Origin of the sequence: Clostridium sp. chh4-2, assembly GCF_002899675.1 — a bacterium.
Lineage (GTDB): Bacteria > Bacillota > Clostridia > Lachnospirales > Lachnospiraceae > CHH4-2.
This window is the reverse complement of the sequence record NZ_PKUU01000020.1, coordinates 1-57,671: the sequence shown is the minus strand read 5'-3', so window position 1 is coordinate 57,671 and position 57,671 is coordinate 1. Positions and strand designations below refer to the sequence as shown.

The 57,671-nt window shown below is 44.9% G+C and carries 52 protein-coding genes and 7 tRNA genes; 11 read left to right on the top strand and 48 right to left on the bottom strand.

The window, feature by feature from the left end; all coding sequences use genetic code 11:
* Nucleotides 1–40: 40 nt before the first annotated feature.
* Genes C0033_RS19140 through C0033_RS19125 form a run of 4 tightly spaced genes read right to left on the bottom strand, consistent with a single transcriptional unit; the run spans nucleotide 41 to nucleotide 6,214 of the window.
* The gene (locus C0033_RS19140) at nucleotides 41–496 is read right to left on the bottom strand and encodes a GyrI-like domain-containing protein (RefSeq protein WP_103229505.1); all 456 of its coding nucleotides are present in this window, start codon (nucleotides 494–496) and stop codon (nucleotides 41–43) included.
* Nucleotides 497–556: 60 nt separating this feature from the next.
* Nucleotides 557–1,462, bottom strand: coding sequence for a YafY family protein (locus tag C0033_RS19135; RefSeq protein WP_103229504.1), 906 nt, complete (start codon nucleotides 1,460–1,462; stop codon nucleotides 557–559).
* Between the two features lie 42 nt (nucleotides 1,463–1,504).
* Entirely contained in the window at nucleotides 1,505–3,541 is a 2,037-nt protein-coding gene (locus C0033_RS19130) for an ATP-dependent helicase (protein WP_103229503.1), read from the bottom strand.
* A 9-nt stretch (nucleotides 3,542–3,550) separates the two neighbouring features.
* The gene (locus C0033_RS19125; RefSeq protein WP_103229502.1) at nucleotides 3,551–6,214 is read right to left on the bottom strand and encodes a DEAD/DEAH box helicase; all 2,664 of its coding nucleotides are present in this window, start codon (nucleotides 6,212–6,214) and stop codon (nucleotides 3,551–3,553) included.
* 309 nt (nucleotides 6,215–6,523) lie between these two features.
* On the opposite strand from C0033_RS19125, the gene C0033_RS19120 reads away from it, so the two are divergent.
* Nucleotides 6,524–7,846 carry an MATE family efflux transporter gene (locus C0033_RS19120; RefSeq protein WP_103229501.1) on the top strand — a complete coding sequence of 441 codons (1,323 nt, stop codon included), beginning with the start codon at nucleotides 6,524–6,526 and terminating at the stop codon, nucleotides 7,844–7,846.
* Between the two features lie 130 nt (nucleotides 7,847–7,976).
* Complete coding sequence (locus C0033_RS19115) at nucleotides 7,977–8,420, top strand: MerR family transcriptional regulator (RefSeq protein ID WP_103229500.1); 444 nt, start codon at nucleotides 7,977–7,979, stop codon at nucleotides 8,418–8,420.
* Between the two features lie 132 nt (nucleotides 8,421–8,552).
* On the opposite strand, the gene C0033_RS19110 is transcribed toward C0033_RS19115, so the two are convergent.
* The 10 genes from C0033_RS19110 to xylB form a co-directional block, all read right to left on the bottom strand.
* Nucleotides 8,553–9,437: a dihydrodipicolinate synthase family protein gene (locus C0033_RS19110; RefSeq protein WP_103229499.1), complete on the bottom strand. Its 885-nt coding sequence runs from the start codon at nucleotides 9,435–9,437 to the stop codon at nucleotides 8,553–8,555.
* Nucleotides 9,438–9,461: 24 nt separating this feature from the next.
* Entirely contained in the window at nucleotides 9,462–11,177 is a 1,716-nt protein-coding gene (gene ilvD, locus C0033_RS19105; protein WP_103229498.1) for a dihydroxy-acid dehydratase, read from the bottom strand.
* A 142-nt stretch (nucleotides 11,178–11,319) separates the two neighbouring features.
* Entirely contained in the window at nucleotides 11,320–13,425 is a 2,106-nt protein-coding gene (locus C0033_RS19100; protein WP_103229497.1) for a glycoside hydrolase family 3 C-terminal domain-containing protein, read from the bottom strand.
* Nucleotides 13,426–13,447: 22 nt separating this feature from the next.
* Nucleotides 13,448–15,022, bottom strand: coding sequence for a glycoside hydrolase family 43 protein (locus C0033_RS19095; protein ID WP_103229496.1), 1,575 nt, complete (start codon nucleotides 15,020–15,022; stop codon nucleotides 13,448–13,450).
* Between the two features lie 17 nt (nucleotides 15,023–15,039).
* Entirely contained in the window at nucleotides 15,040–15,873 is an 834-nt protein-coding gene (locus tag C0033_RS19090; RefSeq protein WP_103229495.1) for a carbohydrate ABC transporter permease, read from the bottom strand.
* Nucleotides 15,870–16,766, bottom strand: coding sequence for a sugar ABC transporter permease (locus C0033_RS19085; RefSeq protein WP_103229494.1), 897 nt, complete (start codon nucleotides 16,764–16,766; stop codon nucleotides 15,870–15,872). The genes C0033_RS19090 and C0033_RS19085 overlap by 4 nt, the downstream gene beginning before the upstream one ends.
* Nucleotides 16,767–16,855: 89 nt before the next feature.
* On the bottom strand, nucleotides 16,856–18,259 hold the full coding sequence (locus tag C0033_RS19080; protein WP_103229493.1) for an extracellular solute-binding protein: 1,404 nt from the start codon (nucleotides 18,257–18,259) through the stop codon (nucleotides 16,856–16,858).
* A gap of 67 nt (nucleotides 18,260–18,326) precedes the next feature.
* A complete protein-coding gene (locus C0033_RS19075; protein WP_103229492.1) occupies nucleotides 18,327–19,811 on the bottom strand; it encodes an L-fucose/L-arabinose isomerase family protein in 1,485 nt (494 codons plus the stop codon).
* A gap of 35 nt (nucleotides 19,812–19,846) precedes the next feature.
* Nucleotides 19,847–20,467, bottom strand: a complete 621-nt coding sequence (locus tag C0033_RS19070) for a DUF4867 family protein (protein ID WP_103229491.1) — start codon at nucleotides 20,465–20,467, stop codon at nucleotides 19,847–19,849.
* A 21-nt stretch (nucleotides 20,468–20,488) separates the two neighbouring features.
* Nucleotides 20,489–21,958, bottom strand: a complete 1,470-nt coding sequence (xylB, locus tag C0033_RS19065; RefSeq protein ID WP_103229490.1) for a xylulokinase — start codon at nucleotides 21,956–21,958, stop codon at nucleotides 20,489–20,491.
* A 274-nt stretch (nucleotides 21,959–22,232) separates the two neighbouring features.
* Between xylB and C0033_RS19060 the strand changes: the two genes are divergently transcribed.
* A complete protein-coding gene (locus C0033_RS19060; protein ID WP_103229489.1) occupies nucleotides 22,233–23,258 on the top strand; it encodes a LacI family DNA-binding transcriptional regulator in 1,026 nt (341 codons plus the stop codon).
* 76 nt (nucleotides 23,259–23,334) lie between these two features.
* Here C0033_RS19060 and C0033_RS19055 read toward each other — a convergent pair whose 3' ends face one another.
* Nucleotides 23,335–24,975 carry a Na/Pi cotransporter family protein gene (locus C0033_RS19055; RefSeq protein ID WP_103229488.1) on the bottom strand — a complete coding sequence of 547 codons (1,641 nt, stop codon included), beginning with the start codon at nucleotides 24,973–24,975 and terminating at the stop codon, nucleotides 23,335–23,337.
* A gap of 433 nt (nucleotides 24,976–25,408) precedes the next feature.
* Here C0033_RS19055 and C0033_RS19050 point away from each other — a divergent pair, with 433 nt between their 5' ends.
* A complete protein-coding gene (locus C0033_RS19050; RefSeq protein ID WP_103229487.1) occupies nucleotides 25,409–26,329 on the top strand; it encodes a hypothetical protein in 921 nt (306 codons plus the stop codon).
* Nucleotides 26,330–26,473: 144 nt separating this feature from the next.
* On the opposite strand, the gene C0033_RS19045 is transcribed toward C0033_RS19050, so the two are convergent.
* The 4 genes from C0033_RS19045 to C0033_RS19030 are packed head-to-tail and all read right to left on the bottom strand — an operon-like array spanning nucleotide 26,474 to nucleotide 29,746.
* On the bottom strand, nucleotides 26,474–27,127 hold the full coding sequence (locus C0033_RS19045; RefSeq protein WP_103229486.1) for an aspartate/glutamate racemase family protein: 654 nt from the start codon (nucleotides 27,125–27,127) through the stop codon (nucleotides 26,474–26,476).
* A gap of 32 nt (nucleotides 27,128–27,159) precedes the next feature.
* Entirely contained in the window at nucleotides 27,160–28,104 is a 945-nt protein-coding gene (locus C0033_RS19040; protein WP_103229485.1) for an aminopeptidase, read from the bottom strand.
* Between the two features lie 7 nt (nucleotides 28,105–28,111).
* Entirely contained in the window at nucleotides 28,112–28,786 is a 675-nt protein-coding gene (locus C0033_RS19035) for an AroM family protein (protein WP_103229484.1), read from the bottom strand.
* Nucleotides 28,787–28,804: 18 nt separating this feature from the next.
* Complete coding sequence (locus C0033_RS19030) at nucleotides 28,805–29,746, bottom strand: DUF1177 domain-containing protein (RefSeq protein WP_103229483.1); 942 nt, start codon at nucleotides 29,744–29,746, stop codon at nucleotides 28,805–28,807.
* Nucleotides 29,747–29,968: 222 nt separating this feature from the next.
* On the opposite strand from C0033_RS19030, the gene C0033_RS19025 reads away from it, so the two are divergent.
* Nucleotides 29,969–31,642, top strand: a complete 1,674-nt coding sequence (locus C0033_RS19025; RefSeq protein ID WP_103229482.1) for an OPT/YSL family transporter — start codon at nucleotides 29,969–29,971, stop codon at nucleotides 31,640–31,642.
* Nucleotides 31,643–31,760: 118 nt separating this feature from the next.
* Here C0033_RS19025 and C0033_RS19020 read toward each other — a convergent pair whose 3' ends face one another.
* Entirely contained in the window at nucleotides 31,761–32,699 is a 939-nt protein-coding gene (locus tag C0033_RS19020) for an AEC family transporter (RefSeq protein WP_103229481.1), read from the bottom strand.
* Nucleotides 32,700–32,891: 192 nt separating this feature from the next.
* Here C0033_RS19020 and C0033_RS19015 point away from each other — a divergent pair, with 192 nt between their 5' ends.
* The 3 genes from C0033_RS19015 to C0033_RS19005 all read left to right on the top strand — a co-directional run bounded on the left by C0033_RS19015 (nucleotide 32,892) and on the right by C0033_RS19005 (nucleotide 34,852).
* Nucleotides 32,892–33,428, top strand: coding sequence for a nitroreductase family protein (locus C0033_RS19015; RefSeq protein WP_103229480.1), 537 nt, complete (start codon nucleotides 32,892–32,894; stop codon nucleotides 33,426–33,428).
* Nucleotides 33,415–33,684, top strand: coding sequence for a DUF6092 family protein (locus C0033_RS19010; protein ID WP_103229479.1), 270 nt, complete (start codon nucleotides 33,415–33,417; stop codon nucleotides 33,682–33,684). Before C0033_RS19015 ends, C0033_RS19010 begins: the two co-directional genes overlap by 14 nt.
* Nucleotides 33,685–33,769: 85 nt before the next feature.
* The gene (locus tag C0033_RS19005) at nucleotides 33,770–34,852 is read left to right on the top strand and encodes a DUF917 family protein (RefSeq protein WP_103229478.1); all 1,083 of its coding nucleotides are present in this window, start codon (nucleotides 33,770–33,772) and stop codon (nucleotides 34,850–34,852) included.
* 77 nt (nucleotides 34,853–34,929) lie between these two features.
* Here the strand turns inward: C0033_RS19005 and C0033_RS19000 are convergent, their stop codons facing one another.
* From C0033_RS19000 to C0033_RS18905, 20 genes are all read right to left on the bottom strand, one after another.
* Nucleotides 34,930–36,054, bottom strand: a complete 1,125-nt coding sequence (locus tag C0033_RS19000) for a nitronate monooxygenase family protein (RefSeq protein ID WP_103229477.1) — start codon at nucleotides 36,052–36,054, stop codon at nucleotides 34,930–34,932.
* On the bottom strand, nucleotides 36,054–37,781 hold the full coding sequence (locus C0033_RS18995) for an acetyl-CoA carboxylase carboxyltransferase subunit alpha (RefSeq protein WP_103229476.1): 1,728 nt from the start codon (nucleotides 37,779–37,781) through the stop codon (nucleotides 36,054–36,056). Before C0033_RS18995 ends, C0033_RS19000 begins: the two co-directional genes overlap by 1 nt.
* Before the next feature lie 43 nt (nucleotides 37,782–37,824).
* The gene (locus C0033_RS18990) at nucleotides 37,825–39,177 is read right to left on the bottom strand and encodes an acetyl-CoA carboxylase biotin carboxylase subunit (protein ID WP_103229475.1); all 1,353 of its coding nucleotides are present in this window, start codon (nucleotides 39,175–39,177) and stop codon (nucleotides 37,825–37,827) included.
* Nucleotides 39,178–39,251: 74 nt separating this feature from the next.
* Nucleotides 39,252–39,674 carry a 3-hydroxyacyl-ACP dehydratase FabZ gene (gene fabZ / locus C0033_RS18985; protein WP_103229474.1) on the bottom strand — a complete coding sequence of 141 codons (423 nt, stop codon included), beginning with the start codon at nucleotides 39,672–39,674 and terminating at the stop codon, nucleotides 39,252–39,254.
* Between the two features lie 58 nt (nucleotides 39,675–39,732).
* Nucleotides 39,733–40,221, bottom strand: coding sequence for an acetyl-CoA carboxylase biotin carboxyl carrier protein (gene accB, locus C0033_RS18980; protein WP_103229473.1), 489 nt, complete (start codon nucleotides 40,219–40,221; stop codon nucleotides 39,733–39,735).
* Nucleotides 40,222–40,234: 13 nt separating this feature from the next.
* Nucleotides 40,235–41,473, bottom strand: a complete 1,239-nt coding sequence (fabF, locus tag C0033_RS18975) for a beta-ketoacyl-ACP synthase II (protein ID WP_103229472.1) — start codon at nucleotides 41,471–41,473, stop codon at nucleotides 40,235–40,237.
* A gap of 39 nt (nucleotides 41,474–41,512) precedes the next feature.
* Nucleotides 41,513–42,256, bottom strand: a complete 744-nt coding sequence (fabG, locus tag C0033_RS18970) for a 3-oxoacyl-[acyl-carrier-protein] reductase (RefSeq protein WP_103229471.1) — start codon at nucleotides 42,254–42,256, stop codon at nucleotides 41,513–41,515.
* A 43-nt stretch (nucleotides 42,257–42,299) separates the two neighbouring features.
* Entirely contained in the window at nucleotides 42,300–43,223 is a 924-nt protein-coding gene (gene fabD / locus C0033_RS18965) for an ACP S-malonyltransferase (protein ID WP_103229470.1), read from the bottom strand.
* Between the two features lie 11 nt (nucleotides 43,224–43,234).
* Nucleotides 43,235–44,167 carry an enoyl-[acyl-carrier-protein] reductase FabK gene (fabK, locus tag C0033_RS18960; RefSeq protein ID WP_103229469.1) on the bottom strand — a complete coding sequence of 311 codons (933 nt, stop codon included), beginning with the start codon at nucleotides 44,165–44,167 and terminating at the stop codon, nucleotides 43,235–43,237.
* Nucleotides 44,168–44,226: 59 nt separating this feature from the next.
* Nucleotides 44,227–44,460, bottom strand: coding sequence for an acyl carrier protein (gene acpP, locus C0033_RS18955; protein WP_103229468.1), 234 nt, complete (start codon nucleotides 44,458–44,460; stop codon nucleotides 44,227–44,229).
* 80 nt (nucleotides 44,461–44,540) lie between these two features.
* Entirely contained in the window at nucleotides 44,541–45,503 is a 963-nt protein-coding gene (locus tag C0033_RS18950) for a beta-ketoacyl-ACP synthase III (protein WP_103229467.1), read from the bottom strand.
* Between the two features lie 155 nt (nucleotides 45,504–45,658).
* Entirely contained in the window at nucleotides 45,659–46,498 is an 840-nt protein-coding gene (rsmI, locus tag C0033_RS18945) for a 16S rRNA (cytidine(1402)-2'-O)-methyltransferase (RefSeq protein ID WP_103229466.1), read from the bottom strand.
* Between the two features lie 54 nt (nucleotides 46,499–46,552).
* Nucleotides 46,553–47,290, bottom strand: coding sequence for a tRNA1(Val) (adenine(37)-N6)-methyltransferase (locus tag C0033_RS18940; protein WP_103229465.1), 738 nt, complete (start codon nucleotides 47,288–47,290; stop codon nucleotides 46,553–46,555).
* Nucleotides 47,280–48,191, bottom strand: coding sequence for a stage 0 sporulation family protein (locus C0033_RS18935; protein ID WP_103229464.1), 912 nt, complete (start codon nucleotides 48,189–48,191; stop codon nucleotides 47,280–47,282). Before C0033_RS18935 ends, C0033_RS18940 begins: the two co-directional genes overlap by 11 nt.
* A gap of 3 nt (nucleotides 48,192–48,194) precedes the next feature.
* Entirely contained in the window at nucleotides 48,195–49,184 is a 990-nt protein-coding gene (holB, locus tag C0033_RS18930) for a DNA polymerase III subunit delta' (RefSeq protein WP_103229463.1), read from the bottom strand.
* Between the two features lie 45 nt (nucleotides 49,185–49,229).
* Entirely contained in the window at nucleotides 49,230–49,817 is a 588-nt protein-coding gene (locus C0033_RS18925) for a guanylate kinase (protein WP_103229462.1), read from the bottom strand.
* Complete coding sequence (locus tag C0033_RS18920) at nucleotides 49,796–51,268, bottom strand: PLP-dependent transferase (protein ID WP_103229569.1); 1,473 nt, start codon at nucleotides 51,266–51,268, stop codon at nucleotides 49,796–49,798. The genes C0033_RS18925 and C0033_RS18920 overlap by 22 nt, the downstream gene beginning before the upstream one ends.
* Nucleotides 51,269–51,403: 135 nt before the next feature.
* Nucleotides 51,404–52,927 (bottom strand): DUF4173 domain-containing protein, encoded by a 1,524-nt coding sequence (locus C0033_RS18915; RefSeq protein WP_103229461.1) that lies wholly within the window; start codon nucleotides 52,925–52,927, stop codon nucleotides 51,404–51,406.
* A gap of 9 nt (nucleotides 52,928–52,936) precedes the next feature.
* Complete coding sequence (locus tag C0033_RS18910; RefSeq protein ID WP_103229460.1) at nucleotides 52,937–53,167, bottom strand: helix-turn-helix transcriptional regulator; 231 nt, start codon at nucleotides 53,165–53,167, stop codon at nucleotides 52,937–52,939.
* 10 nt (nucleotides 53,168–53,177) lie between these two features.
* Nucleotides 53,178–53,654 carry a DUF2975 domain-containing protein gene (locus C0033_RS18905; RefSeq protein WP_347501200.1) on the bottom strand — a complete coding sequence of 159 codons (477 nt, stop codon included), beginning with the start codon at nucleotides 53,652–53,654 and terminating at the stop codon, nucleotides 53,178–53,180.
* A gap of 297 nt (nucleotides 53,655–53,951) precedes the next feature.
* On the opposite strand from C0033_RS18905, the gene C0033_RS18900 reads away from it, so the two are divergent.
* The 3 genes from C0033_RS18900 to C0033_RS18890 all read left to right on the top strand — a co-directional run bounded on the left by C0033_RS18900 (nucleotide 53,952) and on the right by C0033_RS18890 (nucleotide 54,901).
* Nucleotides 53,952–54,179, top strand: a complete 228-nt coding sequence (locus tag C0033_RS18900; protein WP_103229458.1) for a hypothetical protein — start codon at nucleotides 53,952–53,954, stop codon at nucleotides 54,177–54,179.
* A gap of 90 nt (nucleotides 54,180–54,269) precedes the next feature.
* Nucleotides 54,270–54,698, top strand: coding sequence for a DUF3796 domain-containing protein (locus tag C0033_RS18895; RefSeq protein ID WP_103229457.1), 429 nt, complete (start codon nucleotides 54,270–54,272; stop codon nucleotides 54,696–54,698).
* Between the two features lie 2 nt (nucleotides 54,699–54,700).
* A complete protein-coding gene (locus C0033_RS18890; RefSeq protein ID WP_103229456.1) occupies nucleotides 54,701–54,901 on the top strand; it encodes a helix-turn-helix transcriptional regulator in 201 nt (66 codons plus the stop codon).
* 86 nt (nucleotides 54,902–54,987) lie between these two features.
* Here C0033_RS18890 and C0033_RS18885 read toward each other — a convergent pair whose 3' ends face one another.
* From C0033_RS18885 to C0033_RS18850, 8 genes are all read right to left on the bottom strand, one after another.
* Nucleotides 54,988–56,742 carry a hypothetical protein gene (locus C0033_RS18885; RefSeq protein ID WP_103229455.1) on the bottom strand — a complete coding sequence of 585 codons (1,755 nt, stop codon included), beginning with the start codon at nucleotides 56,740–56,742 and terminating at the stop codon, nucleotides 54,988–54,990.
* Between the two features lie 119 nt (nucleotides 56,743–56,861).
* Nucleotides 56,862–56,934 (bottom strand) — tRNA-Lys (locus tag C0033_RS18880).
* A 17-nt stretch (nucleotides 56,935–56,951) separates the two neighbouring features.
* Nucleotides 56,952–57,024: transfer RNA gene (locus C0033_RS18875), tRNA-Phe, on the bottom strand.
* Between the two features lie 61 nt (nucleotides 57,025–57,085).
* Nucleotides 57,086–57,159: transfer RNA gene (locus tag C0033_RS18870), tRNA-Met, on the bottom strand.
* A 28-nt stretch (nucleotides 57,160–57,187) separates the two neighbouring features.
* Nucleotides 57,188–57,269 (bottom strand) — tRNA-Tyr (locus tag C0033_RS18865).
* 24 nt (nucleotides 57,270–57,293) lie between these two features.
* Nucleotides 57,294–57,366 (bottom strand) — tRNA-Thr (locus tag C0033_RS18860).
* Nucleotides 57,367–57,375: 9 nt separating this feature from the next.
* A tRNA-Val gene (locus C0033_RS18855) sits at nucleotides 57,376–57,448 on the bottom strand.
* Between the two features lie 16 nt (nucleotides 57,449–57,464).
* Nucleotides 57,465–57,538: transfer RNA gene (locus C0033_RS18850), tRNA-Asp, on the bottom strand.
* Between the last annotated feature and the right edge of the window lie 133 nt (nucleotides 57,539–57,671).

The window sequence follows — 57,671 nt, the reverse complement described above, 5'->3', positions numbered from 1 at the left end:
GAGCGTCCGGTGTGATAAATCTGGCATTCCGTTAATTATTCTAAACGAGACCAATATAAATATGAATTTCCGCATGTTCCATATCCCCGTCCTGATATTCCTCAAAATCGCTTCTAAATGAACGTGGCAGATCCATGCTCCACAGCTCCTGCCAAAATTCCATAACAGCCTTCTGTACATGGCCTTTTACCACAAACTTCGCATATTTCCCGGCCGGTATTGTTCTCACCACAGTTCCTTCCGGCGCCGCGTCCGCCTGAGTCACTTCACAGGCCACAAGAGCGGTATAATCTGATTTTTCATCGCCTTCATAGTCCGTATAGATTCCAAGGGATTTGCCGGTGCTTTTATTTTTAATGGCTTCATAGATGCCCGCGCCGTAGAATCTCTCCCACATTCCGCCAATTACGCTTCCCATATCGGAATCGCTGTTATTCGTTCTGGCCGACAGGCCAACCACTGTTTTTTCTTCTAATTCTACGATTTCATAAGTCATATGATCTTCCTCTTTTCTTTTAGTAGATCATACCATTTAAAACACGACATCTATCTGTCATCATTCATACTTCTTTGCAATCTCTTTTACGATTTTCCCCATCTCATCTCTGAGTTCGGCAGGAGAAATCAGTTCGACATGATTTCCAAAGCTCAAAAGCCATCCAAAGGTGCTTTCTTTATCCATAAACCAGAACCGGAACAAGAGTTTCCCGTCCGCCTGTTCCTCAAAACTGTCCGGCCCGTACTCCTCAATCAGCCTCCATTTAAACTCAGGCTCAAATAATGCGGTCACTTCTAAGCTTCCCCTAAAAATGTTATCGTTCTCTATTTTAAATTCCGGCAATTCTCTGGCTTCAAACATCTCTCCTGTGCAAACAAGCTCCAACATCCGGTTCAGCTTAAACATCCGGTAATCCTTCTTATCCCCGCAGTATCCCCAAACATACCAGGAAGACCATTGAAACACCAAAAGATACGGCTCGATCTCCCTCCTGCTCTCCCCCTTAGGGGAATAATAATTAAATCCGATCTTCCTGTTCCCTTCAATGGCCGACTGTATCAGTTCGATCTTCGGGGACAGGGACGACTTATACCAGGAAGAAAGATCGATGGCGATGTGCCCGCCGGATATCAGCAGATTGGAATTTCCTGCGGAGAATTTCTCCATCAGCTGCTGGTACCGATTGGTGCCGCACACGCTGTCCAAGCTCCTGAGCCCCGCCAGTATGGCCTTCATGTCGGAAGAAGTCAGCAGCGTGCGGTCAACCCGGTAACCGTCCATTATGGATATTCCTCCGTTCTGCCCCTGAGTGGTGACAAGGGGGATTCCCGCCTTGCAAATGGCCTCGATATCCCGGTTGATCGTCCTCCTGGATACTTCGAACTTCTCTGCCAAATAGGGGGCGGTAACCTTATCCTGCTGCAAAAGAATTGCCAGTATTCCAATTAAACGGTCTATTTTCATAACGATTTCTCCCTCATCTCATTTGGCTTTATTCTAAAAAGCTTATAAATATTCCAGTTCACTGAAACATTTCATAAATTCCTTTGCACCATAACCCTCAAATTCCACTTCAACCATCATATCATCCTCCCGGATAACCGTTCCGATGCCGTATTTCTTATGTCTGACGCGGATCACAGGGCTTTCCTGCTCCGCCTCATCCCTTTTTTCATCCTTTAACGCCTGTATCTGCCGCTTTAATTCCTGAAGATTTACCGGTTCCTCATCCCCTGCCTCATCATTCTGAACCAAATAGGGCGGGATCATGCGGATATAGGAACTGGCCTCCGGTTCCACCCGGTTATAGCCGGGATTGATGTAATAGGACAGTTCCAATTGATCCTTTGCCCTGGTGATCCCCACAAAAAACAGCCTTCGTTCTTCCTCCTCTTCCATCCCCTTCGTCCGCAGCGGTATCAAACCATAGTTGACCCCGACGATGAATACATGAGAAAATTCCAACCCCTTTGACGCATGGAGCGTCATCAGTTTCACCGAATCTGCATCGCTATTAATCTCTTTTTGAAGAATATTCACACCGTAAAGCGCAGAAGAATTAATAAAATCCCTCATTCCATCCAGAAAATCCAACTCTTTCTCCCCGGCATATTCCAGTATAATCCCGATCAGCGCCCATATGGATTCCCGATCCTCCCCGTAAGAGGAGGAAGTGGGATGTATGTACCGGTCAAATTCAAAATAATCATAAACTGTCCCGACATCCCTGCACTCCCTGCATTCCGATTGAAATTCCATCATTTTTTGAAGCAGCTCACAGCGGCCTGCTTCCTTTTCCCGGATCATCTTCCCGGCTTCCTTCACCGTAACATGAGCCCCATACTCTTTATTGCTGACAGCATATATTCCCGATGCCGTATCATTTGGATTTAGCGAATAGCGGAATACCTTCATCACCCAGTTGAGCACCGGGATATCGTGAACTGTTTTTTTCAAGGACACCTCAAACGGTATTCCTTCCCTCTGAAACACCTCTTCCAAAATCTGAGACTGGTTCTGAAGCCGGTAAAAGATGGCGATCTCCTTATATAAAACGCCGTTTTTATGAAGTTCTCCAATCCTTCCAGCCAGATAACAGGCTTCGCTGAACGGATCATACTGCCGCTTCACCACGATTTTACTTCCCTGTTCCCGGATTCCCGTCAGATCCGCCCCGTTCTGCAAAAAGCATCTGGCCGCCTCCAGGATAGAAGTGCTGGAACGGTAATTGATCGGAAGCGACAGTTCTCTGGCCTGATACCTCTTTTTCAGCGTATAAAATACATTAAAAACACTCCCCCGCCAGCTGTAGATCACCTGATTGGGATCGCCCACCGCAAATAGCCTGGCGCCTCCTCCCATCAGCTTATCGATAAATGCCATCTGCATTCCGTCGCTGTCCTGCACCTCATCGATAATGATCCATTGGAATTTGGACCGGCTTTTGTCCAAAAGCAAGGTTGTATAAAACAAAAGGTCAAAAAAGCTCATCTTATCCTGCTTTATCTTCTCTTCTTTCAAAAGCGCCGCCAATGTAAACAAATCATCCCCATATCTGGATACCTTTTTTTCCTCATCCTGAACGGACATCGCCTGCTCCAACCGCTTTTTCAGCCGGTTTTTATATTTTATCTTCAAATTTTCCCGATGAATCAGCTCCATCGCCAGGTCCAGTTCTTCATCCGGTTCAATGACCTGAAATTCTTTCGTATATCCCAGCTCTTCCACCGGCAGGCTGCTTCTGAGCAGCCCAAGAGCCACGCTGTGAAATGTTCCGAATCCACATAATTCCTCTAAACGAATGCATTTATCCACAATCAGCAGCCGTTCTCTGATCTCATTTGCCGCCTTGTTGGTAAATGTCAGCACGACCATAGAGCTGTAATCGATCTGCCTGGCATAATGGAGATACAGAATTTTGGCAATCAGCACCGTAGTTTTTCCGCTTCCCACGTTGGCATTGACCACACAGGCTTCGCTTTCATCCAGAACGGCCTCCTTCTGGTATGGATTCAGCCGTTCCAATTCTTTCTCATAATCCATCAAAATCTCCTATTCCATAAGATTTTCATACCGTTTCTGCAGTTTATCCTTCACGTCCGATTTATCCTCCAACTCTTCCTTCAGCCTGGTTTCCAGCCTCACCCCATTGGGCGCGTCCGTATAGAAAGCAACTATATTAATCAGACTTTGTCTATTGGTTTCCTCTGCAATCCATTCTTTATAAAATGGGCTGTCCAGAATCAGCGTCAGCGTTTTTCCCTCTGTTTCCACTTCCTGAACCGTGCTTAAAAATGCCGCATAATTCTCACCGTTTTCCTGAAGGTATGCACAGAATTCCTTCCACCGTTCCTTCAGTTCCCGGAACTGAAACGGCTTTTTAATAAATGTGGACGGCGCATATTCCGCCAATTTTATATTCTTCGGCGCTTCCGATTCTTCCAACAGATTCTGAAGTCCCCACAAAACCACCGATTTATCCAGCCTGAAATCCCCGATACACGCCGCACATCCCTTTTCGCACCGGCACCCGCCAACCATCTGAACTGCATTCTGTATGATCTGAGGCAAAAGGTCAAATATTTTCTCCGCATACCCCAGGCCGCCGATATATTTATCATAAATGAATACCTGGGCTTCATAATTTCCGCCCTCCGCCAGGTTCACCGCATTCTGTGACATGGCCGTTCCGATATCCTCCTGCTCCGTCATCGTCGCCATCATAGCCGCATTTTTAATGGCATAGCACAATCCTTCAAAATGGTTATTCCGAACCGTCCCCCCATTAGGGCTTTCCTGGAGCAGACTTCTGTATACACGGGTCACGTTCTCGGGAATGCGAATCCAGCTGCTCTCCGTATCAAATGCCTTGGCAAGCGGCCGTTCCAGCTGTTCAAATCCCAGATTCTGATGATTGTGGAACTGAAGCTTTTTAAACATATAAACCATGTCATTAACATTTACATCGCCAAATGAAGCCTTTACCCGTTTATAATCCAAGCTCTTCTGCTCTTTAATCACCCGGATATCCGTCATCCCGCCGGGCATGGTATAATAATTCCCTTTAAATGGAATTGCAAATGCGGTCTTACACTCCAAATCCAGCTTCAATACCTGATACTGATTCCCGTCATGCATATAGACCGCCCCGCGGTGAAGCTCGCGAAACGCCTGCATCTCGTCCATTTCCGTAATTTCCCTGTCATTTTCCTGATTGATCAGCTTATATCTGGCCTTATCTATATTTCTCAGGCTGAAATCCCCGGCCGGAAACGGGCTTCCCGACCACGCAAACCTTCCGTTCTGCCCGTTCAATTCCTTCGCCCGGATCAGCACAGGAATCGTCTCTCCCAAATCGGGAAATACGGCGATATCATCCAAAGTCAGCGGAATTTCCGCAGCTGCCGCCCGTATATGAGCCAATTCGATCAGCAGATTATTCTTATCTATAACCGCGCTTTCACTTTCCCCATCAAAAAGCCAGTCCGGATTGACCGCAATATACTGGTCAAACGGCAGATTTTCCAGAATCAGATAATTGGTACACCTTCTCTGATTCCGCCCCGCCCGTCCGGTCTGCTGCCAAAAAGAGGCCCTTGTTCCCGGGTATCCCACAAGCATGGTGGTGTCGATCTTTCCAATATCGATTCCCAGCTCCAACGCATTGGTGGACACAAGGCCGCTCAATTCGCCGGATATCATTTTCCGTTCGATTTCCTTGCGCTCCAATGGCGTATAGCCTCCCCGGTATCCCGATATCCGTCCGCCCATGGACTGACCGAAAAAGCTTTCCGTCTCCAGCTTATCCCTGGCCTCTTTTAAAACCACCTCCACATTCCTCCTGGACTTGGTAAATGCGATAAAGCTGTGATTGTTTTCCACCAGATCAGGAATCATGTCCGCAGCCACCGCAGCCGCCTGCACCTGTCCGTAATACCGCCTGTCTTTTCCCATGATCTTGGGCGGCTGGACAAATGCATAGCTCCGCTCCGCCGCCGGAGAACCGTCCCGGTCAATCCTGACAAACTTCCTCCCGAATATCTCCTCCGCCAACTCCACCGGATTGGCAATGGTGGCGGAACTGCAAAGATACTGGGGCGTTGAATGATAATACCTGCATACCCGCCCTAATCTGCGGAACACATTAGCCAGATGGGAGCCAAATGCGCCTCTGTACGTGTGAAGCTCGTCAATTACAACGTATTTCAGGTTTGAAAAGATAAAATCAAAACCGTATTTGCTGTGGTTGGGGAGAAATGCGCCGTTGATCATCTCAGGGTTTGTGAGAATGATATTTGCATTTTTCCTGATCCTGCTTCTTTCACTGACCGGGGTATCGCCGTCGTAAACTCCGGCTGAGATTCTGTTTTCTCCAAAATATTCTATATAGGGGATAAGGGCTCTGTATTGGTCGCTTGCCAAAGCCTTTGTCGGGTAGATGAAGATGGCCCTGGAAAGCGGATTTGACAAAATCTCCTGCAATACGGGGAGAAGAAAACTGAGGGTCTTGCCGCTGGCTGTGGAAGTGGTTATTACCAGGTTTTTGCCCTGCATGGCCTCTTCGAACATAAGGGCCTGGTGGGAATATAAGCCGGAAAGACCTGCCTGGGTGAGGTAAGAGACCAGTTCCGAGGACAGGGATTGGGGGTAGGGGGTGTATTCCGCGGGTCTTGATGGGATTGTTTTTTTGTATATGATAAGATCTTTGATATCCATAGTAATCGCTCCTGAGGGTTGATAATTTTGATTATACTATATTTTTTACATAAAGGGTGAAGGCATTTCGGAAAATGCTTTGAGGATTGAAGTAAAAGGGTGAAGGCATTTTCAGAAAAGCCTTCACCCTTCGTGTAAAAAACAAAATCCTCAATCTCTCTCAATTTCATCTGTAAATTCCCAAATGTATATGATATAATTGCCCAGGTATTTAATTTCAAATATTATAATTATTCAGTACTCTAACAATTACAAGCAAAAAATACATGCGAAATCGCCTCTAACTATTTAAAAAGGACAATTTTAAACATGCAAAAAGACCTAACCACAGGGCCAATCGCAGGCACCATGCTGCGGTTCGCCCTCCCCATGATAGCCGGAAACCTGCTTCAGCAATTTTACAACATCGCGGACACTTTAATTGTAGGACGCTACCTCGGCGTTCAGGCTCTGGCCGCAGTAGGAGCCGCATACACGCTGATGACATTTCTCACCTCCATTCTTCTGGGACTCTGCATGGGGAGCGGCGCTGTTTTCTCCCTGCGTTATGGAGAAAAAAATGAAGCCGTTCTCAAAAACAGCATCTTCCTCTCCTTTATACTCATTGGAATAACCGCGCTGGTCCTAAATATCGCCGTATTTATATTCATAGACCCAATCATGCGCCTGCTCTGTGTTCCCGTGGAAATCTATGATCTGATGAGGACATACCTGTGGATCATATTCTACGGCATCATAGCCGTATTCTTATACAACTATTTTTCCTGCCTTCTCCGGTCGGTAGGAAATTCCTTCATTCCACTGGTATTTCTGGGCATATCGGCTGTGCTGAACATACTGCTGGACCTGATATTCGTCCTAAAATTTGGCTGGGGAGTAGCGGGAGCCGGCGCTGCCACCGTAATATCCCAGTTCGTATCAGGAATCGGAATCTTTTTATACACACTTTTAAAAATGCCTGAATTCCGCATAAATAAAAGCCACATGAAATTCAACCGCAGCGTTATGTCGGAAATCGCCGGATTCTCCTTTCTAACCTGCATCCAGCAGTCAGTGATGAATTTCGGAATTCTGATGGTTCAGGGATTGGTAAACAGCTTCGGCGCAGCTGTCATGGCCGCATTTGCCGCCGCCGTTAAAATCGACTCCTTCGCCTACATGCCGGTCCAAGACTTCGGAAATGCCTTTTCCACCTTCATCGCCCAAAACTACGGCGCAGGAAAACATGACCGGATTAAAAAAGGAATCAAAAGCGCAGTCATAACTTCTGTCCTGTTCTGCCTGGCCATTTCATCAATCGTATGGATATTCGCAAAAGATCTTCTGCTGATCTTCATACAGCCCCAGGAAACAGAGATACTGGCAGTCGGCGTCCAATATCTGCGGATTGAAGGAGCATTTTACTGTGGAATCGGCTGCCTGTTTCTGCTGTACGGACTTTACCGGGCAATACGCAAACCGGAAATGTCCGTAATTCTCACAGTTATCTCGTTGGGCACCAGAGTGGCGCTGGCCTATCTGTTATCGGCGATTCCGTCTATTGGGGTTGTCGGGATATGGGCGGCGGTGCCGATTGGATGGGTTCTGGCTGATTTCGTTGGATTCCTATATTATCATTTACATAAAGGGTGAAGGCATTTTCGAAAATGCCTTCACCCTTTATGTAAAAATCCCCGTATTTCTTGATCTTCCCCCTCATTTGCCGTATGATAAACACAAACCCTAAAGTTAACTTTAAATTAATCCACAAAGGAGGTCACTCATGACATATACCATCGGCGATATCGCCCAAAAAATCGGTCTTACCCCATCCACCCTGCGATACTATGACAAAGAAGGCCTTCTCCCCTTTGTAGACCGCACCGAATCCGGCATCCGCCGTTTCAAAGATTCAGACATGGAATGGCTGTCCATCATCGAATGCCTGAAAAATACCGGCATGTCCATCAAAGAGATCAAAGCCTTCATCGATTGGTGCATGGAAGGCGATTCCAGTTTAAGCCAGCGTTACGAACTTTTCCTGGAACGGAAGCGCGAAACAGAAAAGCAGATTAAAATGCTGCAAAACTCATTAGACCTCATCAACTACAAATGCTGGTATTACAAAACAGCTTTAGACGCAGGCACTGAACAAATCCATAAAGCACTGCCGGCGGATCGGAAAAAAGAATGCCCTTATGTACCACACAATCATGCGGTCAAATAATTTTTTCGTAAAAATTTACATCAAGCCTGAAGTCATTTCTGAAAATGCCCTCACCCTAAAAGCAGGCCAAAGGCGCCAAGCATTCTGCCCGGCGCCTTAACTATAGACTTTATTTCCCTTTTTAATTTCTGCCTACCGTCTTTCCAATATCCCCAGCAGCTTTTCCACATCTTCCTTCGTAGCCTTAGGAAGCGGGAATGTAGCCTTATCCGAATCAATGATCCCGAGCGCCGCCATAGCCGTCTTAATATAAGGCACAAATGGAACGCCCACCCCATAGATATCCATCAAACGGTTCACTTCCTGCTGTTTTTCGGAGATTTTCTGAAGATCATTTTCTTCAAATGCGTCCATCCATTCCTTAAAGAATCCAGGAATCACATTGGACAGACCACCGATGCATCCATTTCCGCCAGAGATAACATTATACGCAAAGTTATCATCAAAACCGGAATAAACCTTAAAATCAGGAAATTCTGATTTCACCATCTTAATGATTTCCCTCGTATGCGCCACTCCCGGAATCGTATCCTTGCAGCCCACGATATTGGAGAATTTACGGGCCAGGCGGAGCATAACCTCAGGTGATATATCATACCCGGTTCTGTCAGGGAAGTTATAGATATAGATATCCCCCTTCACCTCATTGGCAATTTCAGCATAAAAATCATAGATGCTGTCATCCGTAAGCGTGAAATAATAAGGCGGTATGATAACGACTCCATCCGCACCGCATTCCAGCGCAAAATTCGACAATTCTATCGTCTCACCCGGGATCATGCTGTTGGTTCCGACCAGAATTTTCACCCTGCCCTTAATCTGATCCACGGCAAAACGTATAATTTCCTTCTTATCCTCTTTTGAAACAGCGAAAAATTCCCCGATGCTTCCAAGCACCAGAATCCCGCTGATTCCTCCGTCAATCAAATGATTGTATAACTTCTTCAAACTATCAAAATCCGGCTTTCCGTCTTCTTTAAACAACGTAACCGCCGGGGTAATATACTCTGCTTTCATTCATTAACCCCTTTCTTCCGCCTTTTAATATCCTGCGCCTTCCATCGCTGAAAGCGCATGGTCGGTATACCGTTTATAAAGTCCCTTTCTTCCGGAAGATTTCTTAATTCCCTCTTCACTCCGCTTTTTAAGAACTTCTTCGATCTCCTCCAAAGGCATCTCCTTACCGTCAATTCCAACTACATTAAGGCTTCTCTTCTCCACATCATATTCGATGATATCGCCTGTCCTGATAAATGCAAGAGGGCCTCCACGGGCCGCTTCAGGAGATACATGGCCGATGGCCGCTCCCCTGGTAGCTCCGGAAAATCTTCCGTCCGTTACAAGAGAAACCGAACCGTTTAAATCCTTATCACATACGATGGCTTCTGTTGTCATCAGCATTTCCGGCATACCGCTTCCTCTGGGGCCTTCATAACGGATCACAACGATGTCTCCCGGGTTGATCTTCTTATTAACCACGTCGTCATGAGCGGCCTCTTCGCTGTCATAAACCCTGGCCGGGCCTTTGTGGCTGCGAAGCTCTTCCGTACATGCGGAGTATTTGATAACCGAACCTTCCGGGGCCAGATTTCCTTTAAGAATGGCTACGGAACCATTTTCCTTAACTTTCTCAACCGGGAAAATCACATCTTCCCGTTCCAGACCGTAATTGTGAAGATATCTCACATTTCTTTCGAAGAACCGGTCCTTCTGAATCATTTCCAGATTCTCTCCCAAGGTCTTTCCGGTAACGGTCATCACATCCAGATCCAAATGATCCCTTAACATCCACTGAACCATAGGCACACCGCCCGCAAACCAGAAGCTCTCCGTCAGATGCTGACCGCTGGGGTTCACGTTGCAGAGATGAGGAACCTGATGGTTGATCTCATCAAACCATTCGATCGGCAGTTCAAAGCCCGCCTCCTTTGCGATTGACGGAAGATGGATCGTAGCGTTGGTGGAGCCGCCGATGGCGCTGTGAACTACGATAGCATTTCTCATAGACGCAGGGGTGATGATCTTAGTCGGGGTGATTCCCTTAGCCGCCAGTTCCATAATAATTCTGCCTGCCCGCCTTGCATATTCCAATATATCCCGCATAGTTGCAGGCACAAGGGCACTTCCCGGCAAAGCCATTCCGAGCGCTTCCGCCATACACTGCATGGTAGATGCGGTTCCGAGGAAGGTGCAGGCGCCCACAGAAGGACAGCCGGTAATCTTGTATTCACGAATCTCTTCTTCCGTTATCTCATCCTTGCGTTTCTGCCTCAGAGAGATATCACCCGCCACTAAAGACGTGGTCATATCAGGCCCCGGCCTCATGCTTCCGCCCGGAAGGAAAATCGTAGGAATATTCATTCTGGCAGCCGCTTTCAGGTGAGCCGGTATGGACTTGTCACAGGAACTGGAAAGCACCATTCCGTCCCACGGCAGCGCGCTGGCATGGACTTCCACCATATCGCAGACCGCTTCCCTGGACGCCAAAACAAGGTTCATTCCGTCATGTCCCTGGGCGCATCCGTCGCAGATATCCGTTATATGATATTTTGCTCCGTAACCGCCTCTTTCCAGCACTCCCCATTTAACCTGATCTGTCACCTGGTTTAAATGAACGCTTCCAGGATGAGAATCTCCATATACATCTTCAATTAATATCTGCGGCTTCGTGATATCCTCTTCCGACCAGCCGCTGCCCAGCTGCAGTGAATCAAACTGAGCCCAAAGCAAACGCTCTTTTTTACTTCTCTGTTCCATATTATCCACTTCCCTCTTTTACATAAAGGGTGAAGGCTTTTCGCAAAAAGCCTTCACGTTTTACATTAAAGGTGAAGGCTTTTTCGAAAAAGCCTTCACCCCTTATGTAAATCTGCCGCCAGCTTACATCTTAATATTCAATTTAATATTCAATTTCCACACTCAACGGCTTCTTACCCAACAACTCAACACTTCTGTCATCCGGCTGGCTTCCGCCCACATAAACTGCGAACCTGCTGCCGTCCTTCCTTCTGTTCCCGCCGTCATCAACGATCTGGAACGCTTTTTCTCCCAGATGAAGAGTAACCGTCTTCTTCTCACCGGCCTTCAACGCCACACGTTCAAAAGCAGCCAGCCTGTGATTTCTCACCTCATACTCAGAATCCAGATCCTTCATATAAAGCTCAACGACTTCATCCCCATCCCAGGAACCTTTATTTTCAACCGTAACAGTAACCTTAACTCCGCCTTCACCGGTTTCGGTCTTCAGATCACTGTACTCATAATCCGTATAGCTGAGTCCATATCCAAACGGATACAACGCAGGAACTTCCATGTAGCGGTAAGTTCTGCCCTTCATCGCATAATCCGTAAAGGACGGCATTCCCTCCGCCGATTCATAGAATGTGATCGGAAGTTTTCCGGATGGATTCACATCGCCGAACAGGATTCTTGCTATGGCCAGTCCGCCTTCTCCGCCCGGATACCAGCCCTGTACAATCGCTTTTACATTCGGCGTATCCTGGAGCCATTTCAGCTCAACGGCACTTCCTGTCATGTTTACGATTACAATATCAACTCCTGTTTTAATAACAGCTTCCAGCATATGAATCTGGCTGTCAGGAAGGGCTGTGGTAGGTTTATCCGCCATGCTCACTTCTCCGCCGCCGAAACGGTTTCCGTTATCCTGCTGTTCGCCTTCATATCTTTCATCCAGACCCACGCATACAACAGCAAGTCCTGCCGTTTTTGCAACAGCCACCGCTTCTGCAACACGGTCATCCGCAAGCGCAAGCCGCTCCACTCTGTCCAGCATCGTATGGCAGCCTTCGGAATAGTGAATTCTCACATCCGGCGCAACCTCTTCGATACCGTCTAAAACAGTCACATATTTAGGCGCTGTTCCGTGATAATTTGCGATTAACGGCCATCTGCTGTCCGCATTCGGCCCGATCAGAGCCAATTTCTTTAAATCCTTGCTAAGAGGAAGAATTCCCTCGTTTTTCAAAAGCACCACAGAGTTTTCAGCAGTTTTTATGGCTTCTTCCCTGTGCTCCTTACATGCGATCACATCATAAGGGATTTTATCATATTCACAATCGTCCGCGAATAAGCCCAGTCTCAGACGGGTTCTCATCGCATGAACAGCTGCTTCCGTAATATCCTCTTCCGTTACCAGACCTTCCTGATATGCCTGCATCACCTTCAGATAAATATTTCCGCAGTTAATATCACAGCCCATCTTCAGCGCCAATGCCACAGATTCGGTAGCGGTTGTTGTCACCTGATGATTCTCATGGAAATCTTTGATTGCCCAGCAGTCAGAAGTAAAATATCCGTCAAAATGCCATTTATCCTTTAAAATGTCCTGCATCAGCAGCTTGCTTCCGCAGCAAGGCTCTCCGTTGGTCCTGTTATAGGCCCCCATCACGCCTTCCACTTTGGCTTCCTTCACACAAGCTTCAAACGCCGGCAGATAGGTCTCCCAAAGATCCTTGTCAGATACCACCGCATCAAATTCATGCCGCAGCTCTTCCGGCCCGCTGTGAACCGCAAAATGTTTTGCGCAGGCAGCCGCCTTCAGATACTTTCCGTCTCCCTGCATGCCCTTAATAAATTCGACGCCCAGAACGGATGTAAGATAAGGATCTTCGCCGTAAGTCTCCTGGCCTCTACCCCATCTCGGATCGCGGAAAATGTTGACGTTCGGTGACCATAAAGTCAGCCCTTTATAGATATCTCTGTCCTCTTCCTCCGAATAAGCATTGTATTTGGCCCTTGCTTCCGTGGCAACGATGTCGCCTATCTTATGCATCTCTTCCGGGTCAAACATGGCAGCCAAACCAATGGCCTGCGGGAACATCGTAGCTGTGCCCGCTCTTGCCACTCCATGCAGAGCTTCATTCCACCAGTGATATCTTGGAATATCCAGATGTTTAATTGCAGGTGCATCAAAGCGAAGCTGGGACGCTCTCTCTTCCAATGTCATCTTGGAGACCAGTTCCCTGGCCTGTTTTTCAAAATCCATTTTTACCGCCTCCTCTGTCTCATCATTTCTCTATGTATTCAAAATACTCAAAGTCCGCATACTTGGAAAATCCGGACATATCCTGAACACAAATACCGATAAATGCGCCGGTAAACGCAGATGTGTCAATATGTTCATCGGAAATTCTAAGAGCATCACAATCATTTCCATATTGTGTATATGTGATTCCATCTAAGGAATACAGGAACCGCACCAACTCGTAATCGGCCTCCATCTTCAGCCATACCTTGCCCGATTCCGGAAGCTTAACATAGGCAAACGGTTCAGAATACTCCCCATTATCACAGCTTAAAATCGCCAGCATCTTTCCTAAATTCTCATCGTGGCTGATTCTCAGATAGTAATATTGGGTCGTGTTATAGTAATATACAAGTCCTGCCATCTGTTTGAAGTAGTCCGGCTCAAACTCCACTGCCGCCGACGCTTCAAATACAAATGACTGCTGCCGCCTTGCCACCAACGTCTGTTTAAACTTGGAAAGCAGGCTTTCTTTTCCATACAGCCGCATATATCCCGGACGGGCTGTCAAGGACATCATATCATCCTCCAGCGGACGCCTTAACGTCTGCAGATCCATATCCCACGGTTTGCCGGGAGCAAATGTATACCGTTTATGAATTGGTTTGGGCATGGATGCCTTAAACGGAACCTTTACCGATTCAAACGGTTCATTGCCGCCGTCCGTCAATCGGATCCATCCGTCCTCGTCAAAACAGATGCTCTGAAGCGCTGTCTCTCTTCCCAGCACACAATACCCGCGGTCCGGCCCAATTGGACGGCCGCACAGATGCACCATAAACCATTCCCCATTCTGCGCCTGCACAATGCTGGCATGGCCTGCCCTCTGAAGCATGGCAGATGGTTTGTCTCTGGATGTGAGCATAGGATTTTCCGGATCAAGCTCATACGGACCGTCGATCTGTTTCGAACGGGCTACCGTAACCGCATGGCCCAATTCAGTTCCTCCCTCCGCCACAATCAGATAATAATAATCTCCGATGTGATACAGATGAGGCCCCTCTGTTTTTCCGATATCAGACCCTAAAAAGATCTTCTTAACCGGGCCCACGCATTTTTTCTGTGTTTCATCATATTCTTCCAGCAAAATACCGGAAAAACGGTTATGGCCCTCCCTGAAATCCGTCTCCATGGTCACAAACCATTTTCTTCCGTCCGTATCATGGAACAGGGACGGGTCAAATCCATAACTGTTAATATAAATCGGTTCCGACCACTCTCCGTCAATGGTGTCGCAGGTAACAAGATAATTATGGGTATCCTTTAAGCAGTCTTTCGTAAGCGAGTTGGTATAAACCAGATAGAACGTCCCGTTGCAAAAGGACAGGCAGGGCGCCCATACGCCGCCGGAATCAGGAACTCCAACCATATCCAGCTGGCTTCTCCTGTTTAGCGGCTGAGCCACCACCTTCCAATTAACCAGATCCCTTGAATGATGAATCTGAACGCCAGGAAACCACTCAAATGTAGAGGTAGCGATATAGTAATCATCTCCGACCCTGAGAATTGACGGGTCCGGGTTAAATCCCTTTAAAATTGGATTGTGGGCAATACCCATAGTTTTCCTCCTTTTCCTTAACCTTTAACAGCACCCTGGGTTAAACCGTTGACAACCTTCTCCTGTGCAAAGAAGTATAAAAGGATAACCGGGAGAGAACCAACTAAAATTGCGGTAAGAATCGCCGGAATATTAACTGATTGGAAACCATAAAACTCACGGATACCTAAAGGAAGCGTTTTCTTCGCTGTGGTGTTAATCAAAACATTGGCATTAATAAATTCATTCCAGATATTCAAAAATGTATAAACTGTAACGGTAGAAAGTCCTGCTCCTGACAATGGGATCATGATCTTTCTGAAGATACCGATCGTATCGCAGCCATCGATAATCGCCGCTTCTTCGATCTCCCTCGGTATCTCTTTGAAGAACTGTGTCAGAATAAATACGGAAATCGGTATATTATAGCTGATATAAGGTCCGCAAAGTCCGATCAGCGAGTCATTCAAATGAATGGAACTCAATAATGTAAATGTAGGAATCAACGTTGTATGTACCGGAATCATCATACCTGCGATGATTAAAAAGTAAAGCGCATTAGAACCTTTGAATTTCATCTTGGCAAATGCAAACGAAATCATCGATGAAACGATTACAATCAAGGATACGCTGACTGCGGATACAAAAGCACTGTTGAGGAAATAACGCAGGAAATCCGGCTTGAATACGGCTTTATAGTTTCCAAAGAAGAATTTACTGGGTAGAGCCCAGATATTCTTCAAATATTCAGCCATGTCCTTAAAGCTGTTTACCAACAGGAAAATAAACGGAAATCCCGTTATGATCAGGATAAGTATGCAGGCCGCATATAATAAGGCTTTAACTAAACTTCTCTTTACCTTTGGATTCATGCTTTATCCCCCTTCCTGGAAGTTGCATATAAGAAGACGCAGGCGAAAGCGAAACAGATCAGGAACATATAAGCAGCTATCGTACTGGCATATCCCATCTGGAACTCCGTAAAGCCCTTCTTATACATATAAGTAGCCATAAGTTCTGTACTTGCATTAGGCGCACCGCCCATCATAACGTAGAATAAGTCAAAATATTTTAAGGATCCAACCAGCTGCAGGACCGCAGATGTTCTCATAGTCGGTACAATCAAAGGCAGGGTGATGTTGGTAAAGCACTGCCATGAATTAGCGCCGTCGATTCTGGCTGCTTCATACAGTTCTTCAGGAACGTTAGTTAAACCTGCTTTAAAGATGATCATGTAATACGGAATAAACTGCCAGCAGATAACCAACAGGATGGACGGAAGTGCCGAACCTCCCTGAAGGAATGCGGTAGACATCGGAATGTGAAGCGCTTTAATAAGCTTTGCAAGTAAACCGAAGTTCGGGTCATAAAACAGAATCCACATGATACCGGTTGCTACCGTTGAAAGCAGCATTGGCATAAAGAATACGGTACGGAAAAATTTTGTAAACCGGATTTTGCTGTTAATCAACAGCGCTAAAAGCAGCGCGCCCGGCATCTGAATAAACATAGAAACAATTACCAATATTAAATTGTTTTTCAGGGAATTCCAAAAGCTCATGTCCTTGGCAACTGCGACATAATTCGATAAACCTATAAATGTTTTATTAGCGCTGATGCCTTTCCAGTCCATCGTGCTGTAATAGAACGTCCTGGCAATACCAAGAAGATTGAAAGTCCCGTAAAAGAATAACGCTGGAAGGACAAACAGTAAAACTAATCCGGTTTTTTTCCAACGTTTTGATGCTGCTGTTGTTTTATCCATTCAAAAACCCCCTCTAAAAAGAGTTAAAAAATGCACAGGCAGACCGTCTGCCGAACACTGCCTGTGCAAATTCCCCTAAAACTTAGTTATTATTTGTCCAATACTTCTTTTGCTTTTGCCTCCATATCAGCAGCAGCCTTCTCAGGAGTTGTGGTTAAACCGAACAGATCATATGTAGTCTGTTTGTGCAGAGCACCCATATCTGTAGGAAGGAACTGATCGTAGAAGTTCTGAATATAATCTGCATTCTGAATGAAATCATCAGCAGCCTGTGTTAATTCATTAGGCATGGTAACGCCTACAGCACCTGTAATAACGCCTGCGTTGTCAACACTGTCCTGGCTGAATTCTTTGTCTGTCAGCATGTGGATCAATTCAAATGCTTCTCTTGGATACTTACAGGATGCGGAGATAGAGTAAGCATTTCCGCCGCCTAAGATCTCTTTATCAGTACCTTTTCCGCCCTCGATAACCGGGAAGTTGAAGATTCCTAAGTTGTTCTCATAGAACTCAGGAGCTTCTGACATACAGTTGGAGAACATACCATTTGTCTGAACGATGTGAGCAGCCTGTCCGCTGTAGAATAACATACGGGAACCGCCTGTATCGTAGTTAATACCATTACATCCTTCCGGATAGTAACCCTTGTTGATCCATTCCTGAATCTTCTGGCCTGCTTTGATAAAGCTTTCGTCTTCAAATGTTCCGCCGTTTTCACGGTTATAAGCATTTAAGAATGCATCTTTGCCGCCTTCACGCAGTGATAAGTAGATGAATGTCAATGCGCCCGGCCACTGGCTTGCGTTGCCAAGTGCCAAAGGAGTGATTCCGGCTTCTTTGATCTTATCGCAGTTCGCTTCAAATTCAGCCAATGTCTTAGGAACTTCCAGTCCTAAATCAGCATAGATCTGTCTGTTGTAATAAACTGGTGTAGGTCCGCATGAATATGGAAGTGCATAGTTTTTGCCCTTAATCTGGAACAAGCTGAGTGCTGAAGGATAATATTCATCAGCAACTTCCTTTACCCAGTCATCGATATCCAGAACTTTTCCTTCATCGATAAAGGATTCCAGCCAGCCGCCGCCCCAGGATACGAAGATATCAGGTTCCTGTCCTGCTGCCATAGCTGTTGCAAGTTTTGTCTTATAAGGATCGTTTTCATTAACAACATCCACAACTTTAATGTTTGGATACTTCTCCATGAATCTGTTCATTGCATTGGTAACTGTAGAATGACGTTTTTCATCAATTGCAATGTGCCATACGGTCAATTCAATTTCATCTTTGGTGAGTTCAACTCCGCTGCCCCCCGCTGCTTCTGTTGCTGCCTCACTTGCTGCCGCTGTCGTATCGCCAGCCGGAGCTGCCGTTGTCGCTGCCGGAGCTGCTGTTGTTGCTGCCGTTGTAGGAGTACTTCCTCCGCCTGAACATCCTGCCAGGTTACCGGCTACCATTGCTGCTGCCATTAATAGTGCCAAGCTTCTTTTTTTCATAAAATATCTTCTCCTTTTTCTTTATTTCACAAGGGTTTCCCCAATCGTGCTTTATTTTGAACAATTCCTATGAAAATGGATTCTCCGTTTTATATCTTACCCCTTTCGGCTGATTATAGCCGATTTCCTCGGTATCCACGCCTATGTACTTAAATACCTCATACAGTGTTTTGCCAAAATGTCCGAATGCAACCGCACCGTGATGTGGATAATTGCCTTCCAGCAATACATGACGGTAGAATCTTCCCATCTCAGGAATTGCGAATACGCCGATCGCTCCGAAGGAGCGTGTAGCTACCGGAAGCACTTCTCCCTGTGCCACATAAGCTCTTAACTTGCAGTCCGCTGTGCTCTGCAGACGGTAGAATGTGATGTCGCCAGGTACGATATCGCCTTCTAACGTTCCCTGTGTTACCTCTTCAGGAAGGCTTCTTGCCATAATCAGCTGATATTTCATAGCGCAGAAGGATAATTTCTTAGAGCTGGTATTTCCGCAGTGGAATCCCATGAAGGTATCCTTATGTGTATAATCGTATTTACCCTTAATATCTTCTTCGTAAATATCATCAGGAACCGTATTGTTAATATCCAGAAGAGTTACCGCATCCTCGCTTATGCAGGTTCCGATAAACTCGCTGAGCGCGCCGTAGATATCAACCTCACAGGATACAGGAATTCCTTTTCCTGTCAAACGGCTGTTTACATAACATGGAACAAATCCAAACTGTGTCTGGAATGCAGGCCAGCATTTTCCGGCAATAGCCACATACTTTCTGTATCCTCTGTGCTCTTCCACCCAATCCAGAAGGGTCAGTTCATACTGAGCAAGTTTTGGTAAAATCTCAGGTTTCTGATTGCCTTCTCCAAGCTCTGCTTCCATATCTTTTACAACATCCGGAATTCTCGGATCGTTGTCATGTTTATGGTATGCTTCAAACAGATCCAGTTCAGAGTTTTCTTCAATCTCAACGCCTAAATTATAAAGCTGTTTAATCGGTGCGTTGCAGGCCAGGAAGTTCATTGGACGAGGTCCGAAGCTGATAATCTTTAACTGGGAAATGCCCACAACCGCTCTTGCGATCGGAACGAATTCATGAATCATATCAGCACATTCTTTAGCAGTTCCTACCGGATATTCCGGAATATAAGCTTTCACATTGCGAAGCTTTAAGTTGTAGCTTGCATTCAGCATACCGCAGTATGCGTCTCCGCGTCCCTGTACTAAGCTGTCCCCTGATTCCTCAGCCGCAGCCACAAACATAATCGGTCCGTCAAAATGTTTCGCAAGCAGTGTTTCGGAAATCTCAGGTCCGAAATTGCCAAGGTATACAACGAGGGCATTGCAGCCGGCATTCTTAACATCCTCTAATGCCTGAACCATATGAATCTCGCTCTCTACGATGCAGACAGGACATTCATAGATATCTTCTTTTCCGTAAGCTGCTTCATACGCCTCCACCAGAGCCTTTCTTCTGTTTACAGATAAAGATTCCGGGAAACAGTCGCGGCTTACTGCCACAATACCGATTTTTACTACTGGAATATTCTCCATCTTCTCTCCTCCATTCTGCTGCCTCAGGCAGCCTTCTACTCTTTTATGGAAATGTTATTACCAATCAATCCCAGATGGGTTCCCTCAGGAAGCCCAGCGTCCTTATGGCCGATCAGCCACTTATTCTTAGCGGCCAGCAAACCGTCTTCTCCGCCTTTGTGTTCCTTATCAAGCGGAAGGTTTGTGTCCTTAGGAAGTACGATTACATCCTTAAATCCGTTCTCATCCGCATTACACGGCGCATAATGAAGCGTATCCGCATACAGCTCTACCGCAGTTCCCGCCGGAACGAAAAATGCTTCGATTAACGAGGTGTCATATGTATAATCATCCGTTATATCCTGCTGTCTTCCCAGCAAAAGCACCAGGTCGGTCGCCGCCACATTGATCTCTGAACTGCGATGGTATTCCACTGCGTTCAGCAGATAGTTATGACCGTTGCAGTATCCGATCTGAATCGGAAGCTCACCATAAATTCTGTCTCTCAGGACTTCATAAACCGATACCGCCTCCAATTCCGGTACGGACGGCTCATAAACAACCTCCTGCTTAACAGGAATCGCCTCCATCGCCTTTAAGAGCGGTTCCCAGTCAACATCTGTAACCTTTCTTCCATATTTCTTAAACTCAGCATCTGTAATCTGATAGATCTTCATAGACATTTCCTTTCCTGAAGTTTATATAATCTTTTTATATAATTCCTTACATGCAGGATAAATCTCCTTAAACTGCTGATAACGCTTCTCATACTTCTCAACCAGCTCCGGCTCCGGTTCCACCGTTGAAACCACCTTAACCAGCTTGTCTGCGATATCCACAACGCTGTCATATGCTCCGCATGCCACTGCCGCCAGCATCGCTCCACCTAAAGACGGTCCCTCTTCACTTTCCAGAAGATCCACTTTCAGGTTCAATACATTGGCAATCATCTTCACCCACAGCTGGCTCTTGGCTCCGCCGCCGCAGATCTTTGTTCTCTTAATCTGGATTCCCAGGCTCTTCGCCACTTCCAGGCAGTCCCTGAATGCAAATGTTACGCCTTCCAATACGGCCTGTGTCATGTCTTCTCTTGTGGTATCCATCGTCATACCGATGAAAGTTCCTCTTGCAAACGGATCGTTATGCGGGGAACGCTCTCCCATCAGATATGGAAGGAAATACACGTGATTCTCACCCAGTTTTTGAATTTGGGACTGTTCCTTCGCGTATTCCTCTGTTTTTAAAATCTCATCCATCCACCACTTATTACAGGAAGCTGCGCTGAGCATACATCCCATCAGGTGATAATGACCATCCGCATGAGCAAATGCATGAAGGGCGTTATGAGGATCAACCCCAAACTTATCGGAAGAGATAAAGATGGTTCCGCTGGTTCCGATGGAGATATTGCACATCCCGTCTCCAACCGTTCCGGTACCTACAGCCGCCGCCGCGTTATCACCGGCTCCTGCTGCTATCACCACATTGCCGGAAAGTCCTAATTCCTCAGCAATCTCCGGCTTCAAGGTTCCTACCGCCTCATAGCTCTCATAAATCTTTGCCAGCTGGTCTTTCTGTATTCCGCAGATCTCGATCATCTCGTCCGACCAGCAGCGGTTCTTCACATCAAACAACAGCATTCCCGAGGCGTCCGACACATCGGTACAGTGTACACCGCTTAACTTATACGCCAGATAATCTTTGGGAAGCATAATCTTCTTAATTCTTGCAAAATTCTCCGGTTCCTTATTCTTCACCCACAAAATCTTAGGAGCGGTAAAACCGGTAAACGAAATATTAGCCGTATACCGGGAAAGCTTATCCATACCGATTACCTGGTTGAGATAATCACACTCTTCAACGGTTCTGCCGTCATTCCAGAGAATCGCAGGCCGGATCACCTGATCCTCTTCATCCAGAATCACTAGTCCATGCATCTGTCCGCCAAAACTGATTCCCGCCACCTGTGACTTATCGCATCCGTCTAAAAGCTCTTTCAATCCCTCTATGGACTTTTCATACCAATCCTCCGGCTTCTGTTCCGACCAGCCCGGATTTGGAAAATACAGCGGATACTCTTTTGAGACCACCTTCACAATCTTTCCCAGGTCATCCATAAGTAACAGCTTTACTGAGGAGGTACCTAAATCAATGCCTACAAATAACATATCTATCCCCCTTTTTATGCACCCTATTGTGCACGTGCACGTTATCAACTAATCACACATTAACACATTTGGTAAATTTAGTCAATAACTTTTTCTTTTTTAATTCTTTCTTAAACACTTTTACATCATTTTTCGATGTATTTTGCATTTCACAGCCCTTTTTACATGATTTTGACACATTATTCACGAGCACATAAAAGATAATTTGACACTACAAAGATTACATGTTATTCTAATCTTGATCAGTTAATCATTCAATTAAAGGGGTTATTTTATGACAACGTTAAAAGAGATCGCGGCGTTAGCAGGAGTTTCAAGAGGCACAGTTGACCGTGTCCTGAACAACCGCGGATCAGTTAATCCTGAAACAGAAAAGCGAATACGTGAAATCGTTCATGCGCTGAATTATCAACCCAATAAAGCAGCTCTCGCTTTAGCTGCCCAAAAAAAGAAGATTACCCTTGGCGTTCTTCTTTTCGGTGAAAATAACGGGAATAAATATTTTGACGATGTGGTGGAAGGGGTGGAATACCAGCGCGAAAAGCTGGAAGGCTACGGCTGTACCATCTTAATCAACCGCACCTCATTTGATATAAAAGCACAATTAGACGCCATCAATGATTTTATTGATCTGGGCATCCGCGGCCTTGTTATCTCCCCTTACAACGCCCCTGAGATCAGCAGTAAGATTAATGAACTGTATGATATGGGAATTCCCACCATCACCACCAATACGGATATCTCCGATTCCAAACGGATTGCATATGTAGGCAGCAACTATTATCAGTGCGGCCGGACAGCCGGCGGCCTTATGGGACTTATCACGAATGGAACGGCCAAAGTTGGAATTATTACGGGATCTCCTTTGGTTTTATGCCATACGGAGCGGATCAACGGATTCTTAGACACCATCCATTCCCAATACCCTAAGATGGAGAGCCTTGAGATCATAGCCAACCAGGATGATGAATTTCAGAGCTATAAAGCCACCTCAGAACTCTTAGCCAAATACCCGGAGATGAACGCCCTGTATTTTACCGCTGCCGGAGTATACGGCGGATGCCGGGCAGTTTTAGACCATCACAAAGAACATAAACTTAAAATTATCTCATTCGATGCTGTAGAGACTACCAAACAGATGCTTCGGGACGGAGTAATCTCCGCAACCATCTGCCAGCAGCCGTTTCAACAGGGATCACGCCCGGTGAAGCTGCTTTTCGACTATCTGTCCACCGGAGTTTATCCGGCTGACCCGCTTCAGTATACGGAGGCGTCGATTAAGATACGGGAGAATATATAATTTTTTATAAAGATATGCACAAAGAAGGAACCTGGAGAGCGGACGCTCACTCAGGTTCCTTCTTTTATGTGTATCTTTAAACTCCGGACGGACAGGATCTCATCTCCTGTCCAATATTTAAGATATGATCTCCAATTCTCTCAAAATCCGTCAGCATTTCCGAATAGATAACGCAGGCTTCATCAGAGCATTTCTGCTTTTTCAGACGTTTAATCTGCCTTTGGCGGAAACAGTCTGTCATGTCGTCAAATTGCTGTTCCAGTTCCTCAATTTTCAGATAGAGAGATTCCGTTTCACTTTGAATGCAGGACATACAGTCCATGGCCGTCAGGCTGGTCTTATGCATCTGATTCACTTCATTTCTGGCTTCTTCGGAAAGCGTAATATGAAGTTCGTCCAGCAGTTTTGCATAACCGGCCAGATTCATTGCATGGTCACTAATCCGTTCGATATTGCCGGTAACCTTAAACAGCGCGCTGATTAACTCAGAATCCTTATCATTTGCTTCATTTACAATCACCCTTGAGATTCCTTTTGCTATTTCCTGGTTCAGGAAATCCACATAATCTTCATTTTTCTCAATCTGCTCCAGATATCCCGGATTTTCCTCTAAAATAGCGCGGTAACTGAGATCCACATTCTCTTTTGCCATATCCGCCATGCGCACCAGTTCATTGCGGATGCTGGTAATAGCAATCGCTGAAGCGCCGATGGAAAGTTCGCCGTTATAATCCACAGGTTTCATATAAGCCAAAGTAAATCCTTCTGAGATTTCTCCCTCCTGTTCCGGAAGAATCCGTTCCGCCAAGGCCGCCAGTTTTGTCCCAAATGGCAGAAGCAGGGCCGTTGTAACCAGGTTAAACAGGGTATGCATATTGGCAATCTGCGCCGCCGGGTTTCCCGGTGTAAAATGCTCCACCGCCAAAGCAAGCGGAAACATCATACAGATTGCAGTAAACAATAAGGTTCCGAATACATTGAAGATCAAATGGATGATCGTCGCCCTTTTTGCATTCCTGCTGGTTCCTATGGATGCTAAAACCGCAGTAATACAAGTACCGATATTCTGTCCGAACAAAACATAAACAGCGTTTGGAAGCCCGATCACCCCGCTCACCGCCAGAGCCTGTAAAATTCCAACAGACGCAGAAGAAGACTGGATCACCGCGGTAAATACCGCACCTGCCAGTATTCCAAGCAGAGGATTAGAAAATTTAGTCATTAACTCTACAAATGCCGGAGATTCCCTGAGTGGAACCATAGAACCGCTCATCATCTCCATACCGATAAAAAGGATACCAAGACCGGCAACAATCTGTCCATAATGCTGGATATGGAGCTTCTTTACAAATACAATCATGGCAACGCCGAAAAATGCCAGCAAAGGGGCGATTGCTCCCACATCCAATGCAATCAACTGCCCTGTAATGGTAGTACCCACATTTGCACCCATGATGATCCAAACCGCTTGGCGCAGCGTCATCATTCCCGAGTTAACAAATCCCACCACCATAACTGTTGTTGCAGAAGAGGACTGGATCACCGCAGTGATTCCCGCTCCCACCGCCACACCTAAAAACCGGTTGGCTGTCAGCTTCTCCAGAATCTGCTTCATGCGGTTTCCGGCCGCCGCCTCCAGGCCGCCGCTCATCATCTGCATTCCATATAAAAATAGAGCCAGCCCGCCAAATAAATTCATAACCTGTGTCACTCCCATAAAATTCCTCCATTATTATAATTGTTAACCGGACTTTACAATTATAGACAGAAAATAGGGGAAATCTCAATAGGCTTGGCTGAGGTTTAACTTACATTTAACATGGATTTTACAAAAGCATTCTGAACATAAAAAAAGAGCAGGGATCTTTCATCCTCACTCTTCCTTTTTTCTTACAAAACACTCTAAAAAGCCAATTTTTCCTGCAAGAAATTTTATTCTGTTTCTTCTTGTCTCTTTCTTTCACACACTTTTTTTAGATTAGTTATTTTTGTAATAATTAGCTTTTTAAGCAAATTACAATATACAAATAACAGATTTATAATAAATTTTATAAATATTTTAAAACTTGATATGTAAATACTGAACTTTTATAGTATAATAAAACCATAACTTATTGGAAATAGCAAACAGAATTTTAGGAGGGAATCTTATGGAGTTAGAAAAATTAATTTCTATGACACCGGAACAGGTCAAATCTTCATTAGCTGCTATCCACACTACAGATGAACCCGTTATTGCCACACTTGACAGACAGAAACTATTCACAATTGATGAAGCCGTCGCTCTTTACCTAGCTGCAACAGGTGTGTGTATAGACGGTACTCTCAAATATGTTAAACACCTGAATTTGCCAAGCGAACAAAGACTTTCTTTATTCGATATTGCAAAATACTCTGAAAACCAATGGGGGCATGCCGCATTTGTGCGCAATGTACTTTCAGGAGCGTCAGTCAGACTTACGAATGAATCAATACAAATGGGAAAAAGCAAGAACAATAATTATAGTAAAAAAGACTTAGACGGAAGACTTACTATAGAGCAGCAAGACGGTGAAGGCCAGTTAACCGATTCCAAAGTAGGAGACTTAGATGTCGATGTTATAACAAATTCATCTCTAAAATTGGAATCAGTAAAGATTACAAGAGACTTTTATATCCGATCTCATTCATCGAATAAAATTGAGATAAATAATGTAGAAGCAGAGAACAACGTTCGTATGATTATAGATTCCGCCAATAAAATGTCAGGGCAAGTATCTGCCGGGTATAATTGTAACATTGATATTTCTTCTTGTGTAGATTTTGAATTTGGAATTACCGCAAAGCATTTTGATATTAATATTTCAACTGCAAACAGTTTTCTGTTAAGACCAAACAACTTTGAATCCATAAGTTACATACAGTCTTCTTCCAAATACTCCAAAATACGTATTCCAATAGGATATAAGGTATGTCTTACAGGAGATAGAAAATATGTTGATTGTCCGTCAGATCTGATCGACGAAGCTTCTTCTCATAAAATAAACCTTCGCATTTCATCCGGCAGATTAATAATCGAAGCAATTCACTAAAATATTCTTGGCTTTTCACATCTTCAAACCAGACCTCGTGCCTGACAGCTCCCTCTTTATACTGATAAAAGGGACAAAAATAAAGAAAAACCGTCCGGCGCTCAATCCGCCCGACGGTTTTTCTGCATATCTGCCTATATCCCTCTACTTTCGTACCGACTCAAAATAAGCAAAAACCCCTTCTGCCAACACCGGATCAATCACCGGTATATGAACCTCATCCTCAATCTCCTTTGCAATTCCAATGGTCGTAAGACCGGTACATCCGAGGGCTATCACTTCCGCCCCCATTTCCTTTAATTCACGGGCCTTTTTCAGACAGTTGGCCCGCCCCTCAGGCGTCATAAGATCCAGCGTGCTGTCAACCCCATCCGGTTTCACCACGGCGATCAGCTTATCCGGGATCATCCTGAGATACGCCTTGGGCGCATAATCCACGATTCCCAGAATCGCAATCTTCTGCCCATATTTGGTGGCTAAAGCCGCCGTTGTCTCTCCGCCGCCGGTAACAGGAATTCCCGGAATCGCCTCCCTGATCTCCGCCACGCCCGGATCATCCGCACAGCTGACAATAATCATGTCCACATCTTCAAATGACTTGGCAGTTTCCACGATTTTCGGAACCGCGATCCGTTCCAGTTCATGACTGTGGATTCCCTCCGGCTGATCCGGAATACATTTCGAGATGCATTCAAGTCCCGGAAAATGCTCCTCAATAATTCTTCCGTGCATATCCACAAAATCCTGGTCATCCGATGTTAATACACGGATAACCCCAACCCTGAATTTATCCTTCATCGAAACTTCTCCCTTCCGCTGGCCGTTCACAGCTAAACCACAAATTTACCTTTATCAATAATCAGTTTATCATCAAAATACAAGGTTGGATTCAGGATAATTCCATCCATATGGCAGTCCGCTTTGTTTACTCCGCCAAAGGACGTATTGGTTCCAAATGCAATATGAACGGTTCCATACACCTTCTCATCTTCCAGGATAATTCCGTTTAAAACCGCTGCTTCATTGGTTCCTATTCCCAGCTCACCAACTGTAGCATTTCTTTCATTAGCCAGAAGTATATCCAGTTTTTCACTGTATTGTCCGCTGACTTTTTTCAGTTTTCCCTTTTCAATCACAACATGAAGAGGGGATTCCAGCTTTCCGATTCCAACCATGGAGCCGTCAATGATCATTTCACCGTCCACTCCGTCTTCTAAAGGTGCAATATATGCTTCTCCGGAAGGCAGATTACCGCATTGTCCCGGTTTCCTGTAGATTCCCGGGCTAGGAATGCCGTTACGCCCTTCCAATTTCAGGTTAAGCACACAGCCGTCTTTTTCAATGCGGGCCGTGCTGCACTCGGTCAGCAGATCCGTAATTTTTGCTGTCAGTCTTTCCACTTCATTATAATCGGCAGTCATGGCGCCGGCGCCGAACATGGCCTCTGTAATTCCCGGCATGGTGGCAACTCTGGTACCCTCTTTAGCCGCATTGATTCTGGCATTGGTATGGGTCAGCGACTTTGCCGTCGGGCAGATCACAATATCAGCCGCTTTCATAGCTTCCGCAATGGCTTTCGGCGGCTCCTCTCCATTCAGCTCCCGCTCCTTCATAATTGTCATCATGGCTTCACAGCCCAGTTCTTTAGCGCCTTCATACAGCGCCTGGGCGATGGGTACGCGGGTATCATCCGTAACAATAAACACCTCTTCGCCCGGCTTTGCGTCCAGGCATGAGGTTAAAATTCCCTTTGATATATCAACTAAATTTCTCATACTGCTCCTATTCCACATCCGTTAATTCTGAGATAACTCTCGCCAGCAGAGTTCTGGGAAGCACCACCAGTTTTCCGGTTTCCCTGGCAAACATATTTTTCATCTCCTGGGTAAATCCGATACAGTCCAGAACCACCAAGTCTGCATCCATCCCCTTAATCGTCTCAGCAGCCTGTTTTAAATCCTCCCAGCTTCCATACGGAGATGCCGGAATGGCTTTTACAGTTTCCACATATTCCGACCATTTTTTCTCACACTGCTCCACCTGAAGGGGCGACGGCGTTACGGTCACAATATTGGATTTCTTCGTCAGAAGCGGAACAACCTTATTTAAAATATTGCAGGGATAGACGAGAGGCACGTTTGCCGTCAGGCTGTCAGGAAAATCACCGGTGCAGAAAAACATGATAAGCCGCACTCCCTCCGCTTCCAGCTCATTGATACATTCCTGAAGTCTGGGCAGAATATACCGTTCTGCAAATGTCATGGACGTCCCGTCTGTCAGCCTGGAGACCAGCACATAATCCCCTTCTTCAGGCTTAAATTCCGCTATTTGCTCTTTCGTCAGACCATCCAGGCCGCCTCTCTGAAGCAATTCGATTTTACCATTAAAGATATCCATGATATCCACTGTTACGTCAACTCTCGGAGCCTGCCCTATGGTTACCGCACCAATCTTCATAACCCGTACCTCCTTTTATCAATCCTTCTTACCAAGCGTCTGAAGATGGTTCATAGATCCGTACAGCTTCTGAATCAGCGCATATTCATCTTCATCGTAGAATTTCAATGTTCCCTTTCCAAAATATTTAGCGACTTCAAGCATGAATCTGGATGCCTCTTCCACGTCCACAAAATGACTGGCTCCTGTCGCACAGCCCGGAACCATAACTTCCGTCGTCAGCGCCACGCCCACTACCGGAGCATTGGTCGCCGTAGCCGGCTGAAGAATGCTGTTCAAATGATGAACATCATTGCCGTAAGGCGTGATATCCTGGGTTGCCAGCGGGAACACATATGGAAGGCGTCCTGTAGTAATCTGCATCTGCTCCAATAAATCCTCTGAAGTCTTCAGTATGTATCCTTCTTTTACAGTTGGAGAGATGGCGAATCCCCTTGTATTGATCACCCGGTTGCCCTTTGTTGTATCCACTGAAAGAATCGCATCCAGTTCAGGAGATACCTCTTCTTTATTCACCTGTGACATCTCAACCGGAGATCCCATAAACGGAACCGGGAAATGAGGTGCAGTAGGCGCATGAGGACATATCTGGGTTGAAACAAATACATCACCTTCCAAATAGTCGCCTTTCATCTGCATATCCAGCAGTTTTGCAGCAACACTGATCGCCGCCAGCGCTCCGTCTCCATCCGATACAAACCCGATCATCTCCGGACGCGCTCCGATACCGCCAAGACGGCCCAATATTCCGATCGTAGGCGCGCTGCCGCCGGATGCCTTGCCATGCAGTCCGGGAATACGGACTTTTACCATATCAGTGCTTCCTTTCGGCCCCTTCAGCTCATATACTTCGATATTCGCATCCGGGTTAATGCCCTTTAAATAATTTTCCACATCTTTCCCAGTAACATTACTGTTATCTAACACATCAAAGGTTTCAATCACTTGTTTAATTAACATTCTAATACCTCCATTTACTATCGAATTATTCTGGTTTTTGATTGGTTTTATTTAAATTATATAGATTTTATAGCTTGTATGCAATATTTTTTATAGATTATTTTATAAATATTTTATTTTATTTGACATTTATTTACTTTTTGTATAAAATCTTTATAAAGACACGGATGGTCACTGCTCAATTTGACCATCTTTCTTATTATTAAAAAAGGAGAGTGAAATATGGAGAAAGAAAAAATCCCTCAGGAATTGATTATTCCTGCATCAGAACATCCAAAGGCGTTTGAACCTACCGTATTAGTTCTTAACGTGGTTATGTGCGCGCTTGGTGCAATTATTGGATTGGAATTGATTGTAAGAACGGGTGTTACTCCTAATACTTCGATTGTAGGCGCCTTGTTCGCGATTCTGATTTCCAGAATACCGGTTGCTCTTTTAAAAAAATACAGAAGTGTACACCGGCAGAATCTGATTCAAACCGCAATTTCCGGTGCAACATTCTCTGCTGCCAACTGTTTGATTCTTCCCATCGGTATTCCTGTAGTTATGGGAAAACCTGAATTAATGTTTCCAATGCTGATCGGCGTCTTCTTAGCTACCTGCATCGACGCTACGATTCTTTACAAAACCTTTGACTCAGAGATGTATCCGGCAGAAGGTGCATGGCCTCCGGGCGTAGCTGCTGCTGAATCCATTCTCGCTGTTGTTGAAAAGGGACGGAAAGCATTTCTGTTGATCGTCGGTATTGCAATCGGCTGGATCGGAAAGATCGCAGGAATCCCTACAGACCTTCTTGGTGTTTCCTGGTTTGGTGATTTCTTCGCTATGCTGGCTCTTGGCGTTGGCTCTATTATCATTGGCGTTATCAAGACAAACAGTATTGCCCTCTCCCTATTTGGACATACCGCAACATTGGCCAGCAATCTGTTTGGCTCCAATTTTGTATTCAGTGATTATGCTATGATTAACTACATGCCTCACGGAGTTATGATCGGCGCGGGCGCCGTATCTCTTCTTCAATGCGCGCGCATGCTGTTTAAGAAAAGCAGTAATGAAGATACTGCTGCCGGTAAATTTACAAGCAGTATGAAAGTATTAAAGAAAACATTAGGACTCGGTTTCGTTGCTTACATGGCCGTAGCTCTTCTTCTGGCTGTTATCTGCGGCATAATTTCAGATATGAGCGTTGGCATGTTTATAATCTGGCTGATTTTTTCAGCATTTGCAGCGCTTTCTTCCGAATTAATCGTCGGTATTTCCGCGATGTATTCCGGATGGTTCCCGGGATTTGCAACAGCCCTCATCTTCCTGATCGTTGGTATGCTTTTAGGCTTCCCGCCTTTAGCATTGGCCGTATTAGTCGGCTTTACATCCGCAACCGGACCGGCTTTCTCCGATATGGCATACGATTTAAAATGCGGCTATATTCTGAGAGGTTCAGGCGAATATCCGGAACTGGAAAAAGAAGGAAGAAAACAGCAGTATTACTGCGAAATGATGTCATTTATCATTGCATTCCTCATGGTTGCTTTCCTGGCTACCAAATATTTTGACCAGGGCTTATTCGCACCTGTCAGCAAAACATTTGCTACCACAATCGATGCCGGAACCAACAGTGAAGTTGCCAAATGGCTTCTTATCTGGGCAATTCCAGGCGCCATCATTCAGTTAGTCGGCGGAAACAGACAGATTGGTATTCTGTTTGCAACCGGTTTGCTTGTTGGAACTACCATGAACGGTGTTACCATTATCGTCGGTCTTATCATCCGCTATATCGCAGTTAAACGCAATAAAGCAAATGAGCAGATCCTCAACATCCTGGGTGCCGGTGCTTTGGCCGGAGCCGCAGTATACAGTTTCTTCACTGCAACACTGGGATTGGCGAAGAAGAAGTAACAGCTGTGCGTTACATAAAAAATTACTGCATTTAAAGTTACCACTAAAAAAGCGGCGGGTTAAAACCGCCGCATAACAAAGGCCGCCGCATAATTTCATATTGCGCCGGCCTTTTCCTCTATCTGATCCATGCCGTGATAAGAAACACAATAGGGATGGTCACCATACAGCTTATGGTCGTAACAAATACCGCAGTGGATGCATATCCCTCATCCAGCCCATACTGCTTCGCAATCATGCTGGAGGTGGTCATCGAAGGCGCGCCCGCGATCAGCATCAGAATCAGGCTCTCCGTCACCGGAAGAAAATAGGAGGATATTAAGAATACAGCCGCCGGTATGAGAATCAGTTTCGTTCCCACAATCATGGTAATATTTTTAAGCTCCGACAGCCCGGGCTTTTTCAAAAAGCAGATCGTACATCCCAGATAAACGAGCCCCATGCTATAACTCACATTTCCTACCGAATCCGCCACATACACAAATGGTTCGGGCAGTACAATATCCATGGAATTTATGATAAGGGCGAAAAAGATAGAAACCAAAATAGGATTAAACAGCTTTTTCCCAAGCTCTTTAAACGATCCTGCTTTTCCCCTTGTAAAAAGAGCAAGTCCCAGCGTCCACACGACAACCGTATCTACGGCGGAACAGATCGGAATATACTGCCTGTCGGCCGCCTCAGTAAACAGCGCCATGATGAGAGGAATTACCACAAAACCATAATTTCCGCCCACCATACATCCCTGATGGACGCTGGCCGTAAGCGGCGGAAGTTTTGCCAGACGGCTGCATAAGATCCCAACTGCCGCCATTACAAAATACATGCCCACCTGCCACATTACCACCCTGTGATATTCAAACAGCCCGGCAAATGTCGTCTTATTTTCATAAAGCAGTGAAACAGTAAGGCAGGGCAGCACCAGCTTTATCAAAAGTCCGGATATGGAGGACAAACTGCATTCCTTCACAATTCCCAATTTTGATACCACATAACCCATTAAAATCAATAATAAAAAACTCAGCAGTTTGGGAAATATTATAAAAAAGTAATCCATAGCGGCGGCTCCTCCTCAAGTTTGTTTCTATCAAAACAATAACTTTTCAGGGCAGAATATCTTTTCGGATTCCCCGCTTTTACTTCCCTGAACTGTCACTTTAAATTATAATATAACTATGTAAATCAGCAAGGATTTTTTATTTTTTCGGCCGTAACCCATCATTCTGGCCGTTTAGGAAAGGAAATGCGTATGGATGTATCAGTAGCAATCAAACTAAGACGAAGTATCCGGTCATTTGACAGCCGCCCGGTTTCCGATGAACTGCTTTTAAAGCTGGCGGAAGCAGGAAGGCTGGCTCCCAGCGCCAGCAACTTACAAGCCTGGAAATTCTTTTTTATCACCGATCCGGACCTGGTCCGCAAAGTGGATTTATTCAGCCCCGGCCTGAGCGGAAAACCGCCCGTTATCATGGCAATCTGCTCCGACATGGATTATGCGTTAAAACACGGTTCTCCCAACTCAGAAGTCTATGGCTGCATGATGGATGCTTCCATGGCGGCGGAAAACATCATGCTGGAAGCCGTGGAACTGGGCCTGGGCACCTGCGCCATCAAATCCTATAATGCGGCAGCTGTAAAAAAGATCCTGAAATTACCCGAACATTTCCGCATGGAACTTCTCATCTCCATCGGCTATCCCACAGGCGAACCAAGAACCGCCCGCCGAAAGTCCTTGGAAGAAATCGTACATTTTAATACATGGGAGGAAAACAATGAATCAGAATGATTATTTTGAACTGCTGGTCTATATGATAACCAGCGCCGCCGGATTAGAGGGCGAACCCAGGATTTACGGCCCTCTCCGCATGATCGAAGCCTCGCAGCGGCTTTGCCGCCTGATTCTTTCGGAAGATCCTGAAAATCAGAACCTAAAAGAACTGATTGAATTGATTGAAAATGGAAAAGGAAAAACAATGTCCGACGAAAAAGCATTTTACCAAATGCTTCAGGATGCGGCAGCAAAACTGGTAGACTGTATTTAACTTTAATTGCAATTGACAAAAATTTGTATAACAATTAGACTGTTTATAGACTATTGTTAGAATTTTAATTAGGAGGAGGTTTTATATGATTAAATTAACAAAAGATCTTTGCCTTCAGGCTCTTTATGGGGGACTTCTGCTGGGCGGCGGCGGCGGCGGAAACCTTCAGCTCGGCCTTGACGCGCTGGAAGAAGCATTCCGCCATACGGATGAGCTCATTATGATGGACATTGATGAGATGAACCAGGACGATACAATCGTAAATGTTTCCATGGTAGGAGCACCGTCCGCAAAGGATACCTGCGTTACCATTGACCACTGGAAAACAGTGCTGAAAAATTTTGAGATGAACAGCGGAACGAAAATAGCCGGTTTTACCACCTGTGAAAACGGCGGCGTGTCCACTTCAAACGGCTGGGTGATCTCGTCCATTACCGGCATCCCTCTTGTAGACGCGCCAAGCAACGGCCGCGCACATCCTACAGGAACCATGGGAAGCATTGGTTTAAACCAGATTCCTGACTACATAACAGTTCAGACCGCATGCGGCGGCAAAGGCGATAATTATGTGGAAACCATCGCAAAAGGAAGCTTAAAAACCACCTCTCATATGATCCGCCAGACGGCAGTTGTGGACGGAGGAATGTGCTGCGTGCTCCGCAATCCGGTTACCGCAGAATATGCTAAAAATCATGCGGCAGTAGGCGCAATCGCACAGGCTCTGGCCATCGGAAAAGGGTATCTGGATCACAAAGATGACGTAGAGGGCATCTTAAAATTCCTGGAGGATAATTATAAAGCCAAAGTGGTATGCCGCGGCATAACCAGCGATTATGAACTGTGTATGGACGGCGGATATGATGTGGGATCTCTTCACGTAAAATCAGATGCCGATGATTATGAACTCACTTATTGGAATGAATATATGACTCTGGAAAAGAACGGCGAACGCATAGGAACCTTCCCGGATCTGTTATGCACTCTGGACGCAAAGACAGGACTGGCGGTTTCCAGCGCTGAGATAAAAGATGATATGGATGTTATTATGATAATTATTCCGAAGGACCAGCTGATCTTGGGCGGCGGAATGTATCAGAAAGAACTTTATGTGGAAGTAGAAGAGATCTTAAATAAGGAGTTAGTTCGTTTTAATGAGGAACTGTTCTAGCCAAACAACAGCCGAAAAAAAGAGACAGGGCAGCGCCCTGTCTCTTTTTACCCTTGCGGGTCTTAGGTTCCCCTTCTTTAAAGCGTCCCCTCAGCCAATTCATTCATAACCGCTTCCACAGTTTCAATCTTCTCCGCCCTATACGCATTGCTCCCGCAGAACAGCAGCGCATGGTCCAAATCCCCTTTTGCCGCATTAATCAATGCTTTCGTAATGCAGTAAGGCGTTATTGCCGGATTGCAATGTTCCAAACATAAAAAGCAGTGTTCGATCTTTTCCCGCTCTCCTGCAACATGGTTTAAAAATGTATTCTTAATCGCGCGCCCCGGCATTCCCACCGGACTTTTCGTGATCACAATATCCTCTTTCGAAGCATTGATGTACGCCTGTTTGTATTCCATCGGCGCGTCACATTCTTCCGTCGTAACAAAACGGGTTCCCACCTGGACTCCGTCCGCCCCCAGTTCAAACTGGTGCACCACATCCTCATGGGTATAGATTCCCCCGGCTGTCACAACCGGAATCTTCTTTTTATACTTCTCACCATACTCTTTTATAACAGTCAGAATCCGTTTGATCTCTTCATCATACTGAATCCGCTTATATGTGGATGGAACATCATCCGTATCCGCGCCGTATTCTGTCAGCTCTTCTCTGGAAAATCCCAGGTGGCCCCCGGCCAGAGGCCCTTCGATAACCACCAGATCCGGTGCTTTTTTATACTTTCTGTCCCACATCTTACAGATAACCATAGCCGATTTGGCAGACGAGACGATAGGAGCAATCTTGGTTTTCACCTTCCCGCCCATATCGGCTGCAGCTTCCGACACATATTCAGGCAGGGAAATCGGAAGTCCTGCGCCTGATATGATGATATCCGCGCCCGCTTTTACCGCCGCCTTTACATATTCGGCATAGTTTTTCGTGGCAACCATGATATTGAAGCCGATCACTCCCTTAGGAGCGATGGCCCTTGCTTTATCCAATTCAGTTTTAATGGCGCGAAGATTCGCATTCTGAGGATTTTTCGAGAATTCAGCGTCCCGAAAACCAATTTGCGCGGTGGAGATAATGCCCATTCCGCCTGCTTTCGCCACGGCTCCGGCCAGGGAAGACAGACTGATTCCCACTCCCATTCCGCCCTGAATAATTGGCCTGTCTACGGTTAAATCACCTATTTTTAATGATGGTAACTGGCTCATTACATTCTCCTAAATCTCTCATATCTCTGATTGGCAATCTCTTCGCCGCTCATTTCACTATATTCTTTCAAAAATTCCTTCATTCCCTCTGTCAAATAGCTGCAGAGTACATCCAGATTGTCGTGACACGCAGGCTCTGTTTCAGGAATCACTTTTTCAATCAATCCCATGTCTAAAAGATCCTTAGCAGTGATCTTCATGACCTTAGCCGCTTCATCCGCACGTTTGCTGTCCTTCCAGAGAATTGAAGCAAATCCCTCCGGTGAAAGGATAGAATAGATGGCATTTTCAAGCATCCAGACCTGGTTGGCAACCGCCATAGCCAGCGCTCCGCCGCTTCCGCCTTCACCGATCACAACGGAGAGCACAGGCACTGTCAAACTTGCCATTTCAAACAGGTTTCTGGCGATAGCCTCACCCTGTCCCCGTTCCTCCGCTTCCAGGCCGCAGAAAGCCCCTGGTGTATCCACAAAGCAGATTACAGGGCGTTTAAACGTCTCTGCCTGCTTCATTAAGCGAAGCGCCTTTCTATAACCGTCCGGAGAAGGCATTCCAAAATTGCATTTAATGTTGTCCTTGGTGTTCTTGCCCTTCTGCTGTCCGATTACAGTCACCGGAATTCCGTGGAATGTGGCGATGCCGCCCACAATCGCTCCGTCGTCGCCGAAGTAACGGTCGCCGTGGAACTCCATAAAATCGTCGAATATCATGTCTATATAATCCGTAGCAACCGGACGGTCCGATTTTCTGGACAAAAGAACGGTATCCCACGGAGTTTTTCCACAGGCATCCTGTTTTTTATGATGTTTTTCCACAGACTCCTGCGGGATATTTCCACAAACTGTTTCTAAATCAGGAATTTTATGTGTTTCAGCCGAATGGAGTTTCAGGATCGCATACAATGTGTCCTTTAAATCCTCCCGCTCTACGATCTTATCCACAAATCCATGCTTCAACAGGAACTCCGATCTCTGGAATCCCTCCGGAAGCTTCTGTCCGATGGTCTGCTGGATTACCCTTGGGCCTGCAAAACCGATCAAAGCATTGGGCTCCGCCAGGATAATATCTCCTAACATCGCAAAGCTGGCCGTAACTCCTCCAGTCGTCGGATCGGTCAGAACGCTGATGAACAGCTGCCCTGCTTCATGGTGTTTTTTAAGAGCGGCCGAGGTTTTAGCCATCTGCATCAGGGACACGATTCCCTCCTGCATTCTGGCGCCGCCTGAACATGCGAAAATAATCACCGGAAGTTTTTCCTTTGTAGCGCGTTCCACGGCATTGGTGATCTTCTCACCCACGTTGTGTCCCATACTGCTCATAAGGAATCTGGCGTCACAGACTCCGATAACCGTCTTCTGACCGTTAATTTCTCCCTTACCGATCACAATCGCTTCATTTAATTTTGATTTTTCCTTGACTGCTTCCACCTTTTTCTCATATCCCGGGAAATTCAAAGGATTGGAAAATTCCATCTCCTTATCCCATTCCTCAAAGGTGCCGTCATCGATGACCATCTCAATCCTTCTATAGGCATGAACACGGAAATATCCGTTGCATTTTGGGCAAATATAATAATTGTTTTTCACATCCTCAACATAAACCGGCTGTCCACATTTATTACATTTTCTCCAAAGCCCCTGAGGAATGTTTGGCTCATCTGGTTTTGATGAAGATTTATACTTTGTATCGATCAATGTATAAGTCTTTTTGAACATATCTCTTAACATCTGGATTACTCCCTTTCATACAGGCGGCTTTTTATGCCTCAGGCTATTTACAATATTCCGGGAAATAAGTCGGAATAAAATGGGTATCGGTATCGCCACTCTGATAAGCAGGATGGCTTAATATCTCAAACTGGAAGTCCACATTGGTCTCAATACCTTCAATGATCAGCTCGCCTAATGCGCTGCGCATCTTAGCGATGGCATCGGCTCTGTCTTTGCCATGGACAATCAGTTTCAAAAGCATGGAATCATAATTGGCCGGAACCTTATAATCGCTGTAAATATGGGAATCGATGCGGACTCCGTTTCCGCCAGGCACATGGACATTGGTGATCAGTCCCGGACACGGCATGAAGTTTTTAGACGGATTTTCCGCATTAATTCTGCATTCGATCGCATGTCCGCTGAGCCTTACCTGATCCTGGCTGACGCTTAACGGTTCTCCGGCAGCTACTCTGATCTGTTCTTTAATAAGATCCATGCCTGAAACCATCTCTGTAACCGGATGTTCAACCTGAATTCGGGTATTCATCTCCATGAAATAAAAGTTTTTATCCTTATCCAGCAAAAATTCAATCGTTCCCGCATTCTCATATCCAACTGCTTTAGCCGCTTTAACGGCAGTCTCACCCATCCGCGCCCGCAGTTCCGGTGAAATCGCCATAGAAGGGGATTCCTCCAATACTTTCTGGTGGCGTCTCTGGATAGAACAGTCACGCTCTCCTAAATGAACAACATTGCCGTGCTTGTCGGCCATGATCTGAAATTCAATATGTCTCGGTTTTTCAATATATTTTTCAATATACATGGTATCGTCGGAAAAGCCTTTGACAGACTCCATCTGTGCGTTCTGGAAATTCGCTTCGAAATCCTCTTCGTTATAAGAGATTCTCATGCCCTTTCCGCCGCCGCCTGAAGACGCTTTAATCATGACGGGAAAACCGATCTCCTTAGCCATTTTAAGGCCTTCCTCCACCGTATAAACAGCTTCCTTGCTGCCCGGAACAACCGGCACGCCTGCTTCCATCATGGTCTTTCTGGCTTCTGATTTATTGCCCATACGGTTAATAATATCCGCAGACGGGCCGATAAATGTGATATTGCACTTCTCACAAAGCTCAGCAAAACGGGCATTTTCAGATAAAAATCCAAATCCCGGATGAATGGCATCCGCTTTCATGGCAACCGTAGCTGTCAGGATTCTCTCCATATTCAAATAACTCTGCGTGGAAGAGGCCGGGCCGATACAGATCGCTTCATCCGCCAACAGCGTATGAAGACAGTCCTTATCCGCTTCTGAATAAACTGCAACGGTCTTAATTCCCATTTCTCTGCACGCGCGGATGATCCGCACCGCGATTTCGCCTCGATTGGCTATCAAAATTTTATCAAACATATTTACCTCTCATGCTGCCGCTGGCTGCGGCCTTGTAATCCGTTTAAAACCTGGGCGGACGCTCAGAATAATAATTATCCCACCATAAATGTCAATTCTGCTGTTACTGCGATCTTACCGTCAACGGTGGCTGTAGCTTTGCCAACTCCAACCGGCCCTTTCTGCTTGATAATCTCACATTCCAGCTTGAGCTTATCGCCCGGAACCACTTTTTTCTTAAACTTCGCATTGTTGATTCCGCCGAAATAAGCAGTCTTTCCCTTATTTCCCTCTACGCTCAATATGGCAACCGCGCCTACCTGAGCCAATGCCTCAATCATGAGCACGCCCGGCATAACAGGTTCCTGTGGAAAATGGCCTTCAAACTGAGGCTCATTATAAGTAATGCATTTATATCCTACGGCTTTCACACCCGGTTCCAGCTCTTCGATACAGTCGATCAGAAGAAATGGATGTCTATGAGGAATGATTTCCTGAATTTCTTTAATTCCCAGCATGTTAATACCTCACTTTCTCCGGCCGGAGAGATGTGATCTCCCCGGCCCTGTCTCTTAATCAGCGGATTCTGAACAATGGCTGACCATATTCTACAACATCTTCGTTATTGACAAGAATCGCTTCCACCACTCCGTCAAACTCGCTTTCAATCTCATTCATAAGCTTCATCGCTTCAATAATGCCCAGAACCTGACCCTTTTTTACCACATCGCCCACTTTTACAAACGGCTCGGAATCAGGAGAAGCTGCATTATAGAAAGTTCCCACCAAAGGAGAAACAACCACGTTGTCGGAACCGATCAGAACAGTTTCCTGCTTCTCTTCTTCCGTCTCAACAGGCATAGAAACTGCAGGTGCTGCCATCGGCATAGCCGGCGCTGCCATCATAGGTGCAGGCGCCTGGGAAAATACAACGGGAGCCGGTGCCTGAGGAACATTTTTCTTTTTCTTTAATATCAATTTTTCATCGCCCTGCTGATATTCAAAGCTGGACAACCCATTATCAGATACTGCCTGAATTAATTTTGTGATCTCATTGATAGTCATAACCGCACCCCTCTTAATTTTCGAACTTCTTCACTAAGACGCTGGCATTATGTCCGCCAAAGCCCAATGAATTGCTGATTGCATAGTTGACATCCATGGACACTCCGTCTCCCATGGTGTAATCCAGATCACATTCTTCATCCGGCTGTTCCAGTCCTGCCGTAGCATGAACAAAACCGTCCTGGATGGATTTCACGCAGGTGATGAATTCCACGCCGCCTGCCGCGCCCAACAGATGTCCGATCATGGACTTTGTCGAATTGATCTTTACTTTATAAGCATGATCACCTAAAGCCAGTTTAATCGCCTTTGTTTCGAAAAGGTCATTGTGATGAGTGCTGGTTCCATGTGCGTTGACATAATCGATCTTGTCAGGAGTAATTCCTGCATCTTCAATTGCAAACTCCATAGCCTTAGCAGCGCCGCTGCCGTCTTCTGCCGGAGAGGTGATGTGGTAAGCATCACAGGTTGCTCCGTATCCGACTATCTCAGCATAGATCTTAGCTCCGCGGGCCTGAGCGTGCTCTAAAGATTCCAGAACCACAACTCCTGCACCTTCCCCCATGATAAATCCGCTTCTGTCCTTATCAAAAGGAATGGACGCTCTCATAGGATCGTCGCAGGTGCTCAGCGCTGTCAGAGCTGTAAATCCTGCCACTCCGATTGGAGAGATACTTGCTTCCGTACCGCCTGCCAGCATCACTTCAGCTTCGCCGTACTGGATGGAGCGGAATGCTTCACCGATGGAATGAGTTCCGGTAGCACAAGCGGTTACCACGTTAAAGCATTTGCCTTTAAGTCCGAACTGAATTGCCACGTTGCCTGCCGCCATATTGCTGATCATCATAGGAACCAAAAGAGGATTTACTCTTCCAGGCCCTTTTTCCAATAATTTTTTATGTTCACGTTCCATCGCCTGCAGGCTTCCGATACCGGAACCTACGCAGACGCCCACGCGGTATGGATCTTCCTTTTCCATATCAATACCGGAATCTTCCAATGCCTCTTTCGAAGCCGCAACCGCAAACTGTGAAAACTGTTCCATTCTCTTTGCAGTTTTCGGGTCCATATACTGTTTTGCATCAAATCCCTTTACCTCTGCAGCCAGTTTAGCCTTATAATCAGCAGTATCAAAATAAGTAATCGGAGCAATGCCCACTGTTTTATTCTTTAATCCGTTCCAGAAGCTCTCCACGTCATTACCAATCGGGGTGATCGCTCCCAATCCTGTTACAACAACTCTTCTCTTCATATTTTTTCTCCATTTCACCGCCGACAGCGGATTTTATACTTACATAGCCATTCCGCCGTCTACGCACAGTACCTGACCGGTGATGTACTTTGCTTCATCAGATGCAAAAAATGCAACTGCATTGGCGATATCGGCTGTTTCTCCGAATTTTTTCATAGGAATCTGTTCTTTTGTGGATTCTTTGATTGCATCCGGCAGCACATCCGTCATCTCAGTAACGATGAATCCCGGAGCAATCGCATTAACCGTAATGCCGCGGCTTGCCATCTCTCTTGCGGCCGCCTTGGTAAGGCCGATAATACCTGCTTTAGAAGCCGCATAGTTGGTCTGTCCCGCATTGCCCGCAACGCCTGACACGGAAGACATGTTGATGATTCTTCCCGCTTTTTGTTTGATCATCTGGCGTGATACGTGCTTCATACAGTTAAATGCGCCCTTTAAGTTGGTATCTAAAACCGCATCAAAATCTTCCTCGCTCATCTTCATCAGAAGACCGTCTCTTGTGATACCGGCATTATTTACCAATATATCGACTCTGCCATATTTTTTAATTACATAATCCATCAGCTCTCCGGCCTTAGTATAATCGGAAACATTGCACTGAATTGCTTCCGCTTTGCCGCCTGCTGCCTCAATCTCTTTAACAACCTCTTCTGCCTTTGCAGCTGAACCGTTATAATTGACGATAACGGATGCCCCTTTAGAAGCCAGTGTGACAGCAATCTGACGTCCGATTCCGCGGCTTGCGCCTGTTACAACTGCGATTTTATCATTTAATCCCATAATTACCTCACATTCTGCCGCTGCTGCGGCGCCTATCCGGTTTTTAACCGATTAAAACTGCTGCATTTTCAATATCTTCTAATTTTTCTATATTAATCACCTTTACGGTTCTATCGATCTTTTTCATAAATCCGGCCAAAGTTTTTCCAGGTCCGATCTCGATAAATGTATCCACTCCGTCTTTCAGCATCGTTTCCACGCTCTGCTGCCATCTTACGGAAGAAGAAACCTGTTTCTCAAGCAATGGCTTTACCTCAGAAGCATCCGTCACATAAGAAGCCGTCACGTTTGCCACATAAGGAATAACAGGAGTATGTACCTCTACGCCTTCCAACACTTTGCCCAGCTTCTCGCCTGCGCCCGTCAGCATCTTAGAATGAAATGGTCCGCTGACCTTCAGCATAATGGTGCGCTTTGCTCCCGCTTCTTTTAATTTTTCACAAGCAGTTTCCACCGCTTCCTTCAGTCCTGATATAACGATCTGTCCAGGACAGTTATAATTGGCGATCTGTACGCCCTCAATATCCGCAATCACTTCTTCAATCTTATCCGCATCCATAGCCAGAACCGCCGCCATAGCGCCTACGCCTACCGGAACGGCTTCCTGCATCAGAATGCCTCTCTGTCTTACTGTGGTGATGGCATCTTCCTCGCTCATCACACCTGCTGCTACCATTGCACAATATTCTCCCAGGCTCAGACCTGCGGCCACATCCGGCTCAATTCCCGTCTTCTCCGTAAACACCTTCATCATGGCAATGCTTGCAGTAACCATTGCGGCCTGGGTGTATTCCGTGATATCCAGCCTGTCATTTTCCTCGAAACATAATTCAGGCATAGAAAATCCCAACAGTTCTGATGCTTTGTCAAAAACCTGTTTTCCAATCTCTGTCTGCTCATAAAAATCCTTACCCATACCACAAATCTGTGCTCCCTGACCTGGGAAAATAAATGCAATTTTACTCATTTTAAAACTCCTTATTTCTGGCTGTGGCCTAACAGTTTATCTGCCTGAGCCATCATCTCATCAATCATCTCTTTACAAGACTGTTTCTTTGTAACCATACCTGCAATCTGTCCGGCCATAACGGTGCCATTGACCACGTCGCCGTCCATAACTGCATTTCTAAGAGCACCTAATGTTAAATACTCCAATTCTTCAAAAGATTTTCCGCTGTTTTCAAGCTTGATATACTCTCTTGTCATCTGGTTGCGCAGACAGCGTACCGGATGTCCATGGCTTCTGCCCGTAACAGTGGAATCAATATCTTTAGCTTTAATTAATCTGTCTTTATAATTTTCATGTACAATTGACTCGTTGGAAACCACAAAACGCGTTCCCATCTGCACGGCTTCCGCACCCAGCATAAATGCCGCTGCAATTCCTCTTCCGTCCGCAATACCGCCGGCAGCGATAACAGGGATAGAAACAGCGTCCACAACCTGAGGAACCAATGTCATAGTTGTCAATTCGCCGATATGGCCGCCTGATTCACAGCCTTCCGCAACCACCGCGTCGGCGCCGTATTTTTCCATACGTTTAGCCAGCGCTACGGATGCAACTACGGGAATTACCTTAATTCCGGCCGCTTTCCATAACTCCATATATTTTTCAGGGTTTCCTGCTCCGGTCGTAACAACCTTGATCCCCTCTTCAACCACTACTTTAGCCACTTCATCTGCATGAGGGCTTAAAAGCATAACATTTACGCCAAATGGTTTGTCTGTCAGTTCTTTTGCTTTACGGATCTCATCACGCACTACTTCCGCAGGAGCATTGGCACCGCCAATCAAACCCAGACCACCTGCGTTGGAAACGGCCGCTGCCAGGTTGTGTTCAGCAACCCAGGCCATACCTCCCTGGATAATCGGATGTTCAATCCCTAAAAGTTCTGTAATTCTTGTTTTCATACTTACCTCTCATTCTGCCGCCGACAGCGTACCTGCTTCTTGTGTCTGAGAAACCTTAATTATGCCTCTACGCCTTTTTCTTTCAGATAATCCATAACCTGACCAACTGTTAATAATTCCTGTAAGTCTTCAGCAGGAATCTCTACAGAATATTCATCTTCCAATGCCATAACCAGTTCAAATAAATCCAGGGAATCAGCTCCTAAATCCTCTTTAAAAGAAGAAGCCGCTGTAATTGTCTCTGCGTCTACGCTTAACTGTTCTGCAATAATTTCTTTCATTTTCTCTAACATGGTTTTAATCTCCTTAATTATCCTATTAATTTTATTTTATATAGAAAGTAATCCGGCTGTTCCGGCTTTACTTAGCTATCCTACCACTCCATCAGGGTTGCTCCCCAGGTAAGGCCTGCGCCAAAACCTGCAAATACAAGCTTATCCCCTCTGTTTAATTTTCCCGCCTGATTCAGTTCATCCAGTATAAGCGGAATCGAAGCTCCCGACGTATTGCCGTAACGGTCAATATTCATAGGCATCCGGTCAACGGAAACCTTTAATCTCTTAGCAATGGACTCAAAAATCCGGTAATTCGCCTGATGCATAATAAAATACTTGATGTCTTCAATATCCGTACCGCTCTCATTCAATACCTGGCGGACGCATTCCGGCACCTTTTTCACTGCGAATTTAAATACTTCCTGACCGTCCATAGTCATATATCCCAATTCCGGTTTTCCCTCCGTAAGGAAGTTCCCCACCGTTCTGGCCTTACAAGCGAGCACATGGCCCTTAACGCCGTCAGAACCCATGGACATGCTCATCACTCCAGTATCCGCTGCCTGAACCACTGCTGCCCCGGCTCCGTCTCCGAATAACACACAGGTTCCGCGGTCATTCCAGTCCACCAGCTTGCTGAGCGTATCCGCTCCCACGATCAGTCCGGTCTTATAAATACCGGCCTGAATAAAACTATGTACGGTATTTAACGCAAAGATAAATCCGGAACAGGCAGCGCTGATATCATACGCCACCGCATTTACCGCGCCGATTGCCGCCTGAACCTGACATGCGTCGCTTGGAAAACAATTGTCAGGGGATGAAGTTGCCACAATAATGAGATCAACCTCTTCTGCGGTGATACCCGCATCTTCCAACGCCCGCCCTGCTGCCTTAACTGCAAGAGCCGATGTTCCTTCACCTAAAGTAATTCTTCTTTCTCTGATACCGGTTCTGCTCTGAATCCACTCATCACTGGTATCCACAATTTTAGCCAGGTCGTCATTGGTAACGATGCGTTCCGGCACATAAGATCCTGTTCCTATTATTTTTGTAGTCATAGAGTATCCTCTCATTTTGCTCGACAGATTCCTATTGAGAATGTTTTTATTTTCAAATGTTTTGATATTCAAACTAATATTATAGGAAGAAACACCTTTTGTCAAGATGAAAATATCGACAACCAATCTCCCAATTTCAACGGATATCCGACATTTTACGACAAAAGCCGCTGGTAAACATCCCTTTTGCTGATTCCCCGGTCTTTTGCCACCAGTTTCATGGCTTCCTTCCGTTCAACTCCCTGATCTTCATAATATCTCATATGCTCCTCTAAAGACATCTCCTCCCAGGACCTTTTCTGCTCTTCCTTGATATCGTCAATACTTTTTCCCTCAACCACAATCACGCATTCTCCCTTAGGATCATTCTCCTGATAGTGGTCTATAGCCTCTGAAAGAGTTGTCCGAAACGCCTCTTCATATTTCTTCGTAAGCTCTCTGCAAATCGTGATTTTCCGGTCTCCCAGCGCTTCCCTTAATTCTTCCAGCGTCTTAACCAGCCGGTGCGGCGCTTCATATAGAATGATCGTTCTCGTTTCCGCTTTCAATTCTTCCAGAATCCACTGCTTCTCCTTCTTATCCGAAGGCAGAAACGCTTCAAAACAAAATCTCCTGGTGGACATTCCCGACAATGTCAGCGCCGTAATACAGGCCGCCGGCCCGGGCAGGGAAGTCACTTCAATTCCGGCTTCATAACACTGTTTCACCAGTTCCTCTCCAGGATCTGAGATTCCCGGCGTCCCCGCATCAGTAATCAGAGCAATCGTTACCCCCTGCTGCATCTGCTCCACCAGATACCTGGCCTTATCAAACTTATTGAACTCATGATAGCTGGTCATCGGTGTTTTGATATCAAAATGATTTAACAGCTTAATGCTGTGTCTCGTATCCTCCGCAGCTATCAGGTCCACTTCCTTCAGAGTATTCAGCACCCTGAATGTAATATCATCCAGATTTCCAATCGGTGTCGCACACAAATATAATTTTCCCGCCATCATTTCCTCTTATTCCGCCGCTGTCCGCAGCTTTTCTTCAAACCACACTTCCGGTCAATATCCGTAGATACTGTATATCTCATCCGTATAAACTCCAGGTTCCTTATATACGATGATGGGCGCTTCCACCTTAATCATGGATTTTCCGCCCCTAACCGCTTCAATGAGAACCATATTCGCTTCCTTGTCCACAAACGGATGAACCAGTTTCATCCTCTTCGGTTCCAGCTTATATGAAGTCAGAGCCGTTATGATCTCAATCAGCCTGTGGGGCCTGTGAACCATATAGAACCTTCCCCCCGGCCTTAACAGCCTGGAAGCTTCCCTTACCACATCATCTAACGTGCAGAGCACCTCATGTCTGGAAATGGCCTTAGGGAGATCCGGATTTTTAAGCCCATGAGCATCATTCATATAGGGCGGATTAGAAGTAACCACATCAAAAGAAGCCAATCCAAACAACTGGCCGGCTTCTTTAATATCTCCCTGGACGATGGAAATCTTCTCTTCCAAATGATTATACTTCACGCTCCGCGCCGCCATATCCGCGACCTCTTCCTGAATCTCCAGCCCGGTAAGATGTCCGGCTTTTGTCTTAGCTTCTAAAAGGATGGGAATGATTCCAGTCCCCGTTCCCAGGTCCAAAACCCGTTCCCCTTCCTTTACCGCCGCAAATCCCGAAAGCAGTACCGCGTCCATGCCAAAGCAGAACCCGTCCTTTTTCTGTATAATCTTATATCCATTTCTCTGAAGGTCATCAAAACGTTCATTGTCTTTCAGATTAATTGTCATCTAACTTAGACTTTCCTTCCCTTTTTTCAAGCGCTTCCAATGCTTTCAGCTCTTTGTCATTGACATCCAGCTTCTCTTTCTTCCTTCTCGGACGGAATTTCAGCTGCTCTACCTTGTACTCCCGGATCTCTTTCTCATCCTTTTCCACGGTAACGATCACTTTAACCAGCTGTCTGAGCACGCTCACACTTTGAACCTCGCCCTTCAACCCGTCGTCCGTAGTCACATAATCTCCGATATTCGGAAGACGTCCGTTCAATTCCTCATAAGTTTCCTCTTCATTTTTAAGACAGCACATCAAACGTCCGCAGACGCCTGAAATCTTAGTCGGATTCAAAGAAAGATTCTGTTCCTTTGCCATCTTAATCGAAACCGGAACGAATTCAGAAAGGTAGGAATTACAGCAAAGCGGACGTCCGCAGATACCGATTCCGCCCATAATCTTCGTCTCATCCCTGACTCCCACCTGACGGAGTTCAATTCTGGTCTTAAACACAGCTGCCAAATCCTTTACCAGCTCTCTGAAATCAATTCTTCCGTCCGCTGTAAAATAAAACAGCACTTTATTATTATCAAATGTATATTCCGCATCGATCAGTTTCATCTGAAGGTCATGTTTTTTGATCTTTTCCAGACAAATCCTGAATGCATCCTTTTCTTTTTCCTTATTCTTTCTCGCAGTCTCTTCATCCGCTGCGGTGGCCATACGGATTACCGCTTTTAAAGGCTGGACCACTTTGGAATCCTCCACCTCCCTGCAGCCTAAAACCACATAGCCAAACTCAATTCCGCGGGCAGTTTCCACAATCACATGCTCTCCCACATGGATGTCTTTTCCTGCAGGATCAAAATAATAGATCTTCCCCGCATTCCTGAACCGAACACCGATTACTGTTATCATAAATTAATTCTCCTTCATAACCAAAAGCATGAGCTCCATGGCAAGTTCCATGTTCACATTCGCATCCAGACGAACTCTGGCCTTGTCCACTGCCTTAATGATCTTGTCCATACCTTCATAACTGCTCTTCTGGCTCATCTCATTAATTGTTCCATATTCATTCTTAAATATCAGTAAATTGATATCTTTCGTTGTTTTAAACATCAGAACATCCCGATACCACATCTGCATCAGATCCAGGCACTCGTAGATATCCCGGTTGTCCTCCTTCAGCTTTCTGATATAATCCAGAAGTTCCGATATATTCATCTGCTTAATATTCTTCATCAAATAAAGAATATCATCATACATGATTCTGAAATCCTCAGATTCCGCCAGATGAATGGCCTTTCCAAGATTGCCTCTGGCAAATGCCGCATAAACATCCGCCTCCGCTTCTGCTATGCCCTGGCTTTCCACCAGATATTGTTTCACCACATGATCCTGCAGCGGCTTCAGCTTCAGCTGAACGCACCTAGACAAAATCGTGGGCAGAAATGCTTCCTGATTAGTGGTGAGCAGTAATATCACCGCATAGGCCGGAGGTTCCTCCATGGTCTTTAACAGCGCGTTCTGCGCCTGTACAGTCATCTTCTCCGCGTCATCCACAATATATATTTTATAATAGCTGCTGTATGGCCGTATCATGATGGTATCATTGATCTGCTCTCTGATATCATCAACGCCTATGCTGTTAGGTTTTTCATGCGTAACAAAAACCAGATCCGGATGGTTACCGGTCATCACCTGCTTACATGCATGGCATTCCATACAAGGCTCGCTCTTTCCCTTTTCACAGAGCAGAGTCATGGCAAATGCCTTGGCCAGGGATTTACGGCCCATACCCGACTCTCCCGTCAAAATATACGCATGGGACACCTTGTGTGCCTCAATCGCCTTCTTAAAATGTTCTTTTATCATGTCATGGCCTAAAATATCACTAAACCCCGGCATACCAGTTCCCTCACTTTATCCCTGTCAATAGATGTATCTTTGCTATTATACCATAGATCGTTTCATATCTCCAATAATTTCTTTCAGACAGTCTTCCAGCTCCACGTTCTCATACCTGCGCGTAATTCCGCACCGTTTCAGATTCTCTTCACAGAAATCTTTTTCATCCGCCAGGTACCTCCTGCAAAGTTCGGAGTACTTAGGATTCTTCTGCATCCGTTCCCGGCTGAGCGCCCTCTCCAGCCGCAGCCCGTCCTCCACACAGATATAAAAAGGAATCACAACGTCTCTTCCAAAATATTCCTGCATCTTCTCAAACGATTCCAGCGTTCCGATCATCAGATAACTGTGATTTTTAAGATCAAACTGTCCGTCGTCAACCGTAAAATAACTCCACGGACCAAATACCGTATCATACGTCCGCGCTTCGATCAGCCTTCCCTCTTCTCTGGCCTTTATAAGCGCATCTTCATCGGAAAAATGATATTCAACTCCATCCCGTTCTCCATCCCGCACTGGTCTGGTCGTATAGAGTACAACTGTTTTTAAATCAGGATTCCTCTCTAATAATAACTTATAAACCGTATCCTTTCCAGAAGCACTTTTTCCCATTACATAAAATATTTTTCCCATATCACTCTCCGCATTATATTGGCAGGGACAACTCTCACCGTTTTAAGTGATTCATCCCTAAGCCCCTGGACAGAAAGTCCCTTATTCTTATAATCAATTATTTTATTAATCAAATCCTCTTCCAAAATTTCTCCCGGCGCAATTAACGGAATCCCCGGCGGATAGATATAGACAAATTCTGCCGAAACACGTCCCGCCGCGTCCTTCCACTCCACCGGTTCTCCCGTCGTGCTGAGCGCATGGGCTATTTTTAATTTGATTTTCGGATAAACCGGACACACCGAGGAATCCCGGACTTCTCCTGCCTCCAGACCTGCATCCACTTCAATTAAGGCATCCGTCAGCCGATCCAGCCCTTCCTTCGTATCCATTAAAGAAGTGAGCGCGACAACCGATTCCGGCCCGCACATCTCCATCTCCAGATGATAGTTTTTTCTGAGTACCTCATCCAGCTTCGCTCCGTCTATAGAAGTGCCTCTGGTTGAAATCACAATCTTTGTGATATCCAAATCATGAATTCCCCCACTGCCAATCACATCCCTGTCCAAAAGCTTCAGATATTTCATCCCCTTCAGCTTTTTCCTTGATTCCTTTAACATAGCGAGATATTCTTCCATACGGGCCCGTCCCTCTTTATCCATCCATTCGATACACCTCTCAATGGAAGCCATCAATACATAAGAAGGGCTGCTGCTCTGATAGATATGAAGATACTGTTCAATCATGTCCACATCAACTAATCCGTCTTTGACATGAAGAAGCGCCGTCTGCGTCATGGAAGGCAGCGTCTTATGAACGCTCTGTATCACCACATCGGCCCCCAATTCTAACGCTGACACAGGAAGCTCTTCACTAAATGGAAAATGTGCTCCATGCGCCTCATCCACAATCAGCGGCACGTTATGACGGTGCGCCGCATCCGCAATGGCGGCAATATCCGATACAACCCCTTCATAAGTAGGAGAAACCACCAATACCGCCTGAATTTCCGGATACCTGGCCAGTAAGTTATCCACATCATTTGCAGATAAACCTCCAGTTATCCCGAAATTGTCAATAAATTGTGGATAAATGTACTCACTTTCCAAATGATTAACAAAAATTCCATTATATACCGACTTATGGCAGTTTCTGCTGACCAATATTTTACCGCCTGCCACAACGCATCCGCTGATTGCACTTAATATTCCACAGCTGCTTCCATTTATCAGATAATATGTTTTATCCGCCCCATAAACCGAAGCTGCCCACTCCATTGATTCACGCAAAATGCCTTCCGCATGATGAAGATTATCAAATCCATCTATCTCGGTAATATCAATGGAAAAAGGGGCAGGAAACTCTGCTCCCACCCCGTTCTCTATCTGTCTTTTATGTCCAGGCATATGAAAGGGATAGAAATCCGATCTGCTGTAATCTTTCAGCCTGTCAATTAAACGATTTTCTTTCATTTGATCACGGCCTTTCTGTTTTCTTTTTGTCACTATACCTTAATCACATACCATATACGCTAAGCGGCCATGGTATGCGCAAGTACAATAATCGCTCTGCGATTATTGTACCATATAGAAAACAGACCGTCAAAATTAATATTTCAGCGCTTTGCCATAAGATAAATTATAAGATTTAAAAGTCATCATCCGGCCCTGCCACCAAATCCTGTTGAAATACGACTCTTTCATGGACTCATTTCCCTCAATTCCATTAATTACTGACGCCGCATCCGCAGAAAGATGTCCGGTAAGGTAATTCACTGTCTCATACTCATTTTCTGCCGTCATATGAGCCACATTATAAGATGCGATCACATAATCCGGCCTCATCCACGCAAAAATCAGATAAAATACTGCAATTGTAATCAAACAATGTTTAAACAAAGGAAATTCATTGCGGTAAATAATCACCGTAACCCCTATCATCAAAACGCTGAGCATAGCCAGAAACCACAGCACAAAAATTCTCAAAAATGTAAGCTGATACTGCCCCACATAAAGAAGCATCCTATAAACAGCCGAACCGATCATAATGTAAGTGCATAAACATATAATCAATAAAATTCCATTTAAGATTCTGCTCTTTTTAAAGTATTTAATACAACATAAAACCATTATAAGATTAATCACAGCTACCGCCAGCAATTGAAAAAATCCCTGCCTCGCATAAGAAGAATAAGTAATCCCCTCCGGCAGCGTCCCTCTCCCCAGGAACAGATATATAATCTGCACACCACTGAAAATCAAATACACCGCAGCAATAATAACCATACAGCTGATCGCCGCAACCGGCTGGGCATTCCTTTTATCCTTTACCTCTTCATTTATATTTCTGATCGCCGCTCCACAGATCAGGCTATAGATACCAACCGTCCCAACCCCCATCTTAAATATGATCTTAATCATTGACCAGGGATTCAGATAATTCTCAAGGAACTGATCAAACATATTTTTAAACACCATATCCGCCTCGGATAACAGAACCGCCAATATAATCACCATCGGCACCCCGATAATAATTCCTAAAAGCACCATTCCAAGCGTCTTCATCCGTTTACTTTTAACGTTTTTAAAGTAGTAATACAGATGTGAAAAAGCGCATCCAATACAACAACAGGAACTGAGCAGATACGTAACAATAGCTCCCATATACTTTCCAATATTCCATCTTTTATCATCATAAATCTGATGAAGCACAAAAATCACCGAAAGCAGCACAACTGCCCATTTATTAAATGTAAAGATAATCCCATTGGCCGTAAAAAAACTGGACAATGAAATAAATACCGCCGCCCCGGCAACAAACCATGCGTTCCTCTTAACTTCAACTCCCTTATGCCTCATCACAAATACAGCAAATACGAAGAGCCCTATTACAAACAGCGGATATGTGATCCCATAAGGATTTTCATATAAAAATATCGTATAAACCAGTCCAAACAAAATGCTGAAAAAACCATAAAACTCATAATCTCCGCGTATTCCGGCCAGACAGGCCCTTCTTTTTTTCTCCCCTTCACTCACAAACTCATGATTTGGAGCCTTAACATCAATTAAAGGAACATTTTCTTCCAATGGTTTAATTTCTTCAGCTTTTTGAATATTATTATCTTCCATTATTCTCTCCTATTTCTCCAGACCGGAATTCTTCTCATCATCCACAAATTGAAGAATATCTCCCGGCTGGCAGTCCAGCGCCTTACAGATTGCTTCCAATGTGGTGAATCTAATTGCCTTTGCCTTATTATTTTTTAATATTGAAAGGTTCGCCAGTGTAATATCAACCTCACCGGCCAGCTCCGTCAATCCTTTCTTTCTTTTGGCCATCATAACATCCAAATTAATAATTATTGACATCTCTCTCCTCCTAAATAGTCAAATCATTTTCCAGCTTATACTGTATCGCCTTTTCAAATACCTGGCATAATACAATGCTGAAAAGTCCCGCAACTGCAAATACAATCATAATCACTACAGTAGCCGGAGTGGGAGACAAAGGAAGCCGCACCAGAGATAACGCTGAGATAAAAAAGCTGCATTTACTCATCCTCTTTAACGATTTCGCATTATTATCCACAAACGCGTCTTCTTTTAAAACAGTTATAAACATCTTTCTCAGCTCATAAACGATCACTAAACAAAATACCCCTGATATCATATAGATAGCACACTGTAAAAAATAATATTTCCGAAACGCCACAATGTACTTTCCAAATATACGAAATAACCCAGGTATCAATATTGTCAATCCAATTCCTACATAAAACATCACATCCAATAAGCACTTCGTAAATTTCACAAGCCCGTTATCCATAACATCCTCCTTATTATCTATCAATCTCATACTTGGAATATAACACTATATTTATCATTTTTCAATATTAATTTATCGTTTTTCAATAAATTAATATTGTTATATAATAAATCTTAATAATTTCGTAATTATTCAATACCCCCACAATTACGAGCAAAAATCCATGCAAAATCACCTACGGCGATGGGATGTTTGCCTGCTTTCCCACGTTTTATTACGGTCAGCGCAGTAAATACGCAGACCTACTGAACAGTTACATAAATCCTTTAAAATCTTCCCGAATCTGCTATAATAACAGTAAAAATCAACTGAAAGAAGGATAAATATATGAGAGAAATCGAATTTAAGATGGAACGTCAAGGACTGGTTAATATTGGAGATACCGTTGAGATCATCGAACGGGAGGGAACAAACTACAGCTACATTATCGAACCGGCCGTTGCCATGTCCGGCTGTTTTCAAAACAGAGAACGCCTGAAATCCAGATCAGGCATCGTAAAAGATATAAAAGAAAATTCCCGTGGATTTTATGTTATCGTGGAATTTGATGAATAAGGGTAATTTTATCATTCTTGACATAGTGGGTATAAAGTGATATATTTATCTCATAAAGAGATAAATATATCACTTTCAGGAGGTGCCTATATGTTTAAGAAAAAAAAGCGAACTCATACACGCAAAATTAGTCCTAAATTAGGTATCATGGGTTTATTAGGCTTCATGGGCTTTTTGGGATTTATCCCAGACATATACGATTTAAAAGATATATTACCCGTGCCAACTTTTTTTATCTTTTTTGCTTTCTTTGGTTTCTTTGGATTTTATTATGAAGGAAAGATGTCTGATACACTGATTGATGAAAGATTTGAATCAAACGCCTACCGGGCTTCAGCGATTGGAAACCGGATTTCACTTTGTATAATTATCATAGTTGCAATATTTTCCATGTCTATCTTTCAGATTATGGACCCTTATACTATGTCAAGTATCCTGATTGCAACAATAGGCTTTTCTTTTGGCCTTTCCATTTTTCTGCAGCAATTTCTATTATACCGATTTGAGAATGAGGATTAAATATGGGTGAATTTACCTGCAACCTAAAAAAATACCGTTTATTAAAAAATTATACGCAAGAACAATTGGCAGAAATAGTGAATGTACGGCGGGAGACTATCATGCGCCTGGAAGCCGGTAAATACAATCCGTCACTTAAACTTGCAATTGACATATCAAGAGCTGTCGAAGCTTCTATTGAGGATATATTTATATTTGATTAGATAAATTTACATAAAGGGTGAAGGCATTTCTCGAAAAGCCTTCACCCTTTATGTAAATCGCCTGCCGCCCTACTATCAATTATAATCTAATAAAGAGGAACCCTGTCTTTATCCGACAATATAATCGGAACTGTCCATAATATCTTTGCTCCGCCCTCTCCATACCAATCACAATCATGCCAATAACAGCTGATCTTATCATCTGAAACCATAATTAATTCCAATGTATCTTCTCCTGAAGTATCTTTTCCAACTCTCGCTGCACTGTCATTAATCAGTTCTATCTTCCCGGTTAAAGAAACAGCTGCCAACCTGCCGTAATTATTATCCGTATTAGGCCTGTACTCGCCATAGATCTCCTGATTATCCTTATAGTAATACAGATTCATCATATTGCCCTTAAATACCTCTGACAATACCTCTTTTCCAGTCCCATCCAACTTAATTCTATAAAGCTGGCTGTACCGGTTATATCCATCCGCCTTTCCCACATAAGCGCTGTAATAGATCCAGTCATCTACAATACAAAAGCTGTCAATCCAATATCCCTCTTCCACCAAAAGGCTTCCCTCACCGCTTGAATACTTCCCATAGATTCCACGGCTGGTTTGAGGCGTACTTCCATTAAAATAATAAGTAATTCCCTTAGCCTGCATCGTACCAGGTTTTACATACTTAATCTTTCCGTCGTCAACCCGATATAACCTCTTCTCGATCTCCACAGTTCCATTATCACTGCTGACCGGCTCATCCAATTCATTAACCAGATAAAACGCGCCATCTTTTTCTATAACCTCAGTTTTTATGTCTTCTACTGCATATCCGGATTCCAGCAAAGTACGTTTTTGCAATACATCATCCTGCATATAATAAAGCATATCATCTATAATAAAATAATCCTGTACATTACTGATAATTAATTCTTTCTCTCCACGTTCCTTATCCGTCCGATACAAATTATAATCATCAGCTTCCGTATTCTCTTTTAAATAATATGTAATTTCACCTATAACCTGAATCGAATCAGTGGCACTTATTTTGCCATCGCTTGTACGCCCAATTGTAACCAAAGCACCATCATCCCAAAAATTAAAAATGTGACCGTCTATCTCTCGATCCCCCACTGCAGCATACTCATCCGTGTCAAAATAATAAAGTTTCCCGTCCACTTCCTTCCAGGATTCCTTTAAATAAGTTTTATCTTCATTTAAATACTTTATTCCCTCTGAAAACTCTTTTATCCCCGGTTCATCGATTCCATTTACCTCCACATCCAAATCTATCTCAGATTCTGCCGATTCCTCTGTTGTCTGAGGCAATGTGCTGATCTTGGTATCTGCCAATACATTCTTTATTTTTGAATTATACGACTGCACTCTCCTGCTCCCGGCCATCACAATAGCTACAGCCAGTCCCACAACTGCCAATGCGATAATCGCTTTGAGCACGCTGAAAATATAATCTTTGGCTTTCGAAACATCCGATTCTTTTTCTACAATACCAGCCTTTTCCTCTATCAAGGATAGAATTGTAGCCGCCTCTTCCTCAGAAATATCATATTCCTCTGATTCATCACCTGAATATATGGCCTCATCGTCCAATTCATTGGCTGAAATATCATCCACCAGTTCAAAAATCTTCTTCTTTATTTCATTCGTGTCCGGTAACTTTTCTCTGTCTTCATAGAGCTTTACATACACCTTACTTAAAATATTCCATATATCATCGGAATTCTTAATAAAAGATGCAGCATGACGGTATGCATCTTTATAGGTCAATATATAAAACTTTTCAAAACCGTCCACTTCTCCCTGGCGGGTAGAATCCAGCACTTTTTTCATCAAAGAGTCTCGCATATCATCTCGTTCCCCTTTTCTTTTACTTCATTCATTCTATCAAAGAATAATGAATGTTGCAACACAACAAAAAAAGCACTGTACGAATACAGTGCCTTACTTACTGAGACATCGGGGATTCGAACCCCGGACAACTTGATTAAAAGTCAAGTGCTCTACCGACTGAGCTAATATCCCATATTATTTTTGAAATATGCCTTGGACCGGAATCGAACCAGTGACACGAGGATTTTCAGTCCTCTGCTCTACCAACTGAGCTACCAAGGCACGTTGAGCGTGCATCAGCACGTTATGCGTGCTCCATCCCAGTGATGGTAGTAACGCGAAATTGCGGGGGCAGGATTTGAACCTACGACCTTCGGGTTATGAGCCCGACGAGCTTCCAGACTGCTCCACCCCGCGTTAATTATTATTAGATTAAAAAACTGAGTGGGGGAAAGTGGATTCGAACCACTGAAAGCACAGCTAACAGATTTACAGTCTGCCCCCTTTGGCCACTCGGGAATTCCCCCATATGATCTTATATAAAAAACCAAAGCCGATGATCGGACTCGAACCGATAACCTGCTGATTACAAATCAGCTGCTCTGCCAATTGAGCCACATCGGCGTATATAAATGGGACCTATAGGGCTCGAACCTATGACCCTCTGCTTGTAAGGCAGATGCTCTCCCAGCTGAGCTAAGATCCCACAATTTATATACAAACGACCCGGATGGGATTCGAACCCACGACCTCCGCCGTGACAGGGCGGCGCTCTAACCAGCTGAGCCACCAGGCCAAAAAACTAGGATATATGTACCCTCAAAACCACACACTGAATCATATCTACCGGTATCTCTACCTTCCATCCGTTACGGCTTCTGCCGCTTTCCTCTTTCTTACCTAAACCAACTTGGTTAAGCCCTCGACCG

Excerpts from the sequence above, each read along its gene's own strand:
- C0033_RS19140 (WP_103229505.1), bottom strand. The coding sequence starts at position 496 with ATGACTTATGAAATCGTAGAATTAGAAGAAAAAACAGTGGTTGGCCTG.
- C0033_RS19135 (WP_103229504.1), bottom strand. The coding sequence starts at position 1,462 with ATGAAAATAGACCGTTTAATTGGAATACTGGCAATTCTTTTGCAGCAG.
- C0033_RS19130 (WP_103229503.1), bottom strand. The coding sequence starts at position 3,541 with ATGGATTATGAGAAAGAATTGGAACGGCTGAATCCATACCAGAAGGAG.
- C0033_RS19125 (WP_103229502.1), bottom strand. The coding sequence starts at position 6,214 with ATGGATATCAAAGATCTTATCATATACAAAAAAACAATCCCATCAAGA.
- C0033_RS19120 (WP_103229501.1), top strand. The coding sequence starts at position 6,524 with ATGCAAAAAGACCTAACCACAGGGCCAATCGCAGGCACCATGCTGCGG.
- C0033_RS19115 (WP_103229500.1), top strand. The coding sequence starts at position 7,977 with ATGACATATACCATCGGCGATATCGCCCAAAAAATCGGTCTTACCCCA.
- C0033_RS19110 (WP_103229499.1), bottom strand. The coding sequence starts at position 9,437 with ATGAAAGCAGAGTATATTACCCCGGCGGTTACGTTGTTTAAAGAAGAC.
- ilvD (WP_103229498.1), bottom strand. The coding sequence starts at position 11,177 with ATGGAACAGAGAAGTAAAAAAGAGCGTTTGCTTTGGGCTCAGTTTGAT.
- C0033_RS19100 (WP_103229497.1), bottom strand. The coding sequence starts at position 13,425 with ATGGATTTTGAAAAACAGGCCAGGGAACTGGTCTCCAAGATGACATTG.
- C0033_RS19095 (WP_103229496.1), bottom strand. The coding sequence starts at position 15,022 with ATGGGTATTGCCCACAATCCAATTTTAAAGGGATTTAACCCGGACCCG.
- C0033_RS19090 (WP_103229495.1), bottom strand. The coding sequence starts at position 15,873 with ATGAATCCAAAGGTAAAGAGAAGTTTAGTTAAAGCCTTATTATATGCG.
- C0033_RS19085 (WP_103229494.1), bottom strand. The coding sequence starts at position 16,766 with ATGGATAAAACAACAGCAGCATCAAAACGTTGGAAAAAAACCGGATTA.
- C0033_RS19080 (WP_103229493.1), bottom strand. The coding sequence starts at position 18,259 with ATGAAAAAAAGAAGCTTGGCACTATTAATGGCAGCAGCAATGGTAGCC.
- C0033_RS19075 (WP_103229492.1), bottom strand. The coding sequence starts at position 19,811 with ATGGAGAATATTCCAGTAGTAAAAATCGGTATTGTGGCAGTAAGCCGC.
- C0033_RS19070 (WP_103229491.1), bottom strand. The coding sequence starts at position 20,467 with ATGAAGATCTATCAGATTACAGATGCTGAGTTTAAGAAATATGGAAGA.
- xylB (WP_103229490.1), bottom strand. The coding sequence starts at position 21,958 with ATGTTATTTGTAGGCATTGATTTAGGTACCTCCTCAGTAAAGCTGTTA.
- C0033_RS19060 (WP_103229489.1), top strand. The coding sequence starts at position 22,233 with ATGACAACGTTAAAAGAGATCGCGGCGTTAGCAGGAGTTTCAAGAGGC.
- C0033_RS19055 (WP_103229488.1), bottom strand. The coding sequence starts at position 24,975 with ATGGGAGTGACACAGGTTATGAATTTATTTGGCGGGCTGGCTCTATTT.
- C0033_RS19050 (WP_103229487.1), top strand. The coding sequence starts at position 25,409 with ATGGAGTTAGAAAAATTAATTTCTATGACACCGGAACAGGTCAAATCT.
- C0033_RS19045 (WP_103229486.1), bottom strand. The coding sequence starts at position 27,127 with ATGAAGGATAAATTCAGGGTTGGGGTTATCCGTGTATTAACATCGGAT.
- C0033_RS19040 (WP_103229485.1), bottom strand. The coding sequence starts at position 28,104 with ATGAGAAATTTAGTTGATATATCAAAGGGAATTTTAACCTCATGCCTG.
- C0033_RS19035 (WP_103229484.1), bottom strand. The coding sequence starts at position 28,786 with ATGAAGATTGGTGCGGTAACCATAGGGCAGGCTCCGAGAGTTGACGTA.
- C0033_RS19030 (WP_103229483.1), bottom strand. The coding sequence starts at position 29,746 with ATGTTAATTAAACAAGTGATTGAAACCTTTGATGTGTTAGATAACAGT.
- C0033_RS19025 (WP_103229482.1), top strand. The coding sequence starts at position 29,969 with ATGGAGAAAGAAAAAATCCCTCAGGAATTGATTATTCCTGCATCAGAA.
- C0033_RS19020 (WP_103229481.1), bottom strand. The coding sequence starts at position 32,699 with ATGGATTACTTTTTTATAATATTTCCCAAACTGCTGAGTTTTTTATTA.
- C0033_RS19015 (WP_103229480.1), top strand. The coding sequence starts at position 32,892 with ATGGATGTATCAGTAGCAATCAAACTAAGACGAAGTATCCGGTCATTT.
- C0033_RS19010 (WP_103229479.1), top strand. The coding sequence starts at position 33,415 with ATGAATCAGAATGATTATTTTGAACTGCTGGTCTATATGATAACCAGC.
- C0033_RS19005 (WP_103229478.1), top strand. The coding sequence starts at position 33,770 with ATGATTAAATTAACAAAAGATCTTTGCCTTCAGGCTCTTTATGGGGGA.
- C0033_RS19000 (WP_103229477.1), bottom strand. The coding sequence starts at position 36,054 with ATGAGCCAGTTACCATCATTAAAAATAGGTGATTTAACCGTAGACAGG.
- C0033_RS18995 (WP_103229476.1), bottom strand. The coding sequence starts at position 37,781 with ATGTTAAGAGATATGTTCAAAAAGACTTATACATTGATCGATACAAAG.
- C0033_RS18990 (WP_103229475.1), bottom strand. The coding sequence starts at position 39,177 with ATGTTTGATAAAATTTTGATAGCCAATCGAGGCGAAATCGCGGTGCGG.
- fabZ (WP_103229474.1), bottom strand. The coding sequence starts at position 39,674 with ATGCTGGGAATTAAAGAAATTCAGGAAATCATTCCTCATAGACATCCA.
- accB (WP_103229473.1), bottom strand. The coding sequence starts at position 40,221 with ATGACTATCAATGAGATCACAAAATTAATTCAGGCAGTATCTGATAAT.
- fabF (WP_103229472.1), bottom strand. The coding sequence starts at position 41,473 with ATGAAGAGAAGAGTTGTTGTAACAGGATTGGGAGCGATCACCCCGATT.
- fabG (WP_103229471.1), bottom strand. The coding sequence starts at position 42,256 with ATGGGATTAAATGATAAAATCGCAGTTGTAACAGGCGCAAGCCGCGGA.
- fabD (WP_103229470.1), bottom strand. The coding sequence starts at position 43,223 with ATGAGTAAAATTGCATTTATTTTCCCAGGTCAGGGAGCACAGATTTGT.
- fabK (WP_103229469.1), bottom strand. The coding sequence starts at position 44,167 with ATGAAAACAAGAATTACAGAACTTTTAGGGATTGAACATCCGATTATC.
- acpP (WP_103229468.1), bottom strand. The coding sequence starts at position 44,460 with ATGTTAGAGAAAATGAAAGAAATTATTGCAGAACAGTTAAGCGTAGAC.
- C0033_RS18950 (WP_103229467.1), bottom strand. The coding sequence starts at position 45,503 with ATGACTACAAAAATAATAGGAACAGGATCTTATGTGCCGGAACGCATC.
- rsmI (WP_103229466.1), bottom strand. The coding sequence starts at position 46,498 with ATGGCGGGAAAATTATATTTGTGTGCGACACCGATTGGAAATCTGGAT.
- C0033_RS18940 (WP_103229465.1), bottom strand. The coding sequence starts at position 47,290 with ATGACAATTAATCTGAAAGACAATGAACGTTTTGATGACCTTCAGAGA.
- C0033_RS18935 (WP_103229464.1), bottom strand. The coding sequence starts at position 48,191 with ATGATAACAGTAATCGGTGTTCGGTTCAGGAATGCGGGGAAGATCTAT.
- holB (WP_103229463.1), bottom strand. The coding sequence starts at position 49,184 with ATGCCGGGGTTTAGTGATATTTTAGGCCATGACATGATAAAAGAACAT.
- C0033_RS18925 (WP_103229462.1), bottom strand. The coding sequence starts at position 49,817 with ATGGGAAAAATATTTTATGTAATGGGAAAAAGTGCTTCTGGAAAGGAT.
- C0033_RS18920 (WP_103229569.1), bottom strand. The coding sequence starts at position 51,268 with ATGAAAGAAAATCGTTTAATTGACAGGCTGAAAGATTACAGCAGATCG.
- C0033_RS18915 (WP_103229461.1), bottom strand. The coding sequence starts at position 52,927 with ATGGAAGATAATAATATTCAAAAAGCTGAAGAAATTAAACCATTGGAA.
- C0033_RS18910 (WP_103229460.1), bottom strand. The coding sequence starts at position 53,167 with ATGTCAATAATTATTAATTTGGATGTTATGATGGCCAAAAGAAAGAAA.
- C0033_RS18905 (WP_347501200.1), bottom strand. The coding sequence starts at position 53,654 with ATGAGATTGATAGATAATAAGGAGGATGTTATGGATAACGGGCTTGTG.
- C0033_RS18900 (WP_103229458.1), top strand. The coding sequence starts at position 53,952 with ATGAGAGAAATCGAATTTAAGATGGAACGTCAAGGACTGGTTAATATT.
- C0033_RS18895 (WP_103229457.1), top strand. The coding sequence starts at position 54,270 with ATGTTTAAGAAAAAAAAGCGAACTCATACACGCAAAATTAGTCCTAAA.
- C0033_RS18890 (WP_103229456.1), top strand. The coding sequence starts at position 54,701 with ATGGGTGAATTTACCTGCAACCTAAAAAAATACCGTTTATTAAAAAAT.
- C0033_RS18885 (WP_103229455.1), bottom strand. The coding sequence starts at position 56,742 with ATGAAAAAAGTGCTGGATTCTACCCGCCAGGGAGAAGTGGACGGTTTT.